Origin of the sequence: Vibrio sp. 10N.222.54.A3, assembly GCF_041474095.1 — a bacterium.
GTDB lineage: Bacteria > Pseudomonadota > Gammaproteobacteria > Enterobacterales > Vibrionaceae > Vibrio > Vibrio crassostreae_C.
The window spans coordinates 1-57,671 of sequence record NZ_JBFRTN010000017.1; the positions used below are offsets into that span (position 1 = coordinate 1).

39 protein-coding genes (1 of these 39 running past the window's edge) are annotated in these 57,671 nt (G+C 43.5%); 22 read left to right on the top strand and 17 right to left on the bottom strand.

From position 1 onward, the window contains the following. The first annotated feature begins 27 nt into the window (after positions 1-27). A complete protein-coding gene (locus tag AB4507_RS04705) occupies positions 28-8,793 on the top strand; it encodes a tandem-95 repeat protein (protein ID WP_372182310.1) in 8,766 nt (2,921 codons plus the stop codon). Positions 8,794-8,881: 88 nt separating this feature from the next. Here AB4507_RS04705 and AB4507_RS04710 read toward each other — a convergent pair whose 3' ends face one another. Both AB4507_RS04710 and AB4507_RS04715 read right to left on the bottom strand, forming a co-directional pair. Beyond that, positions 8,882-10,075 carry a class I SAM-dependent methyltransferase gene (locus AB4507_RS04710; protein ID WP_372103467.1) on the bottom strand — a complete coding sequence of 398 codons (1,194 nt, stop codon included), beginning with the start codon at positions 10,073-10,075 and terminating at the stop codon, positions 8,882-8,884. Positions 10,076-10,203: 128 nt separating this feature from the next. After that, positions 10,204-11,607 carry a methyl-accepting chemotaxis protein gene (locus tag AB4507_RS04715; protein ID WP_372182311.1) on the bottom strand — a complete coding sequence of 468 codons (1,404 nt, stop codon included), beginning with the start codon at positions 11,605-11,607 and terminating at the stop codon, positions 10,204-10,206. An 88-nt stretch (positions 11,608-11,695) separates the two neighbouring features. Here AB4507_RS04715 and yccX point away from each other — a divergent pair, with 88 nt between their 5' ends. After that, positions 11,696-11,983: an acylphosphatase gene (gene yccX / locus AB4507_RS04720; RefSeq protein ID WP_017059706.1), complete on the top strand. Its 288-nt coding sequence runs from the start codon at positions 11,696-11,698 to the stop codon at positions 11,981-11,983. 59 nt (positions 11,984-12,042) lie between these two features. Here yccX and AB4507_RS04725 read toward each other — a convergent pair whose 3' ends face one another. From AB4507_RS04725 to AB4507_RS04750, 6 genes are all read right to left on the bottom strand, one after another. Then, positions 12,043-12,372: a TusE/DsrC/DsvC family sulfur relay protein gene (locus AB4507_RS04725; protein ID WP_017057205.1), complete on the bottom strand. Its 330-nt coding sequence runs from the start codon at positions 12,370-12,372 to the stop codon at positions 12,043-12,045. 160 nt (positions 12,373-12,532) lie between these two features. Next, a complete protein-coding gene (locus AB4507_RS04730; RefSeq protein WP_017057206.1) occupies positions 12,533-13,198 on the bottom strand; it encodes a Bax inhibitor-1/YccA family protein in 666 nt (221 codons plus the stop codon). A 282-nt stretch (positions 13,199-13,480) separates the two neighbouring features. Then, complete coding sequence (locus AB4507_RS04735; RefSeq protein ID WP_017059704.1) at positions 13,481-14,245, bottom strand: amino acid ABC transporter ATP-binding protein; 765 nt, start codon at positions 14,243-14,245, stop codon at positions 13,481-13,483. A 22-nt stretch (positions 14,246-14,267) separates the two neighbouring features. Next, a complete protein-coding gene (locus AB4507_RS04740) occupies positions 14,268-15,365 on the bottom strand; it encodes an amino acid ABC transporter permease (protein ID WP_372170773.1) in 1,098 nt (365 codons plus the stop codon). A 1-nt stretch (position 15,366) separates the two neighbouring features. Next, positions 15,367-16,572, bottom strand: a complete 1,206-nt coding sequence (locus AB4507_RS04745) for an amino acid ABC transporter permease (protein WP_017063829.1) — start codon at positions 16,570-16,572, stop codon at positions 15,367-15,369. A 71-nt stretch (positions 16,573-16,643) separates the two neighbouring features. Then, positions 16,644-17,672 carry an amino acid ABC transporter substrate-binding protein gene (locus AB4507_RS04750; protein ID WP_017059701.1) on the bottom strand — a complete coding sequence of 343 codons (1,029 nt, stop codon included), beginning with the start codon at positions 17,670-17,672 and terminating at the stop codon, positions 16,644-16,646. Between the two features lie 480 nt (positions 17,673-18,152). Here AB4507_RS04750 and AB4507_RS04755 point away from each other — a divergent pair, with 480 nt between their 5' ends. Beyond that, the gene (locus tag AB4507_RS04755) at positions 18,153-19,094 is read left to right on the top strand and encodes a bifunctional precorrin-2 dehydrogenase/sirohydrochlorin ferrochelatase (protein ID WP_102398647.1); all 942 of its coding nucleotides are present in this window, start codon (positions 18,153-18,155) and stop codon (positions 19,092-19,094) included. A gap of 190 nt (positions 19,095-19,284) precedes the next feature. Here the strand turns inward: AB4507_RS04755 and AB4507_RS04760 are convergent, their stop codons facing one another. Both AB4507_RS04760 and AB4507_RS04765 read right to left on the bottom strand, forming a co-directional pair. Continuing rightward, entirely contained in the window at positions 19,285-19,767 is a 483-nt protein-coding gene (locus tag AB4507_RS04760; RefSeq protein ID WP_017059699.1) for a YajQ family cyclic di-GMP-binding protein, read from the bottom strand. A 12-nt stretch (positions 19,768-19,779) separates the two neighbouring features. Next, positions 19,780-20,838 carry a 3-deoxy-7-phosphoheptulonate synthase gene (locus AB4507_RS04765; protein WP_102394015.1) on the bottom strand — a complete coding sequence of 353 codons (1,059 nt, stop codon included), beginning with the start codon at positions 20,836-20,838 and terminating at the stop codon, positions 19,780-19,782. A gap of 207 nt (positions 20,839-21,045) precedes the next feature. On the opposite strand from AB4507_RS04765, the gene AB4507_RS04770 reads away from it, so the two are divergent. Both AB4507_RS04770 and AB4507_RS04775 read left to right on the top strand, forming a co-directional pair. Then, entirely contained in the window at positions 21,046-21,933 is an 888-nt protein-coding gene (locus AB4507_RS04770; protein WP_017066315.1) for a putative PEP-binding protein, read from the top strand. A 160-nt stretch (positions 21,934-22,093) separates the two neighbouring features. Beyond that, positions 22,094-22,579, top strand: coding sequence for a PaaI family thioesterase (locus tag AB4507_RS04775; protein ID WP_102394016.1), 486 nt, complete (start codon positions 22,094-22,096; stop codon positions 22,577-22,579). A 108-nt stretch (positions 22,580-22,687) separates the two neighbouring features. Here AB4507_RS04775 and AB4507_RS04780 read toward each other — a convergent pair whose 3' ends face one another. Continuing rightward, positions 22,688-24,043 (bottom strand): hypothetical protein, encoded by a 1,356-nt coding sequence (locus AB4507_RS04780; RefSeq protein ID WP_017063834.1) that lies wholly within the window; start codon positions 24,041-24,043, stop codon positions 22,688-22,690. Positions 24,044-24,071: 28 nt separating this feature from the next. On the opposite strand from AB4507_RS04780, the gene AB4507_RS04785 reads away from it, so the two are divergent. Then, a complete protein-coding gene (locus AB4507_RS04785; protein WP_170962340.1) occupies positions 24,072-24,980 on the top strand; it encodes a S1 RNA-binding domain-containing protein in 909 nt (302 codons plus the stop codon). Positions 24,981-25,279: 299 nt separating this feature from the next. Here AB4507_RS04785 and rsmF read toward each other — a convergent pair whose 3' ends face one another. The 4 genes from rsmF to AB4507_RS04805 all read right to left on the bottom strand — a co-directional run bounded on the left by rsmF (position 25,280) and on the right by AB4507_RS04805 (position 32,629). Beyond that, positions 25,280-26,701, bottom strand: a complete 1,422-nt coding sequence (rsmF, locus tag AB4507_RS04790) for a 16S rRNA (cytosine(1407)-C(5))-methyltransferase RsmF (RefSeq protein WP_017063836.1) — start codon at positions 26,699-26,701, stop codon at positions 25,280-25,282. 149 nt (positions 26,702-26,850) lie between these two features. Next, positions 26,851-29,508 carry an MlaD family protein gene (locus tag AB4507_RS04795; RefSeq protein ID WP_017063837.1) on the bottom strand — a complete coding sequence of 886 codons (2,658 nt, stop codon included), beginning with the start codon at positions 29,506-29,508 and terminating at the stop codon, positions 26,851-26,853. Next, positions 29,495-30,778, bottom strand: a complete 1,284-nt coding sequence (locus tag AB4507_RS04800; protein WP_065585048.1) for a paraquat-inducible protein A — start codon at positions 30,776-30,778, stop codon at positions 29,495-29,497. The genes AB4507_RS04795 and AB4507_RS04800 overlap by 14 nt, the downstream gene beginning before the upstream one ends. 54 nt (positions 30,779-30,832) lie before the next feature. Next, positions 30,833-32,629 (bottom strand): ABC transporter ATP-binding protein, encoded by a 1,797-nt coding sequence (locus tag AB4507_RS04805; RefSeq protein ID WP_372182312.1) that lies wholly within the window; start codon positions 32,627-32,629, stop codon positions 30,833-30,835. An 89-nt stretch (positions 32,630-32,718) separates the two neighbouring features. Here AB4507_RS04805 and AB4507_RS04810 point away from each other — a divergent pair, with 89 nt between their 5' ends. The 14 genes from AB4507_RS04810 (at position 32,719) to rmf (ending at position 54,280) form a co-directional block, all read left to right on the top strand. Further along, positions 32,719-33,210, top strand: coding sequence for a GAF domain-containing protein (locus AB4507_RS04810; protein ID WP_372182314.1), 492 nt, complete (start codon positions 32,719-32,721; stop codon positions 33,208-33,210). Between the two features lie 97 nt (positions 33,211-33,307). Beyond that, positions 33,308-33,931 (top strand): RNA chaperone ProQ, encoded by a 624-nt coding sequence (gene proQ / locus AB4507_RS04815; protein ID WP_017057223.1) that lies wholly within the window; start codon positions 33,308-33,310, stop codon positions 33,929-33,931. Between the two features lie 17 nt (positions 33,932-33,948). Then, on the top strand, positions 33,949-35,943 hold the full coding sequence (gene prc, locus AB4507_RS04820; RefSeq protein WP_372182315.1) for a carboxy terminal-processing peptidase: 1,995 nt from the start codon (positions 33,949-33,951) through the stop codon (positions 35,941-35,943). Between the two features lie 321 nt (positions 35,944-36,264). Further along, positions 36,265-36,948, top strand: a complete 684-nt coding sequence (locus tag AB4507_RS04825; RefSeq protein ID WP_017059686.1) for a hypothetical protein — start codon at positions 36,265-36,267, stop codon at positions 36,946-36,948. A 218-nt stretch (positions 36,949-37,166) separates the two neighbouring features. Continuing rightward, positions 37,167-39,773 (top strand): aminopeptidase N, encoded by a 2,607-nt coding sequence (gene pepN, locus AB4507_RS04830; RefSeq protein ID WP_372182316.1) that lies wholly within the window; start codon positions 37,167-37,169, stop codon positions 39,771-39,773. Positions 39,774-39,992: 219 nt separating this feature from the next. Then, positions 39,993-40,211: a DUF2835 domain-containing protein gene (locus AB4507_RS04835; protein ID WP_081325156.1), complete on the top strand. Its 219-nt coding sequence runs from the start codon at positions 39,993-39,995 to the stop codon at positions 40,209-40,211. Positions 40,212-40,439: 228 nt separating this feature from the next. After that, complete coding sequence (locus tag AB4507_RS04840; RefSeq protein WP_017063846.1) at positions 40,440-45,281, top strand: NAD-glutamate dehydrogenase; 4,842 nt, start codon at positions 40,440-40,442, stop codon at positions 45,279-45,281. A 330-nt stretch (positions 45,282-45,611) separates the two neighbouring features. Next, complete coding sequence (gene pyrD, locus AB4507_RS04845; RefSeq protein WP_017063847.1) at positions 45,612-46,622, top strand: quinone-dependent dihydroorotate dehydrogenase; 1,011 nt, start codon at positions 45,612-45,614, stop codon at positions 46,620-46,622. A 206-nt stretch (positions 46,623-46,828) separates the two neighbouring features. Continuing rightward, positions 46,829-47,377, top strand: coding sequence for a cell division protein ZapC (locus AB4507_RS04850; protein WP_145575834.1), 549 nt, complete (start codon positions 46,829-46,831; stop codon positions 47,375-47,377). A gap of 509 nt (positions 47,378-47,886) precedes the next feature. Beyond that, the gene (rlmKL, locus tag AB4507_RS04855; protein WP_017059679.1) at positions 47,887-50,007 is read left to right on the top strand and encodes a bifunctional 23S rRNA (guanine(2069)-N(7))-methyltransferase RlmK/23S rRNA (guanine(2445)-N(2))-methyltransferase RlmL; all 2,121 of its coding nucleotides are present in this window, start codon (positions 47,887-47,889) and stop codon (positions 50,005-50,007) included. Between the two features lie 25 nt (positions 50,008-50,032). After that, the gene (locus AB4507_RS04860) at positions 50,033-50,293 is read left to right on the top strand and encodes a glutaredoxin family protein (RefSeq protein ID WP_019823251.1); all 261 of its coding nucleotides are present in this window, start codon (positions 50,033-50,035) and stop codon (positions 50,291-50,293) included. Next, entirely contained in the window at positions 50,271-52,187 is a 1,917-nt protein-coding gene (locus AB4507_RS04865) for an ABC transporter ATP-binding protein (RefSeq protein ID WP_372182318.1), read from the top strand. Before AB4507_RS04860 ends, AB4507_RS04865 begins: the two co-directional genes overlap by 23 nt. Positions 52,188-52,196: 9 nt before the next feature. Next, positions 52,197-53,945: a DUF3466 family protein gene (locus tag AB4507_RS04870; protein ID WP_372103484.1), complete on the top strand. Its 1,749-nt coding sequence runs from the start codon at positions 52,197-52,199 to the stop codon at positions 53,943-53,945. 161 nt (positions 53,946-54,106) lie between these two features. Then, the gene (gene rmf, locus AB4507_RS04875) at positions 54,107-54,280 is read left to right on the top strand and encodes a ribosome modulation factor (RefSeq protein ID WP_017059676.1); all 174 of its coding nucleotides are present in this window, start codon (positions 54,107-54,109) and stop codon (positions 54,278-54,280) included. A 252-nt stretch (positions 54,281-54,532) separates the two neighbouring features. On the opposite strand, the gene fabA is transcribed toward rmf, so the two are convergent. Both fabA and AB4507_RS04885 read right to left on the bottom strand, forming a co-directional pair. After that, positions 54,533-55,048: a bifunctional 3-hydroxydecanoyl-ACP dehydratase/trans-2-decenoyl-ACP isomerase gene (fabA, locus tag AB4507_RS04880; RefSeq protein WP_017059675.1), complete on the bottom strand. Its 516-nt coding sequence runs from the start codon at positions 55,046-55,048 to the stop codon at positions 54,533-54,535. Between the two features lie 70 nt (positions 55,049-55,118). Beyond that, the gene (locus tag AB4507_RS04885; RefSeq protein WP_372182319.1) at positions 55,119-56,771 is read right to left on the bottom strand and encodes an AAA family ATPase; all 1,653 of its coding nucleotides are present in this window, start codon (positions 56,769-56,771) and stop codon (positions 55,119-55,121) included. Positions 56,772-56,960: 189 nt separating this feature from the next. On the opposite strand from AB4507_RS04885, the gene matP reads away from it, so the two are divergent. Further along, a complete protein-coding gene (gene matP, locus AB4507_RS04890; RefSeq protein WP_010440786.1) occupies positions 56,961-57,416 on the top strand; it encodes a macrodomain Ter protein MatP in 456 nt (151 codons plus the stop codon). A gap of 23 nt (positions 57,417-57,439) precedes the next feature. Further along, positions 57,440-57,671, top strand: partial view of a DUF3634 family protein gene (locus AB4507_RS04895; protein ID WP_017059672.1) — the 5' portion only. It continues 77 nt past the right edge of the window; 232 of the gene's 309 nt are visible here — the first part of the coding sequence; it begins with the start codon at positions 57,440-57,442; its stop codon lies off the right edge, out of view.

The following is a 57,671-nucleotide window of genomic DNA, read 5'->3' on the forward strand; positions in this document are numbered from 1 at the left end:
ACGGTGGCGCAGTTGGCGGCGGGTAAAGTGACGTTTAAACATGACGGCAGCGAAACCACGTCGGCGTCTTTCGATATTAACGTTGAAGACGGCAACGAAGATGGCAGCACACCGGTAGACAGCACGTTCAACTTGACGGTGACGCCAGTCAACGATGCGCCTGTAGCCATCAGTGATTCTTACAAAAACGTTCAAGAAACCATATTGCTCACTGAGTCATTCGAAAATATGGCAAACCCAGCGGGTTGGACGGTTGTTTCTAAAGACCCATCAGAGGTATGGGACTTTACTAATGGTATAGAGATTGAGCGAGACGGCTTAATTGTTGATGCTACCGACGGTGATTTTTACGCAGAGCTAGACCCACATAAAAACACGGTGATGACGACATCAATTGATACGTCGGATCAAGACTCTTTGAGGGTAGAGTTCGATTATAACCCTCGTCAAGACGGCAACTCGTCGTCTGATATGACTTTTACTGTTGGGAATACAACTATTACGCTGCATGCGGATGGAACAGTGACTGCTCCAGAAGGCATTTCTGTAACACTAGATGGTCCGGATAACAAAGGTTGGTATCAAGCAAATGCTGAGTTTGATGTTAGTAGTGATGCTACTTTAATCGCTTTTGCTGGTGTGGGTAAATCTGATTCGCTTGGTGCGTTCATCGATAACATTACAGTTACCGGAATAGATGCACCCAAACTCATAACGGAAGAAGATCAGGCTCTTACTATTAGTGGTAGTGAGCTGCTAGCCAATGATTTCGATGTTGATGGGGATGACATAACCATTTTTTCTGTCAACGCAACCGATGCTACAAACGGTTCTGTTCAGCTGATAGATGGCAATGTCGTGTTTGAACCTAACCAAGACTTCAATGGTGAAGCGACTTTCGAATACACCATTGTTGATACTCATGGTGAAAAAAGCACTACGACAGTGACCGTTAATGTAACACCAGTAAATGATGACCCTATCGCGAACGATGATTCAAGAGAATTAGGTGATAACCTGATCGTCAATGGTAGCTTTGAAGACTATGAATCGGTATCAAATGCCGGTTGGGGTTCTCGAATCGACCAACTAGATGGTTGGTCCTACGATGCAAGAACTGGTGCTTTAGATTCAGTTCAAGAAGGCTATGCTGTTGATCAAACAGACGGCGATCGTATGATTGATATGGAAGGTAACGGTGACAATGTAACCCTTACCCAACAAATTCAAGGTGTAGAAAGCGGTACCTTATACCAACTGTCTTTTGATACGGCAATGTACGAACGATTGCCAAGTGCTGAGCTTGAGGTCATTTGGAACGGCGAAGTTGTTGCTACGATCACCCCTGAAAGTAACATAATGCAAACCCAGTTATTGGAATTATTAGGTGGGAGTGGAGATGGTTCAAATACCCTTTCATTTAGAGAAGTTGGTACTGAAGGCGACAAGAGTGGGACTTATCTAGACAATATCAAATTTCAAGAAGTGATTAAAAATCTTCAGACACAAGAAGATGTAACTCTCGATATACCTAGTAGCGAGTTACTTTCGAATGACTCTGATGTTGATGGTGATACGTTAATCATTTTAGATAGTTTAGTGATTGATCCAACATACGGTCAGGTTGAGTTAGTTGAGCTACAAGATGGTTCTCAGACCGTTCGTTACACTCCAGCGGATGACTTCAATGGTATCGCTACGTTTACTTACACAGTTTCTGACGGTAAAGGTGGTACTGATTCCGCCGTGGTTACGATTAATGTCACTCCAGAAAATGATGCTCCAATATTTGTCAAAGATGGAGTGCCGATTGGCGATACTGATCAAATAAGTGTATCGACTAAAGAGGATAACTCTGTATCTGGTAAGGTTACTGCAACCGATATTGACGACACTGACCTGACTTACACGGTGAGCCAACCTACAAACGGTAGTGTTGAGATCGACCCTGAAACGGGCGAGTGGAAGTACACTCCGAACAACGAGTTTGATGGAGATGATTCATTTGTTGTTGCCGTGTCGGACGGTAACGGTGGTACAGATACGGTTGTAGTGAATGTTGATGTATTACCTGTTGCTGAGCTAACAGTTACTGCTGGCCAACCAGTGACAGAAGCAGAAGAAGCGTTCCTATCTTTTGAAATCAACCTAGATGAGCTTGTCTCTGAGAACGTTGGTCTTGCTCTTACACTAGGGGCGGCAGGGGATTCTGCAACTAAAGGTGTCGATTACGAAGACAATATTTACGTTAAAGATGGACAAGATTATAAAGCGCTTTCAGAGCAGGAGCTTGCCGATCTAATTATTGCTAGCGGCTCGGGTAGCTTAGAAGTCTTCATCAAGGTTCTTGATGATAAATTGCTTGAGGGTGAAGAGACTGTAACCCTAAAAGCTAGCTCAACTAGCGAGTTTGTTGAAAATGACAAACAGGACTCAGATACAGCTAAGATTGTCGATGAGACAGACACAAATGATAAAGATACCGTTACAGTTGGGCTGACTGGTCCCGATTCAGTTATTGAGGGTGATAAGACAAGCCCATTTACGATTACGCTAAGTGAGCAAGTGCCTGAAGATAGTGTGGTTACTCTTCAGTACTCTTACACAAACGCGAGCAATGAAGATATTGTTGAAGTTATAACTGTAAACGTAGACGCAAATACAAATACAGCGACCTTTGAGATTCAAACTGAACAAGACAACGAATACGAAGTCGGACAAGAGTTTAACGTTAGTGTTGTATCCGTAACTCAAGATGGTACCGATGTATTTGAGAAGCTAGATACGTCTAGCGCTCATAAAAATGTAGCTATTGACGACAGCCATGATAACCCGCCAAAAGCTGAAGACTTCTCTATTTCTCTCAATGCAGATGGCTCTTCGCAAGTTATTTTCGATACCGGAATGGGAGCTATCGAAGGAGGTGGTACAGACCATATTTCTGATGACGAAGATGATAACGATAATGACGCAGATACAAATCTCGGTGTGATCATCACAGAGCTACCTGATTCAGGAACTCTTTACTATGTCGATGGTAATAACAAGGTTGAAGTGGTAGTTGGGCAGACGTATGCAGATCCTAACAACATCGTTTATGAAGATGACCAAGAATCAACAGGCTTCTTCTTAGGTGTTGATGATACATCCACATTAGATAAAGGCCCTCATAGCACTGCAGAGTTTCATAACTGGGGTGATGAAGTAGATGCGTATACTCGCGAACTGAAGTTTGATAATGGTGATGTCGTCACCATTACCTCGGAAGGTCGAAATAACGTTGACGCCAAGCCTTTAGTACAGAACAACAGCCAGCAAGGCCATATGGGTTTCGGTATTGCATCGACTAATCGCGGTATTCACCAAGATGAGGTAATCAACATTGATTTCTCTTCTCGTCCAGCGGACTCAGTAACGGTTGGTCTAAGCGGTTTGGGTGGCTGGTTTGCCCCAAATGCTGATGATAGTGTTCAATCAAGAGCCGAGATTACAGTCACCTTTGATTATGGTAATGGTGTCACAGAAGAACAAACCTTCCTTTATGATGATACCCACAATAATCAAAATGTCACAATTGTCGCTCCTGAAGGTGCTGAGATTGTTTCGGTGGAAGCAAGCACACAAGGACCAGGTAACTGGGAGCTGACTTCTCTTGAAGCTAAGGCGTCAGATTCATTCGAATATAAAGCAGTAGACAGTGATGGTAACGAAAGTGAAGTTAAGACAGTTACTATCGATAAGTCTGGTGACCTGAATGCGAATAATGATCCGCAAGGCTTCGAAGTTAAACTGGGTGAGTTCAGTGAAGACAACGACTCTCCATGGTCAGCCGAAGGCGCTGAGCTAAATGTTAGCTTCAATGGCCAAGATAAAGACTTCGCACACAGCGGTATTAAGATTGGTGTTGCCGGCAAAGTAGGTGGATTGGGTGCTCAGATTGAATATGATCGTGCAGAACAGCAATCTGAGAAATTTGAAATCAACTTAGATAGCCCTGCGACTCAGTTTACATTTTCAGTATCTAACTTGTTTAAAAACGAAGGTAATGACGGTGATTTCACTGATAACCATGAACAAGGCAGTTGGGTAGCGTACCTCAATGGCGTAGCGGTTGCAGGTGATACGTTTATTGCTGAAGACGGTAACAATAGAGGTACTTACGAAATAACACCGCTTGGTCCTGATGGTACTCCAATCGCGTTTGATACTGTGGTATTTGAAGCAACTGAGTATTCCAACCAAGCAACGCATGATAATGATGCGTCAGATTACTTCCTAACTGGTTTTAAAGCCTCTAGTGAAGGCGCATATGCAGTGAATCAAGGCGGCATTCTTGAGATTCCAACATCGAAGCTTGCTGGCATTATCGGTTCTGAGCTTCTAAATAACGATATAGACTCAGATGGCGACAATCTACGTATTACCTATGTATACGGTGAAACGGAAGGTAATGCGTATATTAAAGACGGCATCGTATACTTTGATTTAACTGGCGATGATTTTGTCGGTGAAACAACGTTTAAATATCAGGTTACTGATGATAATGGCCAAATCGCGAGTGCTGAAGTTAATGTTATCGTCAACCCTCTACCGACCCCTTCTAGTGTTGCGTCTGTAGACCTGCTAGCAGACTCAGTAGTTGAAGGTGATGAACTTGGCTTTAAAGTCACTTTGGATTCAAGTGCACTTGTTGAATCTGCGTTGGACGTTACTTTTGGTAAGAACACGGATGCTGCGAATGATTCGGGTGACGAAAAAGATCTCGACCTGAGTCAGGTTCGTTTTACTAATGGCGTCACCTATGATCAGCAAAGTGGAAAACTGATTGTCCCAATTGGAGTGAAGGACTTTGCAATCTTGATTCCGACAATTGATGACAGTCTCCATGAGATCGCTGAAACCTACACCGTGACTGTTGGTGGTGAATCCTCTGTGGGTAGCATTACTGATAACGATGAAGCTCCAATTATCGATACAGTGAGCAACGCGGTTAATCTAAATAATGAACAAGTAATTGAAGGCGATATAGCCGTCTTCACCGTGAACCTAGTTAACACAAGCAGTCAAGAGACTCGATTCGACTGGTCGTTAAACTCCGGTTCTGCCGAGCTCGGTGATAACAAAGATTTCACCGACAACGTAGAGTTCACTGAGGGCGTGACGCTTGTTAATGGTCAGCTTGTTGTGCCTGCGGGAGTAACGTCGTTTGACATCAAGGTACCAACTAACGAAGACGGCATTGATGAGTTAAATGAGAACTTCACGCTCGAAGTGGATGGTAAGCAAGGTATTGCGACGATCATTGATAACGATGAAGCACCGCAAGCACAGGACTCACATGTCATTGGCGATGAGGCACAAGCCCAAGGTTCATCGATTACGTTTAAGTGGGCCGATTTCAACGTTTCTGATGCAGATTCCAGCGAATTGTCGATTGTTATCACTAGTGCTCCAGGTGCGGGTGATATGTATCTGTACAACGAATCTACTGATGAATGGGTTCTGTTAAATACTGAAACGATTGGTACAGGTGTATCAGTAAGCCAAGAGCAGGTAGAACAAGGTTTCTTGATATTCAACCCAGTAAGCTATGAATCTAGTACATCAATGTTTGATGAAGATAATGTAGTAACTGGTAATAATCAGCAAGATTATGCGGAGTTTAACTACCACAGTTCTGATGGCATCAACACCAGCTCTAGTACGACGATGTCGATTGATATTCGCCCTGATACGACACTTGCCAAGTTAGTTGTAGAAACACCAAATGTAGATTTAGATGAAGGTTTTAAGTTAGAGCAATGGGAGAACCTAGACTTTGATTACAACAATGGTAGCGGTGTCGCTCCGGACGTTGTTGAACAAGCAATCGAGTCTGCAGGTGTTGCCAACACTTCAGAAGTTACACAGACGCCAGACTTTGGCACTCAGAACTCTCCAGCTATCGAAAACATTTCGAGCAAACTTACTGGTTTGGTATTCCTAGTTGCTGGTGAGTCATACGTGTTTAGTGGTCATGCAGATGATTCATTTAGACTTGAAGTCGGTGGTGAAACCATGGCCTCTCAAACTTGGGGTGGAGGTGGTACCTATGAGTCTTCAGCCTTTGTACCATCGGCATCAGGTTGGTACACAATTACTGCATTCCACGACAACGAGGCTGGTCCAGGTAATGCCACTATCAGTGTCGCAGTTGGTGGCAATGAACCCGTAGACTTTAACACGGACAACTTTGATATTGTTCCTGATGTAAGTTCGCTTGAGGATAAAGTTAATATCGGGACACAGGTTGAACATGAATCCTTAGAGGGTGGTTATTACCCAGCGTTCGATATTAATGAAGGGCTGGAAGATACCTTTATCAATGTCTCTAAGATCACTACGCAGCTTGTTGATACCGATGGTTCAGAGACGTTGAGACTCGTCGTGTCTGGTTTACCTGAAGGTTCAATTGTTAAACTTGGAGATCAGGAGCTTGTTGTTAATGCTGATGGTGAAGTTGATATATCTGCTTGGTTAACATCAAATGGTACTGCCGAAACAGTGCTCGCTGATCTGATGATTCAGGTTGATGAGCCAGGCACTTATAGCGTTAAGATTGAAGCGATTTCAGACGAGATTGTCGGAGATACCAGTGAGATTTCGAACGGGGCCTTCGACTTGATTGTTCATCCAGTGTCTGTTGGACCGGATGCTGAGAGTAAGGAAGCCTTTGGACAAGAAGATACTATTTTAGTGCTATCGATTGATGATTTTGGGATTGAGTCTGGCAACGATATAGTGATAACTCATCAACCACTCGATGGAGCGTTGGTGATTAACCTTGGTACTGTTCAAGAGCCAAATTGGCAGCCACTAAACTCGAGTCAGATTACATCGGCTCAATTAATTTCAGGCGTGATCGGCTTTAATCCAGATGCTAACGAATCTGGTTATGACGGCTTTAATGTTGATGGTGTAGGCAATAAATCGAATGACTACGCTGAAATTAAGTTCAAGGCTGTAAACGAGAATGGTACGTCAGAAGAGCATACGCTTACGGTAGATATTACGCCTGTGGCTGATGCCCCATTAGTAGCTGTTTCCATTGGGGATATTACCTTTTCCAACGGTATCGACGTATATCAAGAACTTGTTGGGTTCTCCCAGTTGACTACTACAGAGAAAAACACACTACTTACAGAACTTAAATTAGATGGTTTTGAGGAAGGCAGAGTACTTAACGCGGATATTCATGAGCACTTACATCAAGGCGGATCTAAGGACAAGCTTTATGTTGGTGACCAAAGTCAGGACTCGGACCACTATATAGGTGGTGCGGGCAACGATTGGTTCGTATCAGGCGCTGGAAATGACAAAATTGAAGGTGATGAAACTACCAGTGATATAGGTGTCGATGGGTATGACACTGTAATTTACTCAGGTCCAGTTTCTCAGTACATAATCACAGATCTAGGCGATCATGGTGGAGGTGTCGGCCACTGGCTAGTGCGAGATACGAAGGGGACCGATACACCTAATGATCAATATACTCCTTCTGATGAAAATGGAGACCACTTATATGAAATTGAACGATTGATTTTCTCTGATGCTATCGTTGAACTAAACAACATAGATGGAAGCTATCGTATTGTTCAACAACAGGAAATCCCTGTCGATATAACGGTTTCTTTGCAAGATACGGATGGCAGTGAAATCATTAAAGGTGATTCGGTTACGGTGAGTGGTATTCCGTCAGGGGCGAAACTGTATGTAGATGGAGTACTGCAAACGCCAGTCAATGGTACAAGTAATTACATACTTGCACTTGCTGTTGATGCAGCTGGAGTTGTGGGGACGGTAAGTGCTCAATTAGTATTCCCGGCGGATTATACTGGAAATCGTGATTTTGGTATTACAGTTGAAGCAGTTAGTGAAGAGCAATATGTTACGGGAGCGGACAAATTTGCAAGCTCTACGGCAACTGCAGAAATTGAGGTTCCTGAGCCCGTAACACCAACCACGATTAGTTCTTCTGGAGATGTCACCGACACGATTACCGTAGATGGAGCTGACCTTCAATGGCAGAAGCATCAATTCTCTGCTGGGAATACAGAAAATGAGAGAACATCAACGTTTGATAATACAAACACCGATTACCTTGTTGATGTTGGCAAAGGTGGTGATTACGTTCAACTAGGAGGTGGAAACGACACGGTTTACCTTGGGGGGAGTGAGTCATTAGCCAAGAACCCTAAAGACGGTGCGGCTGAGCGTGATGATTTTGTATCGGAAGGCGATAGTTATAGACCAAGTATGAATAAGAATGACAGCATCGATATTGCTTTCACTGGTGACGGTAACGATACAGTTTACGGACAAGCAGGTATCGACGCTATCGATGGTGGTACTGGTAATGACTACTTAGATGGTGGGAGTGGTGATGACGCACTTAAAGGTGGAGTTGGTCAAGATACGCTGATTGGTGGTCTCGGAAACGATATCCTTATTGGTGGTGATGACGCTGATATATTCAAGTGGGTTGATGGTGATTTAGATGGAAGTACCGATCGAATCTCTGATTTCAGCATCGCGGAAGGAGATAAGGTTGATTTGTCTGACTTATTTGCTGATGCGCCAACTCAACAACAAGTCACTGAGTTGTTAGACAACATCGAGGTTGAAGGAGGCGAAGTTAACTCCGCCATGGTTGTAGAAAAAGATGGACAGCAAGTTAAAATTGAATTTGATGGCCTCTCCGCTGCAGACTTGACGAATAGTTTGTCTGACATCCTTGTTATTAAAGACGATTGAGTTTGCTGATACCAATAAAAAACCGAGATTGAAGAATCTCGGTTTTTTTATGAACTGTAACGCTGTTTCTTAGATTGGTAATTTGTATTTAAAGAACCTTACAAGCAAAACCTTTCAGGTAGAAACCTTCTGGGTAGGCAGTGTCTGTTAGGTGGTCGGCTGCTTGCTCGAAGCGTTCTACGAACTTAACAGTGCGGCCTGCATCTAATGCTGCATCAGCAATGATTTTTTGGAACAAATCAGTACCCATTAAGCCAGAGCAAGAGTAGGTGAGTAGAGTGCCACCTGGTTTCAGGATTTGCATCGCAAGCATGTTAACGTCTTTGTAGCCGTTAGCGCCTGAAGTTAGGTTATTCTTGCTTGAAACAAACTTTGGTGGGTCCATGATCACTACGTCAAACTTAGTGCCTTGGTCACGGTATTCACGAAGCAGTTTGAAAACGTCAGCGTTTAGGAACACAGCGCGCTTTTTCGAGATATCAAACTCATTAAGTTCAGCGTTGAGCTTAGCTGTATCAAGAGCAAGTTGAGATACATCAGCGTTGATAACACGCTTTGCGTCGCCTTTCAGTGCGTAAAGGCCAAAACCACCTGTATATGAGAAACAGTTAAGGACATCTTTGCCTTTAACGTACTTCATCGATTCTTTGCGGCTATCACGCTGGTCCATGTAAAAGCCTGTTTTGTGGCCTTCCATAATGTTCACGCTGATCTTAACGCCGTTTTCTTCAATCACGATAGACTTCGGTGGTTCTTCACCGTGCAGTACACCGACAACTTGTTCTAGACCTTCTTTTTTACGAACTGCTACGTCAGAGCGTTCGTAAATGTTGCAGTCTGGGAAGCACTCGATTAACGCTTCAACCAATACGCTTTTGTTATATTCAGCGCCAGCACTTAGCAGTTGGCAAACTAGGAAGTCTTGGTATTTGTCGATTGTGATACCGGGAAGGCCATCAGACTCTGCTGCAGTAAGGCGGTAGCCAGTTAGACCATCACGTTCAATGATATCTTCACGCAAAGATTGCGCGTCTTGAATTCGTTTTACGAAGAATGCTTTATTGATTTCTTCTTTTTCAAATGTCCAAACACGAGCTCGAATTTGAGATTCCGGTGAGTAAGCCGCTTTTGCAAGCCACTGACCATTTTGAGTGTATACGTCTACAGTTTCACCTGATTTTGGCTCGCCTTCGACTTTATCGATACCGCGTGAAAATACCCATGGGTGTTTACGGCGTAGTGATTTGTCACGGCCTTTAGCTAGATGAATTGAAGGAGTCATAATTTACTCTGTTTGTTGAATTTGAAGGAGGGGTATTGTCGAGGAAGTACAGTTGAAAAGCAAATAAGAAAGGGCTGCAGAAGCAGCCCTAGTAATGATTAATCAACACATTGTGGTGGATATCAGTATTAAGCTTTAAGACCTGTCAGCAAACCTTCCATCGTATCGCTTTGTTTACGAAGTTGGTCAACATTGGAATTACTCTTACTGATCATCTCGCAGATACTGTCTGACTGATGACGAATCTCTTCAACACTCTGTGCAATGTTGTCAGCGACTACGCCTTGTTCTTCAGCCGCGGTAGCAATTTGAGTGCTGCTATCTGAAATAGACTGGTTTTTTTCCGCTAATGAACCGATCTCGACGTTCACTTCTGACATCAGTGTTTGGCCTTCGTTAGCATTGTTCACCGTGACTTCCATCAGCTTGGTCAGTGATTGACTGTTACGTTGTAATGATTCAATCATGCTTTGGATTTCAACCGTTGCTTGCTGAGTACGACCGGCAAGGGCACGAACTTCATCGGCAACAACAGCAAATCCACGACCTTGCTCGCCAGCACGTGCGGCTTCGATAGCTGCGTTCAACGCTAACAGGTTAGTCTGTTCAGAAATACCGTTGATGGTTGTGACTACTTCATCGATCTGCGCCGCGTTGGCATCCAGTTCTTCTACTGCTTGTGAAGCGGACTGGATCTCTTGAGATAGGCTAGAGATAGACTCCAGTGTATTTGAAACCTTGACTTGACCGCTCTGAGCAACGCCGCGAGCGTCCATCGTTTGTGAGCTAGACGCATGAGCAAGGGTAGCGACTTCGCGAATGGTAGCCGCCATTTGTTCCGTTGCACTTGCTAAGCTATTCAGGTGTTCTTGTTGGTTACCTGAGATGTCTGAACTTTGTTGTGTTGACTGGTTCAAGTCCGAGCTGATCTGCTGCATGAGAGCGACAGACTCTTGGATTGATAGAACCATGTTTTGTTCACGCTCCGCAACTTTATCGATTGTAATCGCGATTTCACTGAACTCGTCACGAACTAAGAAGTAGTTCATGCGGCAAGTTAAGTCGCCATTCGCAAGCGTGTTCAGAGCTTTGTTCATAGAGAACATCGCGCCGCCAATAAAGGTCATGATGTAGTAAACACCTAGTGCGATAAGCGTTAGGGTTACAGCGATGATAGAAACCTGAGTCGTCGATAGAGCAGACCAAAGGTTTTGGTCATGGTTAGCAACTAGGCTGAACGCTCCATTCATCACTGAAACAGAACCAGCACCGTAGCCTAAAGAGATGGTTTCAGAGCTGCTGACAAGCTGAGCTACTTGATCTTTAGTGAGTTGACCCGCTTCGATAAGCCCTTTCATCAAGAGCATTTCTTCTTGATAAAGGTGAGCAAGTAAAGAGTCCGCGGCACTATCTAAAACGAGAGTTAATATAACCAGGGCGAGAAAAGGCAATAAGAAGAGTAGATAGAACTTTTCTTGGATTTTTAGGTGAATGAGATATTTGTCAATCCAACGAAATGGGATTTCTTTCATAATCGTTATACTCGAAGTAAGTCCACCAATAAGCGGTGAATGAATAGAAACTCGACTATATCATTCATATAATTTATGAGGCAACGTTATGGAAAGTTCACAATATATTTTTGTCGTGTCAGGCGTAGTTCAATGTGTTGGGTTCCGTTACCACACCAGTAGGCAGGCGCAAGCTATGGGTCTCTCAGGTTATGCAAAGAACTTAAATGATGGTCGAGTTGAAGTGTTAGTTGTCGGAGAGAGTCAGCAAATTGAGAAGTTACATGCTTGGCTCTATATTGGCCCTTCGAGCGCAACAGTAGACAACGTTGTGATGCATCAAGTTAAAGATAGTGAACGCCAAGACGTACGCATAGGGGCGTTTAAAATACTGTAGTTGTAGCACTACAGTATTTTATATTGAACGTAACTTAATGACCTAAAGCGGGTTAGGTTTTACAAGCACTTTGCTGGTTTAGGTAAACCGGCGAGCTTGGTCGCTTGTTTTGCAGGGCCTTTTTTGAATAACTTGAAAAGGTACTTACTATTGCCTTTTTCTGGGCCGTGAGCTTTTTCCATTGCTTTAACGAGCATGCGAACCGCTGGTGAGGTGTTGAACTCTTCGTAAAAGCTCCTTACAAAATGTACGACTTCTAAGTGTGCATCTGTAAGTTCAATCGCCTCGTCTTGAGCAAGAATTTCAATCATGCCTTCTTCCCATTGCGTGTAATCCAATAGGTAGCCTTGAGCGTCGGTTTCGATTTGCTTGCCGTTATATTCAAACATGTTTAATCCAGAATCCAATTAACTATGCGGATAGGGTACATGACCAAGTTTGTCTTTCTCAACAGAAATTGTAGCTATCCAATGAAATATCGTACTTATAGATACAAAAAAGCCCAAGAGGTAGGCTCTTGGGCTAGATATTCTTCAATGATGGGAACGATTAGTCGTCGCTGCCCATGATGCCTAGGATGCTTAGTAGGCTGATGAAGATGTTGTAGATCGATACGTACAAGCTGATCGTTGCAGAGATGTAGTTTGTTTCACCGCCACGAATGATGTTTTGCGTTGTAAGCAAGATAACACCAGTCGAGAACAGGATGAACATACCGCTCATTGCCAATGATAGTAGAGGCATTTGTAGGAAGATGTTTGCAACCATACCTACAAGTAGTACTACGAAACCCGCTAATAGCATGCCATTAAGGAACGACAGGTCACGCTTAGTTGTTAGTGCGTAAGCTGATGCGCCCATAAACGCCAGTGCTGTACCGCCAAGTGCAGTTAGGATGACATCACCCATGCCTGCGCCAACGTACATGTTTAAGATTGGACCGATGGTGTAGCCTAAGAAACCTGTAAATAGGAATGTGAAGACTAGACCCATGCTGTTGTCACGGTTCTTTTCTGTTAGGAAAAGTAGGCCGTAGAAGCCAACTAGCATGATAATAAGACCCGGGCGAGGAAGGTTCATCGCCATGGATACGCCTGCTACAACAGCAGACCAAAGTAGTGTCATAGACAGTAATGCGTAGGTGTTACGCAACACTTTATTGGTTTGCAGAGCACTTTCTTGAGATGCTGTGCGTGAAAACATAGGGCTGTTCATAATCTTCCTCGTAAGGTGACTTCAATAGTTATTAGTACATTTATGGGGGTGAAAGTTCGAAAAATCAAGTCTCTCATTCCTCTTGTATACGTAAAATAATAATCAAAATAGTCGGTTAAGTGTTTCTGAAGGTGTAACAAAGTATTTCTTAAAGTGCAGTTAAGGTTCGTTGTTCAATTTTAATCGCACTGAATCGCTGTTTATAATCTTGAAAAACTAATTATAACACTGAAAACAAAGAGGCGACCTAAGCCGCCTCTGTAGTTTATGCATCATAACACATTAGTGGTGTAAGATTTGGCTTAAGAAGTTCTGCGTTCTGTCTGATTGTGGGTTTTCAAAGAAATCGACAGGGTTGTTCTCTTCTATGATTTCACCGGCATCCATGAAGATAACGCGATCCGCGACCTCTTTAGCAAAGCCCATCTCGTGCGTTACACAAAGCATCGTCATGCCTTCTTCTGCAAGCTCAACCATTACGTCTAACACCTCACGAACCATTTCTGGATCGAGCGCCGACGTTGGCTCATCAAACAGCATCACTTGAGGGTTCATACACAAAGAGCGAGCGATAGCTACACGCTGCTGTTGACCACCTGAAAGCTGACCTGGGAACTTGTCCGCTTGCTCAGGGATTTTTACGCGCTCTAGGTACTTCATTGCAATCGCTTCGGCTTCTTCTTTTGGCATCTTTTTGACCCAGATTGGAGCCAGAGTACAGTTCTCTAATACCGTCAGATGTGGAAACAGATTGAAGTGTTGGAAACACATGCCGACATCTCTACGCACGGCTTCGATGTTCTTTAGGTCTTCCGTTAATTCATTACCTGAAACGAAGATATGACCTTTTTGGTGCTCTTCTAATCGGTTGATGCAGCGGATCATCGTTGATTTACCAGAGCCTGAAGGGCCACAGATAACGATTTTCTCGCCTTTTTTAACTTCTAAATTGATGTTCTTAAGTACGTGGAATTCACCGTACCACTTGTTCATGTCTTTCAACTCGATCATAAGACCTTGAGAGTTGTTTTCTGTCTGCTGCGTCATAATACGTCCTTGATCTTGTTAATTATCGTTTGTGACCGGTGTGAAGTCTGTTTTCTAGCCATATCGAATATCTCGACATGCCAAAACAAAACACCCAGAACACTAACGCGACAAATACATAACTTTCTGTTGAATACCCAAGCCATTCAGGGTCGGTATTCGCGGCTTGGCCAATTCCTAGTACATCAAACATACCAATAATCAAAACAAGACTGGTATCTTTAAACAAACCAATGAAGGTGTTCACAATTGAAGGAATCGTGATTTTAAGAGCTTGAGGTAGAATGATAAGCCCAGTCTTTTTCCAGTAGCTTAACCCCAGAGCATCAGCTGCTTCGTATTGGCCTTTTGGTATTGCTTGTAGACCACCTCGAATTACTTCGGCCATGTAGGCTGCACTGAATAGAACTACCCCTACAAGTGCTCGAATGAGCTTATCGGTTTCTGTCCCTTCTGATAAAAAGAGTGGCAGCATTACTGAAGCCATGAATAGAACTGTAATGAGCGGTACGCCACGCCAAATTTCGATGTATACGGTACACATACTGCGAATGATCGGCATCTCTGAGCGACGCCCAAGAGCAAGTGCAACACCAATAGGGAGTGACACTACAATACCAACAAGTGCGATGACCAGTGTAACCAATAGGCCGCCCCATTTATGGGTATCAACAACTTCTAACCCAAAGACGCCACCGTATAGCAAGCCGGCAATGATAAATGGGTAGACGTTGACGAAGAACAACCAAATCCACGTACGTTTAGGTGTTTTTTCATAAGCCAGTAAGGCTACAAAAATGGCCAACGTTGCGTAGAAGAGGCGAGGTCGCCACAGTTCAGCTTCTGGGTAGAAGCCATACATGAATTGGTCCCAACGAACGCTGATAAAAACCCAACAAGCGCCTTCGCTAGTGCAGGCATCGCGTGTGGTTCCTATCCAGTCGGCACTGATGAATGCCCAATCCGCTATTGCCCATAATAGGGTGAAAGCAAAGTAAGCAAGAATCACAGTGACGACGCTGTTAATAGGTCCATTAAATAGATTTTTTCTTAACCAACCGACTGGCCCAACGGTATTCGCTGGAGGCGGAAGATCAGGTTGAAATTGATGTGTACTCATCTTATCTCTCCACCAACGCTACTTTGCGGTTGTATATGTTCATTAGAGCGGACGTTAATAGGCTCAAGGTTAGGTAGACGCCCATTGTCATCGCGATTACTTCGATAGCTTGTCCAGTTTGGTTAAGTGTTGTTCCTGCAAATACAGAGACAAGATCAGGATAACCAATGGCCATCGCAAGTGATGAGTTTTTGGTCAGGTTTAGATACTGACTGGTTAGTGGTGGGATAATGATTCTTAATGCTTGTGGAATAATGACAAGCTTTAGAGTTCTAGAACGTGGGATGCCTAGAGACATCGCAGCCTCAGTTTGCCCATGGTTTACCGCGTTAATACCTGAACGAACAATCTCAGCAATGAACGCTGCTGTATAGATACTTAAAGCGAGCATCAATGCAGCAAGCTCAGGGATTATCGTAACACCACCCTTGAAGTTAAACCCTTTCAACACAGGGTAATCTGCAGAGATAGGCATGCCCATAACAAAGTAAGTTATCAACGGTAAGCCTAAAATCAACGCAGCGGCAATTCGCAACATCGGTGTTTGTTGGCCGGTCAGTTTCTGTCTGTTCTTAGCCCAGATGTTGATAATAAACGTAGCGATAATACCGACAATCAATGATGCGATGACAATGCTACTGCCTTGCTCAAAGACTGGAGCAGGGAAGTACAACCCGCGTACGTTCAAGAAAATTGCTTCACCTAGACTCATACTTTGACGAGCAGAAGGCAAGGCTTGTAGAACGGCGAAATACCAGAAAAAGATTTGTAATAGCAGAGGGATATTTCGGAATATCTCAATGTAGACAGCTGCAAATCGGCTAACTAGCCAGTTTGAAGAGAGCCTAGCGATACCCATACTAAAGCCCAGCACTGTAGCTAGCATGATGCCGAGTACTGAAACCAAAGCGGTATTGAGAAGACCGATAAAGAATGTACGACCGTATGAGTAGGTCTCGTCGTATTCAATCAGTGTTAAGCCGATACCAAAACCAGCTTCTTGTGAGAGAAAATCAAAACCAGTGGTGATACCACGGGAATCTAAGTTTGTGAGTGCATTATTTACAATCGTGTAAAAGAAAGCACAAAGCGCCCCGACGGCGATAATTTGGAAAATGATGGAGCGAAAAGTGGGGTTGTAAAATAAGTTGGCACTTTTGGGCTGTGGCTTTGCCTGAGCTGGAGAAATAGTTTCATTAGGTTTCATACTACTATAACCTCAAATCCATTTAATAAATAGGGCGGAAAACTCCGCCCTAATTGATGCTTGAAAATTTATTAACGGATTGGTGGAGCGTACATAAAGCCGCCCGCATTCCATAATGCATTTACACCACGAGAGATTTGAAGTGGAGAACCTGTACCAACAGTACGCTCAAAACTCTCACCGTAGTTACCAACTTGCTTAATTACTTGGTAACCCCAGTCGTCGCGAATGCCAAGGCCTTTACCTTTAGGACCGTCTACACCAAGAATACGTTTGATGTTTGGATCTTTTGACTTAAGCATTTCGTCTGCATTTTTAGAGGAGATGCCGTATTCTTCCGCGTTAATCATTGCTGAAAGTGTCCACTTAGCAACGTTAAACCATTGATCATCATCTTGACGAACAACAGGGCCTAGAGGCTCTTTAGAGATGATTTCAGGAAGTACTTCTGCAGATTTAGGATCAGCTAGGTTTAGGCGAAGTGCGTATAGACCAGATTGGTCAGTTGTTAGTACGTCACAACGACCTGCGTCGAAACCTTTCGATGTTTGTGCTGCCGTATCGAATACCACTGGCTTGTAAGACATGCCACTGTTACGGAAGTAATCGGCTAGGTTAAGTTCAGTTGTTGTACCTGATTGAACACATACAGAAGCGCCATCAAGCTCTTGAGCACTTGTTAGGCCAAGTTCTTTCTTAACCATGAAGCCTTGACCATCGTAGTAGTTAACGCCTACGAAGTTCAGACCTAGAGCAGTGTCACGATGTAATGTCCATGTTGTGTTACGAGATAGTACGTCGATTTCGCCAGATTGAAGCGCAGTAAAACGCTCTTTTGCTGTTAGAGGTACATACTTAACTTTAGTCTTGTCACCGAGTACAGCCGCTGCAAGAGCTTGACAATACTCAACATCAATTCCTTCCCATTCACCTTTTGAGTTAGGGTTAGAGAACCCTGGAAGACCGGTACTTACACCACAAGTTAGAAAACCTTGAGATGTGACTTTGTCCAGAGTGCTTTCTGCCGCTGATGCCGATGTTGCCATCATCGCAGTTGATGCAGCTACTACTGAAGCAAGAAGTGTTAGTTTATTTGTCATTTGTATCCTTCCTTGTTAACCAGGTGACACCTGATACTCGTGCTCGTTTGAGTTTCTCTTATGTGTTGCGTTTTCTATGACCTTGTTGTTCAAATTAAACGAGTTGCATTTTGCAAATGAAACTGTGTGCGATTTAAACAACTGTTTATAAGGTTAGGAAAGGATCCGTAGTTTCACAAATGTATAATTTAAAAAGAATTTTGAATGAAATCACAAATCCGAACACAATTAGAATGACCAAATGTTAAGTGAATGTAAATAGTGCAACGGTTCACACTGTTGGTGCAACGAGATTTAGATTTTTATATTGATAATCGACTAGATAAATATTCTGAATCCACATCACAATGATGAAATATTAAACTTAAGAAATGTTGAAATTTGGTCAATAAATATTTTTATTACACTTCGATAGTTATGAATATGCTCCAAATTTGGTAGCATGGCTGAATAGTTATTGAAGTAGTCTCAAGGAAGAACATGCGTTATTTCCCAATGTTTTTGGATGTAGAAAATAAGCCAATCTTAGTGGTTGGTGGGGGTGAGGTTGCTTGCCGTAAAGTCGATAGCTTACTACGAGCGGGAGCGGATGTGACTTTGGTGTCTCCCAAGGTAGCGCCTTACTTAAAGCAGCTTGTGGACGAGAACAAGCTTCACTGGGTTCAAAACTTTTACTCGTCACAGATCATATCGAAAAATTACTTGCAGGTTTGGGCCACAACAGACAACCCAAGCTTGAATCACCAAGTGTATAATGATGCGAAAAAACTGGGCATTTTAGTCAATGTGGTTGACGATCTTCCTTACTGCGACTTCATCACACCTTCGATGATAAATCGCGGAAGAATCCAAATTGCCATCTCTAGTGGCGGTGCATCACCTGTTTTAGTAAGAAATATCAGAGAAAAACTCGAAACGGTATTGCCACAAAACATAGGTTTGATAGCAGACTTCGGTGCATCAAAACGCAATTCAATCAAAGAGTCATTCCCAACCGTCGACGAGCGTCGTAAATTTTGGGAGCGATTCTTGTCATCGAGCTTTATTGAGCAGGTGACTGACAGAGAGCAGTTAGAGGCTTACTACCAGCAAGCGCTAACCGAAGGCATTGATAGCGAAGGGCAGGTCACTTGGATTGAATTCGAGCAAGATATCGAGCTGCTGTCTATGAAGGCTTTACGTTTGATGCAGGAGGCAGAGCTCGTACTTTCACCGAGCGATTGTCCATTTGAATTTATCGACCTGTGCCGCCGAGATGCAGAAAGAGAGAGCTACGCCAACAGCGGAGAGCTATCAACCAAGCTTGAGCAAGCAAGAGCAGAGAAATTACGAGTGTGTGTGTTTATTCCACCAGCAAGCGTAGAGTTTAATCTGTTGGTCGGCAAAGACCTAAAATTGTCACCAGCCCAAGTACTCAGTTGAGGTAGTTGTTTCTAGTTGAAATAAGAGCTTTCTGGTTGTTTTAAATCGGCTAGAGGCTCGGAATAAAACTAAAACTGGACCCGATAAATAAAAAGCCACTTCCTATAAAGAAGTGGCTTTTTGCTATTTCATACACGACATTGTGCTGATGAATGAACAACCCAAATAGGCGGTCGCTCAAACTCAATAATTAGTCGCGGAAGTTGTCAAACTGGAAAGGTTGACCAAGTTCACCGCTGCGAACTAGAGCCATAACAGCTTGTAGGTCATCACGCTTCTTACCAGTAACACGAACTTTGTCGCCTTGGATAGAAGCTTGAACTTTAACTTTGTTGTCTTTGATTAGCTTAACGATCTTCTTAGCGACATCAGTTTCAATGCCTTGCTTAAAGATAACCGTTTGGTGCCAAGTGCGACCTGTTTGGTCTGCCGCTTTCGCTTCCATCGCGTTAGGATCAACATTACGCTTCGTTAGGTTGCTGCGAAGGATATCGCGCATTTGCTTCAGTTGAAAATCGTCTTGAGCAGTCAATTTTACTGATTCATCTTTGTAATCAAAGCTTGCGTCAACGCCGCGGAAATCGAAACGAGTCGATAGTTCACGGTTTGCGTTGTCTACTGCGTTACGCAGTTCTACTGCTTCTACTTCAGAGATAATGTCAAATGATGGCATTGTGTTGTTTCCTTAAGCTAAGTTTCTATCTTTAATTGCTGTTGCAAGCATGTCTAGCATTGTTGCAGTATCTTCCCAGCTTAGGCATGGGTCAGTAATCGACTTGCCATATTCTAGGTTGTTGATGTCTGTCATTGGCTGGTTGCCTTCAATAATGAAGCTCTCTGCCATAATGCCTGCAATTTGGTTCTTGTTAGATTTAATTTGCTCACAAATGTCTTGTGCAACTTCTAACTGCTTACGGTGTTGCTTCTGACAGTTAGCGTGGCTAAAGTCTACAACCAAACGTTGAGGTAGATCGAATTCAGCCAGTTGCTTACATGCAGTATCTACAGATTCAGCGTCGAAGTTAGGGCCTTTATCACCACCACGTAGAATAACGTGACCGTATGGGTTGCCAGAAGTACGGTAAACCGTCATGCGGCCGTTCTTATCTGGAGAGTAGAAGTAGTGTGAAGCATGTGCTGCACGAATTGCATCGATAGCAATCTTGATGTTGCCGTTGGTCGCGTTCTTGAAGCCAACAGGGCAAGACAGTGCAGAAGCCATTTCACGGTGAATCTGAGATTCAGTTGTACGAGCGCCAATCGCACCCCAAGTGATGAGGTCTGCAATGTACTGACCTGTGATCATATCAAGGAATTCAGTCGCGGTAGCGAGGCCAAGCTTGTTGATATCTAGCAGAAGCTTACGAGCTTTGCTCAAGCCTGTTTCAAGTGCGTATGAACCATCAAGGTTAGGATCTGTAATCAAACCCTTCCAACCTACAACAGTACGAGGCTTCTCGAAGTAGGTTCTCATTACAACGAACAGTTCATCTTTGTACTGGTCTTGAATTTTGCTTAGGCGCTCAGCGTAATCAAGTGCCGCATCTGTATCGTGAACAGAGCAAGGGCCTACGATAACTAATAGGCGGTTATCACGACCAGTTAGGATATCTTCGATTTGGCGGCGAGAATTTTTAATGCGCTCAGCAACGTCGTCAGTAATAGGGTGTGCATTGCCTAGTTCGGCAGGAGTTGGCATAGGACCCAGAGCTTGGGTTCTCAACTCATCAGTTTTTAATGGCATGTGATAGCTTTTTTATTCTATTGCGGAGTGGTTAAGATAACGGAATTGAACAGAGGAATAAACTCTATTGAGTCAAAGTTATCTCAGTTATTGCTAATATTCTTATTTTTATCAGCAGGCCAGCGTCAAATAAGGGATTTTCACTTGTATTAACAGGCAGCTATCGGTATTTTCGTTTGAACACAACATAAAAATGCTGGAGCAGCAATGACTCAAGAAAATCAAAGCACTTTGCACCCAGAACTCGTCTTAGGTGATGTGCTGCCTTCTTACAACGATAATAATAATTCTAACCACTTATACGTTTCATTATCAGAATTAGTGATGGATCGTGTCTTCTACCACCCAAGTATCGAGAGTCACTTAGATACTTTGACTGATATTGAAAAAACGTCTTTAGAAGCGATCCTTGGCGATAAAACAGTCGATGAGCATTTTGTTTCGACCTTAGTGATTGCCATTCAAGCTGCCGTTCAGCCAAATCACACTTCTGTTCGTATCGCATTAAGCAGTGCAGACAGCTATGGATTCCGTTCGCTGCTTGGCGGGAACTGTGAAGCAGAAGAGATTAACCCTGCACTAGGTGTTCGTGGCGTTGCTCGTTACGCGACACCAGAATACAGCAAGGCTTTCGCTTTAGAATGTCAGGTTATTAAGGCATTACGTGAGCAGGGCATCAACGTTGAAGTAGTTGTGCCTTACGTTCGTGCGTTAAGCGATGCCGCTAAGATTATTGACCTGCTTGCCGAGCAAGGGCTACCACGCGGCCTTAACGGTTTGAAAGTACTGTTCTCGTGCGATGTGCCGTCTGCAGTGCTACTGAGCGAACGTTTACTGCATTACTTCGATGGTGTAGTGGTAAACGTTGATAGCTTAGCGTCTTTCACTTTAGGCGTAGACAAACACAATGAAGCTCAGCAGCACGCTTTTGATCCACAAAACGAAGCGGTTATTACCTTGTTGGATATGATTGTTAAAGCAACCCTGAACGCGAAGAAGCCAGTGCTGCTAGTAACTCAAGGCTTAGTGGATTACCCACGTCTACAAGGTTACATAGCTGATCTTGAATGCGTAGAAACGGTCGTGACTGCGTAAATCGATTAGCTTGCCTGATAAGCCGACTTAAGGCGCTAATGCTTTGAGAATGAAAGAGATATCATTGTGCGATGATATCTCTTTTTTGTAACATTTTTTTTGACATCTCTATCGCTAATCGATTAACTGGTCTGATGACTGATTTGACTAGGTAATCCGAATGTTGACCCCTCTACAAAAAGCAAATTTCTACTTAAGCATGTTTGGCTTTTTCAAAGTCCCACTTATCTGGTTGTGCCGACCAAAACTACTCGCGTTGGACAACCAACATGTTGAAGTGAAAATCCCGCTTAGAAGGCGTACTAAGAATCACCTTAACAGTATGTACTTTGGCGTTTTGGCTGTAGGTGCGGATGTCGCGGGTGGGTTTCTTGCGATGAGCAAATCTCAGCAGCAAGGTGAAAAGATCTCGTTGGCTTTTAAAGAGGTGACGGGTAACTTTTTGAAGCGCCCTGAAGGTGATGTGCATTTCACTTGTAACGACGGTCAGCTGATCAACACTATGCTGGCAGAAACCATGTCGACCGGAGAACGGGTCAATCAACCCGTAACCATTATCGCGACTTGCCCATCTTTACATGGTGACGAGCCGATGGCGGAGTTCACGCTTACGCTTTCAATTAAGAAAGTCCCTTCAAGAAAATAGCGATTAAATAATAGATTTTGGTTTAGAAGTCATGGGTAACGTTGAAGAGATAAAACAACGGTATGTGAATGGTTTCCACATACCGTTATAGAGAACTTTATAACGGCTCTATGACTCTTGAGTGATCTGCTCAATATCAACTATTTTTGAACGGTTCATAACGATCTTCCAACGGTAGTAGGTTGGTTCGTTATCATGGTTGTTCTCTTTAATGATCAGGTTGAGAAGATGACGCTTTTCTACTGATTCGCGGCTCACTTGTCCTTCATTCAAGCGGTAGATCTTGTTTGAGCCTTTATCCATCAACCGTGTCAGCGCTCTTAGGCTGATCGATAACGTTTCACGAGTCTCCTCATAACCACTCATAAAGGTCGATGTCGACATCTCAGTATGAGAGCGGTAATGCAAGATTTGCTCTTCACGTTGTACCACACGCTTTTTACGGATCGACTGAATGCGATCTGCAAGCTTAGAAAAATTTGCGTAGTCCAACCATTCCAGTTTATGGCCTACTGACTTGTTGGTCGTTGGATCATAGTAACGACGCTTCCATTTTGGCTTGCCTTTACGCAGCCAGCGCCAAAGGATGTCTCTCAAGTCATCTTTAAAGATCTCACGCAGTGCGTAAATGAAAGACATTGCCACGATGAAAGAGGCGGTAATCTCACCAAGAAAGTCACGAGCCAAGATCACAGTAGTGGTCACGACAACCATCACCAAACCGGTCGCGATGCCTTTCACGGCACGCTTAACATTCTTACCCATCGACGTTGTCTTTTCTTTAAGCACGATAGGGTGTTCAATCAAACGACGCAGCAAACGCATCTTGTTACTCAAGCGGGTAACGTCCTCTCGAACTCTTGCTGAGTTGTAGCGGTTCAGTTTACGGTGCGCGGTCTCTTTATCACAAAGCGTTAAGAGTCGTTCTTTAATCGTTGAATACTCACTACCTCGTGGCATGTGTGAAACTAGCGATAGGAACTTTTGCTCGGTATACCAAGATAGGTAGTTATCGATATTAGCGTAGTAGCGCTTGAGATTTTCTTCGTAAGGGATGCTTCGGCGTAGCTTCTTCAAGATATCTAAAGCCAATTCAATGACTTCATCTACTTCATCAGCCGTTACGTCGTCACTATCAGTTTTATTTAAGCTGCTGACTGCTTTATCTAACGCGATAACATATTGGTAGGCAAACAGACTCAAACTGACACGATACTGTGTTGTAGATAAGCGTCCACGTTTTGCCAAGCGACTGTGTACCAAAGGTAAAAGTGTTTTGTCACTATAGTAGGCACGTTTTTGAGTGATTGAGCTGTAGAAAAAGGCACTTTCAGAAAGCACTTCAGGAGTCAGTCCAAGTTCACCGGGAATGAATAGATAAACGTCCATGTCGAGCTTTTTGGTCTTCGCCATTGCATGGTTAATTTTGAGTGTTATCGCATCTTGTTTATCAACGGTGATCAACGATGTCTCCTAGAATGTAAAAATATGAATGAAACTAGCGAAAGCATATCAGAGATCACGTATAATCACCGCCAAATTTAAAGTAGAGAAAATCTTGATGATTAATATTGGTCAAATAAACAACTTAGAAGTAGTAAAACAAGCAGACTTCGGTGTATTCCTTGACGCGAGCGACTATGGAACCGTGTTGCTGCCGAAACGATTTACTCCTGAAGGTGTTGAAATTGGTCAAAAGCTAGATGTTTTCTTATACATAGATTCTGACAACCAGATCGCTGCAACGACTGAAAAACCAATAGCTCAAGTAGGCCAGTTTGGTTTGATGACGGTTGAAGGTGTTAACAGCACTGGTGCATTCATGAGCTGGGGCGTGAAAGGTAAAGACCTTCTTGTTCCTTTCAGCGAGCAGCGTGGCCGTTTAAACGAAGGTCAGTCAATCTTAGTATATGTGTATATCGATAAAGCATCGAGCCGTATCGTTGGTACAACGAAGTTCAACAAATGGTTAGACAACACGCCTGCGACTTATAAGCAAAATGAGCAAGTCGATCTCATTATCGCTGAGCGCAGCCAGTTAGGTTACAAAGCGATCGTGAACGGTGAACACTGGGGTATGATTTTCCCATCTGACATCATCGGTAAGCTGTTCATTGGTAAAACACTAAAAGGCTACATTAAAAACGTTCGTGAAGAAGACGGTAAGATTGATTTGTCTCTTCAGAAGGTTGGTGTGGCTAAGATGGATGACCTAAGCACTAAGGTTCTTGACCTGCTTGAGAAGAAAGGCGGTTACCTGCCTTTGAATGATAAGTCTTCTCCTGAAGTTATTTTCTCTGCATTCAGAACCAGCAAAGGTACGTTCAAGAAGACAATTGGTGGTCTATACAAATCTGGCAAGATCACTATCGACAAAGAAGGTATCAGCTTAGTTAAGTAAGCGGTCCTTTCGGTCAAAAAAAAGCCCAAACCTTCCTGTTTGGGCTTAGGGGAAAGGGCTCCGAAGAGCCTACGCTAATCGTTTTAATCTTTTGACTGTTAGATTGAAGTCTAGTTTAGATTCTCTAAAGTGCGATTTTTCTTTTTGGAAATAGTGACTTGAATTGATATTTATATAATTAGCTGTTGATTTACAAGCGCTCGCACACTGACTTATATGGCCGATAGAATAGAAAAAGCCCAAACAATTAACGTTGTTTGGGCTTTTTGTTTATTAAGGTGTACTCAGTGCGAACGCTTTTAGAAAAGGTTCTTATCGCGCACGAGTTCGCGTGGTAAACCGTTCTTCACTCGGTTGCCAACCCACTTACCAAGGCCGATGATTGCACCATTGTACTTCACTAGTACTTCACCTTTTCCTGACAAGTTTTCAGGGCGAACATCGCGGCCCATGAACCATTCACGAGCATCTTCAATACTAAGCTCTACAACATTAGCTTCATTACCTGTTGCGAGCGTTGTCGCTACTTGGTGCTGCCAGCGGTAACCTTTTTTATGGGTTTCAGCGATCTTGATTCCCATGCGAGAAAAACGGAACTCACCGATCATCGGCTCTAGCGCTTCTGGGAATAGCCAAACGTCTTTGTCGCGAATCCAAACCTGAGTATCGCTTGGCAATTCGATATCGAGAGTACTCATTAGTTGTTCAGCGACTTCTTGCTGAGTTTTCTTTGATGCTTTTTCAAATGGGAATTTACCCATACGTTTTTTAACTTCTGGTGGAGTAACAGACGCTAGTTTACGGATACGTGCAACAAAGAAACCTTCAGAGTCATAGACCTGTGGGAAGATGTGAAGAAAGCCTTCTTCTGTCGTGGTTGCTTTTGCGTTGTCGAATAGTGATTCCAGAGATTCGAATTCAACCGCATCACCAAAGGTTTCTTTTAGGTGATGACACACTTGTTGGTTCTCTTCGGTGCTAAGCGTACACGTTGAGTAAACCAAAACACCATTAGGTTTAAGAGCATGGAATGCACTTTCAATCAGATCTTTTTGCGTGTCGGCAATGTCGACCACTGATTGATACGTCCAGTTCTTCATCGCATCGGCATCTTTACGAATGGTGCCTTCGCCAGAGCAGGGTGCGTCTAGCAACACAGCATCAAACTGTTCTGGTAACCAACCACCAAAAACTCGACCGTCAAAGTTACTTAGAGCGGCATTACGAACGCCACAACGTTCGATGTTGGCGTGAAGGACTTTCACACGGCTTGCTGCATACTCATTGGCAACCAATACACCGCGATTATTCATTAGCGCAGCGATTTGCGTTGTTTTAGAGCCTGGTGCAGCCGCAGTGTCTAGCACCGCTTGGTAATCAGCTTCGCCTTGGAAAAGTGCCGAGGGTGGCATCATCGAGCTGGCTTCTTGGATGTAGAAAAGACCAGACATGTGTTCTGCCGTATTACCTAGTGGCGCTTCACTTTCGTCCGCTGTAATCCAAAAGCCCGTTTCACACCAAGGTACAGGTTCCAGTTCCCAGCCTTTCTCTTTTGCTCGTACTAGGAAGTCTTCAACACTGATTTTCAATGTGTTGATTCGAATACTTTTACGAAGTGGTTTTTGGCATGACGCAACAAAAGAAGCCATATCTAGATGACTAGGCATGATTGCTTCGATGTGCGTTAGGAATTCTTCAGGAATATATACGTTAGCGTGCAAAAGAGTATCTCGATTTATTGCATTAATGCGGGGAGTTTAAAGCAAAATGAGGCCGTCCTAAACCATATTTGCAGCAAACAACAAAAATGCAGCCTAATGGCTGCATTTTGATGAAGAATTAATCTTCCAGAAACGTCAGAGAGTTCACTCTATGGACGAGGAATTGCGGTTCTCCATGATTTCCACTCATCTTCGGCTTGAGGATAGAGGTAGAAAGACTGATCTTCGCTTGCTACTGGTTGAAGTTCATTTGTCGGTGGCGTTGAGAATGTAATACCACCTCTTAACAAGCTGTCTACCGTTCCGGCTTTGATGTTTGCGCCTGACAGGCCGATAGAGACATCGACGCCCGACACGTTCCAGAACACGGTGTTTGCGCGGATTAGATACGCGTAGTCAGGTTCTATTTGAATCGTAGATATGATGCGATCAGCAAACTCGCCCAGCTGAACATCTATAACACTGCCAATTTCTAGTTCACGGAATAGGATAGGTGTACCTTCAGATACTGAGCCGCGCGTTTCGCTTTGCAGTTGGAATATCTTGCCTTCAGGCTGCACAGGTCCTTTGCTAAGCTCAAATTTCGTGTTTCTTTCACCTTTGCCCGGGTCTACGTTGATGTGTTTAGAGAGCAGCGCAGAGACGTTTTTGATGCCATTAAGGCCAATCTCAGGTTCTGCCAACCAGAAGTGACTGTTCGTCACGGCAATCTTGTCGACGTACTCAGGTAAAATACGCGCAGTAATTTCAATGCCGCCCTTGTTGAAGTTCGGAATCACCAAAGTAACCTCACCAACAGTGACACCTTGATATTTGATCGCCATGCCCTTGTTGACTTCTTGATCGCCAGAAGAGGTGATAGTAATCGCGCGGCCAAATTTTCGAGCAGATTTTGAATCTTTGTAAAGCTTCCACACGTCACCAAGTTTGTTGTCGATTCCCGGCAGAGAGTCAAAAGCAATACCGCCTTGGATAAGGGTTTTAACTGGTGCCGCTTTAATGCTGATACCCGATAGCGACGCATCAACCTCAACGCCTGATCGGTTCCAGAAAACAGTGTGCTTGTTGAGTAAGTGCGTGTAACGATTTTCGATTGTGACTTTGATTCTTACGCCACCGTCGGCAAGCTGAAAATCAGAAATACTACCCACTTGTAGGTTGCGGTAGAGGAGTGGACTGCCTTTAGAAATTGAAGGTAACTCACTGGCAAACAAAGAAAGTGTCTTTGAACCAGACTGATTAAACTTAGCAATTTCTGCTAACGACTTACTTTGGAAAAGTTGGTAGTCCGTTCGAGCTTCAGATTTACCTTCACTCACAAAGCTAATCGAGCCGGTAAGAAGCTGTTTTGCTGGTGGGACCGTAACACTCAAGCCTGATTCGGTTAGCTCTGCCGTCGCACTGCCTGTCACAAAGAAACGGTTGTGGCTTTTGATAAGGTGCGCGTACTCATTATCGATAAGTGCATCCATGAAGACTTCGTGTTTATCAGAGCCCGTACCAACACCATCAACTAATCCCACATGGATGATAGAGCCAACGGCAATGCCTTTGTAGAGAAGTTGTGTACCGACATCTAACCCGAACGAATTGTTCGACGTTAAGCGAATCGCAACGGATTTCTCTTGTTCCTGACTGAATTCATTTTTGCGGATTGCAGTAAATCGACGCGCCTTTTCACCTTCACCCGGTACCAAGGTTAAAAAGTTACCTGTCACTAAATTGGCAATGTTTTTCATGCCAGTAAGCGACAGTTCAGCCTCTTCTAGAACGAATTTACTGCCGCTGTTTAAAAAGTCACTGAATGCCGGTTGGATAGCGGCAGATGCAACGACGTTTTCACGCCCTTCACTTAGCGATAAATCAGTGATTTGACCGATTTCAATGCCGCGATACATGATCGGAGCACCCGTTGCACTGATTTTATTATCATCGGGAACGGCAATCTTGATAGAGATACCTCGACCCGCTGTTTTCAGATCTGGGTAGAGTTTGAACTTAGTATTCATCTCAACCGGTTGGCCTTCTCCTGGAGAGTCGACCGCAATTGAACCGCCAAGCAATGCACTTAGGCTCTCTAAGCGAACATCAACACCAGAAAAGCCAATACTGGCACCTAAGCCACTGACATTCCAAAAACGGCTTTGGTCGGTAATGATATGGCTGTATTCATCTTTAATCGACGCTTGAATCGTAACGGATTTCGCGTTGTCGTTTAACTGGTAGTTGTAAACCTCACCAATTGGGATTTTACGGTAAACGATTTGAGAGCCAACAGACACACCACCTAGATCTTTGGTCGTCAATGAGATGTTTAGACCTTCAGAAGCCAGCAAATCAGAAGGGGACGACTCTAAAGCCTGAAAAACGGTTTCTGGCTCTTCTTTAGTTTCGCTAGGGTGTATAGCGATATAGTTACCTGAAACAAGTGCATCTAACCCAGAGATACCAGACAAACTGGCCGTTGGCTTTACGAGCCAAAAACGTGTGCCTTTTGATAGTAGTTTCTTCGCTTCTGGGTAGATGTCAGCATCGACATAGATGCTCGATAGATCTTTGGATAAGGTGATGTCGCGCACCATACCCACCTCTAAGCCTTGGTAACGAATCGTTGTTCGACCTGCGACTAAACCTGCGGCATCTGAGAAGTATATTTGCACACGTTGCCCAGCATCGTGTATCGATTTCATGACCAACCAACCGGCTAAGGCGACGGTTAATATCGGCAGAATCCACAAAGGGGAGATGCCTTTGTTTTTCCTTACTTCTGGTGAATATGACGTTTGTGATTGGTTATCGTTGTTCATTCACTGACTCATCTTTAGAGGTGTAGTTATCCCAAATTAGCCTAGGATCTAAGCTTTCCGCTGCTAGCATCGTGAGAACAACTACGACGCCAAAAGCGACTGCACCATAACCTGGTGTAAAGTTTAAAATTTGCCCGCGGTCGACCAAGGTCATCATGATCGAAATAACGAACAGATCCATTACCGACCATTTTCCCACCCATTTTACGATGAAATAGATGGTCATACGTTGCCTGTGGTAAATCGTACGCTTCATCTTGATACAGATTAAGATGTACGCGAGGCCCAGTATTTTCGCGACGGGAACGACGATACTGGCAATGAAAATGATCGCTGCAATGCCATACATATCGCTATTTATTAGCGACGCGACACCGGAAATTATTGTGTCTTCTAGCCTTTGTCCGTTGGTGATAAGGATAGAAATCGGAATGACGTTGGCTGGGACAATAGCCACTGATGCGGCAAACAACAGTGCCCATGTCTTCTGTATAGAGTAGGGCTTGCGGTGGTATAAGTCATGGTGACAACGCACGCAAGTATGCCCATCCGGTTGAGATAGGTGGCAGTTGTGACAGTGTACGTTCTTACTTTCAGTAAATGAGTAGTCAGATTCTTTTGTCCAAGCTTCCCAGTAGCGACGCACGCTGATGCGGCTTACCAACAATACACTGAAAAGCTGCAGAAGAATGAGGCCAACCAATCCAGGGCCGACAAAAATATCTGAGTAATCTTGCAGTTTGAAACATGAGACCGCCAAACTTACCAGAAACACATCCAACATCATCCAATGTTTTAATGTCTGGATGATGGCTAACGCATACCTAAATGGTGTAAAAAATTTGAATCGCAATGATAAATGGGTAATGAGTACCGATGTACACACGAGCAACGGAGCGATCGAACTGCAGAACAGGATCAGTAAGCCAAGCAGAGGGAAGCCTTCGCCCATTAAGGTAAAAACACCCGATGGTAACGTCGCGGGTATCATGACGCCAATCAGGCGAATACTGATGAATTCAAAAAAGTGCGATGGGATAAACAGCAATAAGCAGGTAATTGCGATTGCTAGGTTTCCAGAGAGGCTAGGGGTACCGCCTCTATAAAGCTGAGTACCACACCTTGGACAGTAAGCTGATTTCCCTAAAGGGATGTCCATTTTATCTACGGGAAGTTCGCAGCCCTGGCAAAGACGCACTGAGCTGCTGTCGCATTGGTGTTTTGTTGATAAAGGGTTGGTTACGGATGGGGAGGTCACGCGACCTCCCAAGTTGAAACGTAAGTTAGGTTAGCAACCCGACTTAAAGACTCAGAGCCACAAACATCAGGCGTGCGATTGCACACTGCCGTAGAGTGTTTGATAGAGTCCTTGTTGTTCAACCAATTCACCATGTGTTCCCGTCTGTGTGACTTGTCCATCTTCTAAAACATAGATTAGATCGGCTTGTTTCACCGCTGATAATCGATGAGCCACTATCAAAGTTGTGCGATCTTTCAAAAACTCGCTCAACGCTTTATGCAGTGCTGACTCTGTTGCTGTATCGAGTGCAGATGTCGCTTCATCAAGAATAACAAACTTAGGATTGCTCAGCACCATACGAGCTATTGCTAAGCGTTGTCGTTGACCACCAGACAGTCGAACGCCATTCCTACCAATTTGTGTATCTAAGCCATTGCTCAGTTGCTTGATGACATCTTGCATTTGAGCGACTTCAAGCGCACGCCACAACGACATTTCGTCGTATTCAGCACCAAGGGTCAGATTATGCCTTAATGTATCGTTAAAGAGTATAGGTTGTTGTAAAACAACGGCAATTTGATTGCGTATTACATCAAAGCTGATGTCATCGGTTGTTTCACCGTTATAGCGAATGCAACCTGAGTCTGCTTGGTAAACCCCAATCAGCAACTGGATTAACGTAGATTTACCCCCTCCACTCGCACCGACCAAAGCGACTTTTTTACCTGCAGGGATGTGCAGCGATAGCCTATTTAAAACAGTGTTTTCTAATGTGTAAGAGAATGTAACGTCTTCGATGTCAACTGTCACTTCTTGATCTTCAGTAAATGGGTTCACTTTACTGATAGGGCGCTTCTCTTCTTCTAACTGAAGAAGATCGTTGATGCGTTGTAGTGCCGCTTTCGCGCTATACCAAGAGAATTGAATCCCTAGTAGCTCTTGGACCGGGCCTAACATGAACCACAAGTAGCCAAATACCGCGAAAATCTGACCAATGGTTAAGTCACTGAATAACACCATTAGCATCGCGACGGCACGGAAAAGCTCGAAACCTAGTAAGAACAGCAGAAACGAAACGCGGCCAGCAGCTTCAGATTGCCAAGCGTATTTGTCGGCATCGATTCTTACTTGGTTTGCTTGAATCTTAAGCTCATCGAGAAAAATGCGTTCTTTATTCGCTGCACGCAGTTGGTAAATACCATCTAAGGTTTCCACCAAGCGATTCTGAAAACGTTCGAAAGATTGGTTCTCGTACTTTTTAAGGTGCTTAACCTTGCTGCCTAGTTTACGAGAGAAATAAATAACAACAGGATTGACCAGTAGAATGAACAATCCTAAACGCCACTCTAACCACAACAGCACGATCGCTGTCCCGAACACGGTCAGGAAGCTGATGATAAATTTAGAAAGAGTCGAGCCAATGAACTTATCTATTGTCTCTATGTCTGTTATTAGGTGAGCATTAATACCGCCACTGCCTTTGGTTTCGTATTGTCTAATGCTAATGCGACCAAGCTTATCTATCATCTTGCTGCGCATTTGATAGGTAATTGTTTTGGACACAAGCGTAAACTGACGCCCTTGCAGAATGTTCAACGCTTGGCTAACGGAGCGCATGATAATCACTAACAACAAAGTTAGTGCTATATAGCCAGTCGGTGTTTGTAATGAAGATGGAAGTAGGTGGTTCATCATCTCTAAGCCTGAAGCGGGCTTATCGAGTAATACTTCATCAACCATTAATGGCATGAGCAACGGGATAGGGACACTAATGAGAGTTGCAAATATGGCAATAATGTTAGCAAACAGTAATTTGGACTTGTGTTTTTTTACTTGAGTTATTAACCAAGAACGGCTAATAGTGTCTTCTGAATTGTTCATTGTAATGAGAATAAGTCCTATTTAGTTTGATGGCCGCATTCTACTGCGTTCTCTTGATAATGGAAGTCTCAATTTAATTGGAAGTTAATATGAAAATAGAACATTACCAACGCTTAACCAAACAAGCCGTTGCATTAATTGAATCAGAAACCGATCTAACTGCTAATCTTGCTAATATCAGTTCATTATTATTCATGGAATTGGATGACTTGAATTGGGCGGGTTTCTATTTAATGAAGCAGGATTTAGCTAAGGAAAAAGACGAACTTGTACTGGGCCCTTTCCAAGGTCAACCTGCTTGTGTGCGAATTCCGGTCGGGCGTGGTGTGTGTGGAACTGCGGTTGCGTCGAATACAGTTCAGCGCATTCATGATGTTCATGAGTTCGAAGGTCACATCGCTTGTGACGCTGCAAGTAACTCAGAAATCGTTATTCCGTTCTCGATTGGCGGAAAAATAGCGGGTGTTCTTGATATTGATAGCCCAAATGTTGGTCGTTTTTCTCAAATTGACGAGGACGGATTGACATTTTTCATGGCAGAAGTGGAAAAGCTGCTTAATTCGCACGCGAACAAGGCATAAATTATTCTCTTACTGTGGTTTTTCCCAAGCATCTCTCTATAATACGTAAAAATATTTTCTTAATGCTCGCGGAAAACCGCAAAAACCAGGAACCCACATGGAAAACACTGAAAAGTTAAAAAACAGCAAAGAAGTTATCGCATATATTGCTGAATGTTTCCCTAAATGCTTTACTCTAGAAGGTGAAGCGAAGCCACTTAAAATTGGTATTTTTCAAGATCTTGCTGAACGTCTAAATGAAGACGAAAAAGTAAGTAAGACTCAGCTTCGTGCAGCGTTAAGACAGTACACATCATCATGGCGTTACCTGCACGGCGTAAAAGCTGGCGCAGAACGTGTTGACCTAGACGGCAACGCGTGTGGCACACTAGAAGAAGAGCACGTTGAACACGCTAAAGCTACACTTGCTGAAAGCAAAGCGAAAGTTCAGGCTCGTCGTAAAGAACAAGCACAAAAAGCTCGTGAAGAAGGCAAAGCGAAACCTAAGGCGAAGAAAGCTCAACAGCCTCGTCGTCAAGCGCCTAAAGCACCAAAAGTAGAAAAGCCTGTAGAAACACGCGCTTTGAACGCTGACGAATTCATCGCTGGCAAAGAAGTAAATGTGAACATGGGTAAAGGAAACATGGCTGCGACCATTGTTGAAATCAATAAGGAAGATGTGCGTGTTCAGTTAGCAAACGGCCTACAAATGGTTGTTAAAGCGGAGCACTTGCGCGCTTAAAGGAGATACTCCTACGCATGAAATGCCGTTCAAAATTGACACTGATTGCTGCTAGCTTTTGGCTAGCAGCTTCAGCTCAGGCTCTTGAAGCCAAATTAGATCAGGACGATTTACCTCTACTCGCTCCTGAGGTCCAACACGAAACTGCTAGTAAACGTGTTACTTCTCGATTTACTCGTTCTCACTATAAACACTTCAATCTCAACGATGATTTCTCTCAAGCTATCTTTAATCGTTACTTAGAGATGCTGGATTATAATCGTAATATCTTCACTCAAGCTGATATTGACTCTTTCTCTGCGTCATCTACACAAATTGATGATCAGCTGAAATCGGGCAATAACCAGATTGCATTCGATGTTTATAATCTGTCTATGCAGAAGCGTTTTGAACGTTTTCAATATGCATTGTCTTTGCTAGATACAGAGATTAAGTTTGATACCGATGAAAGTATTGAGCTCAATCGTAGTGAAGCTGAGTGGCCAAAAGATATCGCTGAAGTGAATGAGCTTTGGAGAAAACGCGTTAAATATGATGCGTTGAATCTAAAACTTACTGGTAAAGAGTGGCCAGAGATTCAAGAAGTTTTGGAAAAGCGTTACAACAATGCGATGAAGCGTATTACGCAATCGCATAATGAAGATGCTTTCCAGATCTACATGAACGCATTTGCGCGTGAAGTTGATCCTCACACAAGTTACCTTTCTCCAAGAAATGCAGAACAATTCCAATCTGAGATGAACCTATCTCTAGAAGGTATTGGTGCTGTACTTCAAATGACCGACGACTACACTGTTATTCGTTCTTTAGTTGCTGGTGGCCCTGCGTCAAACAGCAAACAATTGAGTGATGGCGACCGTATTGTCGGCGTTGGTCAAGATGGCGAAGAGATTGTTGATGTTATCGGCTGGCGTTTAGACGATGTAGTACAACTTATTAAAGGCCCGAAAGGGACTAAAGTTAAGCTACAGATCTTGCCAGATGGTAAAGATGCAAAAAGTCACGTTGTCACAATTGTTCGCGATAAGATTCGTTTAGAAGACCGCGCTGTTAAATCAGAAGTGATCGAGAAAGACGGCAAGAAGATTGGTGTACTAGAAGTACCAAGTTTCTACGTTGGCCTTTCTAAAGATACCGATAAACTGATCACCGAGCTTAAAGAGCAAGGTGTTGAAGGTATTATTGTTGACCTTCGAAACAACGGTGGTGGTGCACTGACTGAAGCAACTGAACTCTCTGGTTTGTTTATCAAAGAGGGACCTGTTGTTCAGGTTCGTGATAGCTACGGTCGTGTCAAAGTGAACAGCGATACTGATGGTCAAATTAGTTACCAAGGCCCGTTAACGGTATTGGTGAATCGCTATAGTGCTTCAGCATCTGAAATCTTTGCAGCAGCGATGCAAGATTACGGTCGTGCAATTATCTTGGGTGAAAACTCTTTCGGTAAAGGTACGGTGCAACAGCATCGCTCTTTGAATCATATTTATGATTTGTTCGATAAAGAGTTGGGCTACGTTCAATACACAATCCAGAAATTCTACCGAATCAATGGTGGTAGTACGCAGAACAAGGGCGTAGTGCCTGATATTGCTTACCCAACACCAATTGATCCTGCAGATACCGGTGAAAGTGTTGAGGATAATGCTCTTCCTTGGGACAGCATCGACAAAGCGAAGTACTCAGTGTTACAGCGTAACGATGAGCAAATCGCAGCGTTGACGGCTAAGCACCAAGCTCGTATCGCAACAGACATGGAGTTTGGCTTTATCGCGCAAGATATTGAAAAGTATAAGGCAGATAAAGACGACAACGACCTTTCCCTCAATGAAAAGGTTCGTAAACAAGAGAGTGATGACGCGGATGCGCTTCGTCTAGAGCGTATTAACCAACGTCAAAAAGCCGCTAAGTTAGAGGCATTTAAAACGTTGGATGATATTCCCAAAGACTACGAAGCCCCGGATGCTTATCTTGATGAATCAGTTGCTATCATGCTGGATATGATCAAGAAATAAACAAAACACCTGTTAAAGGTGATTGTTTAAAGACTTACTATTTGAAAAGCGGGCTTAGGCTCGCTTTTTTTGTACCTGCGTTCTTGCCTAGAATGATGTCACGCTAACGGCATGCTTCCTCGCTTTTTAACTTGTTCCAGAACCACTGTTATTTGATTTTCGACTGTGAAGTGCACCGTAAAAATAACTAAACTTAAGTACTATTTTTCGAGTGATAATGACATTTAAGTTACTTCGCACTTAAAATTTAGTGACTTAGATCATATTTTTTCGCTTTCTATTCATTACGTGCCTAAGCTTAAAGAAAACGAGGGGACGCTTATGAAATGGATTCTACTATTTTTATCTTGTTTAAGTTTTGTGGCTTTTGGGAGTGAGGTCGCTTCGAGTAGCCAACAATCAAAAAGTGATAGTAATCTATCCCATTTTGACCTTCCTTTGCTGCTTGGCGATTGGTATTTGATGAACCCTGATCCTGAGCAAGGCACTGAAAACTTTAGAGCGATCAAGCTCACTCTTGATTCAAACTACTCATTCACTATCGATATCCAAAAGAAAGACTACAGTGTCGATCATTGGGAAGGTTTGTATAACGCCAATGAAGACACGATTATTTTGGGTTTGAATACCTCAGAACCTCAGGTTTACGCGTACAGCAGTAATCACAACATGCTGAATCTTAACGGTGTTATGTTCACTAAGGCCTTGCCAAATGCATTGGCGGGAATCTGGTCAAGTGCCCAACTGTCTGGAAGCGATCTACGTGCGAGTAACATTCAAAAAATGGATTTAGTCCTTCAGCCGGACTTTATATTCATGTTCCGAGTATCAGATGAAGAAGGTGGTGAAGTCATTCGTCGCGGGGTGTATTACACAGAAGGCGATCAACTAGTGTTACTTTATGAGAACGGTGAACACGGCACTCGATATACACTGAACAGCGATGTGTTAACGCTGCAAGGTGAAGAGGGAGATATGTTTGCGGTACTCAATCGCATTCGATAATCGTGAGTTTTAGCAGTAACGGCGTACTCGTTGATAATATTGTGCACAGTTCATTTCTTAGGCGTTCCTGTCTGATTTGATTGATAAAATAGCAAAACATGGAGGCATTTTCTTACAATGCCTCCTTTTTTTAATATTCCCCTTGTTTTATTGGCGCTCAACCTTTAGATATATACAGTTAAAAAATAATTACGTATAACGATCAAAAGGAACCCGTCATGGCACATACACCTCAAGCCAAGTATCGTAAAGATTATCAATCACCATCTCACACGATTTCTGAAATCGATCTTACTTTCGATTTGTACGACTCAGCATCCATTGTTACGGCTGTTTCTAGTGTTAAGCAGGAGAAAGACAGCACGACATTAGTACTTGATGGTGAAGGCTTGAAGTTGGTTTCTGTTTTGGTTGAAGGCAACGAATGGACTCAGTACGAGCAGTCTGAAACTCAACTTACGCTGAATGACCTTCCAAAAGAATTTACTCTAACCATCGTTACCGAAGTTAACCCTGAAGGGAACAGTGCACTTGAAGGCTTGTACAAGTCGGGTGGCGCGTTCTGTACTCAATGTGAAGCTGAAGGTTTCCGCCGTATCACTTACTACATGGATCGCCCAGATGTGTTGGCGAAATTCACTACAACGGTAATTGCAGACCAAGCAGAGAACCCATTCTTATTAAGTAATGGTAACCGTGTAGATGAAGGTGAAGCTGAAAACGGTCGTCATTGGGTGAAGTGGCAAGACCCACATCCAAAACCAGCGTACTTGTTTGCTTTAGTAGCGGGTGACTTTGATGTACTTCGTGACGCATACACTACACAATCGGGTCGTAAAGTTGACCTAGAAATCTTTGTTGATAAAGGCAATCTAGACCGTGCGAGCCACGCGATGGTTTCTTTGATCAACTCAATGAAGTGGGACGAAGAACGTTTCAACTTAGAGTACGACTTAGACATCTACATGATCGTAGCCGTTGATTTCTTCAACATGGGTGCGATGGAAAACAAAGGCTTGAACGTATTCAATTCGAAGTTCGTTCTAGCAAACGACCAAACTGCAACGGATACAGATTACCTAGGTATTGAAGCAGTAATCGGCCATGAATATTTCCATAACTGGACCGGTAACCGAGTGACTTGTCGCGATTGGTTCCAGCTGAGCTTGAAAGAAGGCTTAACCGTATTCCGCGATCAAGAGTTCTCATCTGATCTTGGCTCTCGCGCAGTAAACCGAATCAACAATGTTCGTATTATTCGTGGGCCACAATTCGCTGAAGACGCAAGTCCGATGTCTCACCCAATTCGTCCAGAAAAAGTGATAGAAATGAATAACTTCTATACTTTGACCGTGTACGAAAAGGGCAGTGAAGTGATCCGTATGATCCACACATTGTTGGGCGAAGATGGTTTCCAAAAAGGCATGAAGCTGTACTTCGAACGTCACGATGGTACGGCTGCAACATGTGAAGACTTCGTCGCGGCAATGGAAGATGCGTCGGGCGTTGACTTATCTCAGTTCCGCTTATGGTACAGCCAGTCTGGTACGCCGACGCTGTCTGTTGAAAGTAAGTACGACGTAGAGAAGAAACAGTACACGTTAACAACTCGCCAAGTAACAGCGCCAACTCATGAGCAAACGGAAAAGCAGGCTCTGCATATTCCTCTTGATATCGAGCTGTACACAGCTGCGGGTGAAGTTTTTGAGTTACAATGTAACGGCAAGCCAGTTCATAATGTATTAGATGTGAAAGAAGCAGAGCAAACGTTCGTGTTTGAAAACGTTTCTGAGCAACCGATCCCATCATTACTTCGTGAATTTTCTGCGCCAGTGAAATTGGAATATGACTACTCAGATGAAGAACTGATCTTCTTGATGGTGAATGCTCGCAATGAATTCTCTCGTTGGGATGCGGGTCAAATGCTATTGGCGAAGTACATTCGCAGCAACGTTGAGAAGGTTCAACAGGGTCAAGCGTTTGAGCTTTCTGATTCTGTTGTTGATGCATTCCGTGGCGTACTGTTGAGTGATTCACTAGAGCCTGCGTTTATTGCAGAAATGCTTTCTCTACCAAGCCACAATGAAGTATCGGGTTGGTACGAGCGTGTCGACATCGATGCGGTTGCGTCAGTACTTCATTCAATGAAAGTAACGTTAGCAAAAGAGCTTGAAGATGAACTTGCTGCGGTTTACCACAGCAATGCATTAGCAGAATACACGATTGACCATGATTCAATTGGTAAGCGTACGTTGCGTAAAGTTTGTTTAAGTTACTTAGCGCATACTGAAAAGGGTAATGACTTGGTTGTTGCTATGTACCAACAAGCAAACAACATGACAGATACAATGGCAGCAATGGGTGCGGCAAACAGTGCACAACTACCATGTCGTGAAACCTTGATGGCGGATTACAGTGACAAGTGGAAACACGATGGTCTTGTTATGGATAAGTGGTTTGCATTGCAAGGTACAAACCCAAGTTCAAACGCACTTGAAGTGATCAAAGCGTCGATGTCGCACCAGGCGTTCAGTTTGAAGAACCCGAACCGTACCCGTAACTTGGTCGGTTCATTCTTAAACATGAACCCGGTTCAATTTCACGACAAGTCTGGTCAAGGCTATGCATTTGCTGGCGAGATCTTACGAGAACTGAACAGCAGCAACCCGCAAGTGGCTTCACGTCTGATTGACCCGCTACTTAAGTTCCGTAAGTACGATGATGAACGTCAAGCTCTTATCAAAAAAGAACTAGAGACGTTAAAGAACATGGACAACCTAGCAAAAGACTTGTTTGAGAAAGTGACGAAAGCACTAGAGGCTTAAGTCAGCGCGCATTCAGGTAACTGTTTGCTAATAAGCGGTTTACTAATAAACTGTTTGCTACAACGAAAGGTCATCAGTGGTAGAGAATATCTGCCACTGATTTTTTGTTTCTGGTTCATCGAATTTTCGATAAGCTAGAGCAGCTTCAAGTTCAGTTTCACCGTCAGACATCTAAAAGTGCCAAAAAACACTGGCACTGTATATTTATACAGGTATCGTATGAATCGCTATATTTTCCAACTTAACATCTCATATCAGCAGTTTTTGGCCAGCTATTCTGGTACGGCAAGTAAAGTTCAAGTGATAACAACAACAGGTTTACGCTTACAGTTACCTGCAACTCGGTTCAGACCATTTCTTACACAAATAGGGGTTAGAGGGCAGTTTAGGCTGACAACTGACCAAAAAAATAAGTTTATTAAGTTAGAAGCTCTGTAAACCTTGGCATGCCTAGTGAGTTAAAAGGAATCTTAATCACATAATCAAACATTTCACCTCTTACCACCTCCAAAACAATTAACTATTTTTCAATAATGCTTTTACAATAAATGAATGCATTACCTTTGCTTAACTCGTTAGTAGAAAAGAGCTCAACGGCACGTTTCAAACACCAGATTAAGTGATCCCCCTAATAATAAAATATAATTCTAATTGTGGAGTGTGACTATGACCGCACGTGAAACTGTGGTTCCAGTTTTACTTGAAAAAGTTTACAAGCTGATTCAAGACAAACTTGACCTTGCTCATCGACCTCTCGTAACTCAACTTGCTCAACACTTGTTTAGTAACGTTTCTCACGACGATCTAACTCAGAGAAACGAATCCGATTTATATGGTGCTGTAGTTAGCTTATGGCATCACATCAATGAAAAGAAAGCCGACGAAATCTCTGTACGCGTATTCAACCCGACGGTAAGTCGTCAAGGTTGGCAGTCTACTCATACTATCGTTGAGATAGTCGTTCCAGACAGTCCATTCCTTGTTGATTCCGTAAAAATGGCATTGACTCGCCTAGACCTTTCTTCTCACCTTATGCTTCATAACCCAACACAAATCTCTCGCTCAGATAAGGGCAGTGTTGTCGGTGTAAGCAATAACGAAGGTGCATTCCAATCGCTTTTCCATATTGAGGTTGACCGTCTTAGCAGTAAAGCTGAAATGACAGCTCTTAAAACGGAGCTACTGGATATCTTTACCGATACTAGCTTAGTTGTGAACGATTGGTTGAAGATGGTAGAACGACTTGAAGAAGTAACCAATCAAGTAGAAAAGCAGAAAGAGAGCATTCCTGTAGATGGCCAACGTTTTGATGAAACGTTGGCGTTTCTTCGTTGGTTAGGTGAACACAACTTTACATTCATGGGTTATAAGGAATATGACCTAGTTTCAGTTAACGGCGACACTGAACTGCAACCGACCAAGGAGCAAGGTCTTGGTTTGTTTGCGAACTCAGATCGTGTACGTAACGTTAAGCTATCTGAGTTTTCTGATTCGGCACGTCTTGAAGCGAAAAAGCCTTATGTGCTTATCGTAACCAAGGGCAACACGGCTTCACGCATTCACCGCCCAGCTTACAACGATTACATTGGTATTAAGAAGTTCGATAAGAACGGTAAGGTCATTGGTGAGCACCGCTTTACTGGTCTTTACACATCTGCCGTTTATAACCAAACCGTTGAAACGATTCCTCTTGTTCGCGAGAAAGTAGAACGTATTTTGGATGCGAGTGGTTACCGTGAAGGTTCATACTCTTACAAAGCGCTGCACAACATTCTTGAAAACTACCCACGTGATGAACTGCTGCAAGCTCGAGAAGAAGAGCTACTAGAAGTCGGTACGGGCGTAGTACAAATGCAAGATCGCGATCTCCTGCGTTTGTTTGTTCGCAAAGACCCGTTTGGTCGTTTCTTTAGCTGCATGGTTTACGTAACAAAAGATCGTTACAACACTGAGCTTCGTCGCCAAACACAGCGCATCTTGAAACAGTACTTTGGTTGTGAAGAAGAGGTTGAATTTACAACGTACTTCTCTGAAAGCCCGCTAGCAAGAACGCACTATATTGTTCGTGTTGATAACAACAACATGGATGTGGACGTGAAAACAATTGAGCAAAATTTAATGGAAGTATCGTCTACGTGGGATGACCGTCTGTCTGAATCTATCATTGCAAACTTCGGTGAAAGCAAAGGTCTTCCATTGTCGAAAGAGTACATGCGTGCATTCCCACGTTCGTACAAAGAAGACATGATGCCAGGTTCTGCTGTTGCCGACATTGAACGTTTAGAAGCGCTAAGTGAAGACAACAAACTGGGTATGCTTTTCTACCGTCCTCAAGAAGAAGCGGCAGATTCAAAAGCCGTTCGTTTGAAGTTGTTCTATCACAGCGATGAGCCAATTCACCTTTCTGATGTTATGCCAATGCTTGAAAACTTTGGCCTACGCGTTATCGGTGAATCTCCATATGAAGTGCGTAAAACCAACGGTGTGACCTATTGGATCCTTGATTTCTCTATGCTGCACAAGAGCGATAAGACCATTGATCTTCGTGAAGCTCGCGATCTTTTCCAACAAGCCTTTGCGGCAATCTGGGCGGGTGAGTTAGACAGCGATGGTTTCAACCGCTTAGTACTTGGCGCTGGTCTTTCTGGCCGTGAAATCTCAATCTTACGTGCTTATGCTCGTTACATGCGTCAAGTTGGTTTCCCATTCAGCCAACAATACATTGAAGACACATTGTCTCATTACCCAGAATTAGCGAAAGGGCTAGTGAGCCTATTCGGCAAGCGTTTTGACCCGAAACTGAAGGGCAGCGTAAAAGGCCAACAAGATCTTATTAAGAAGATCACTGAACAGTTGGATCATGTAGAAAGCTTGGATGATGATCGTATCATTCGTCGCTACATGGAAATGATCACTGCAACGCTTCGTACTAACTACTACCAAGTAGACGAGAATAAGCAGTCTAAACCTTGGTTGGCTCTGAAAATGAGACCAAGCGAGATTCCAGATATCCCTGCGCCGGTTCCTGCGTTTGAGATCTTCGTTTACGCACCAGACATTGAAGGTGTGCATTTACGTGGCGGTAAAGTAGCACGCGGTGGTTTACGTTGGTCAGACCGTCAAGAGGACTTCCGTACTGAGATTCTAGGCCTAGTTAAAGCGCAACAAGTTAAGAACACGGTTATCGTACCGGTTGGTGCTAAAGGTGGTTTCGTTTGTAAGCGTCAACACATGATGTCTGGCCGAGACGAGATCTTTGCTGAAGGTCAACGTTGTTACAAGCGCTTCATCCGTGCATTGCTAGACGTTTCAGACAACATCATTGAAGGTGAGGTTATCCCACCTAAGAGCGTTGTTCGTCACGATGAAGATGACCCATACTTGGTTGTTGCAGCCGATAAAGGCACCGCGACATTCTCAGATCTAGCGAACTCAGTAGCTGAAGAGTACAACTTCTGGCTAGGTGATGCGTTTGCATCGGGTGGCTCTAACGGTTACGACCACAAAGCCATGGGTATCACGGCGAAAGGTGGCTGGGAATCGGTTAAACGTCACTTCCGCGAAATGGGTATTAACTGTCAAAGCACAGACTTCACTGCCATTGGTGTGGGTGATATGGCGGGTGACGTATTTGGTAACGGTATGCTGCTATCTAAGCACATTCGCTTGCAAGCTGCGTTTAACCACATGCACATCTTCATTGACCCGAATCCAGAATCAGCATCAAGCTGGGTAGAGCGTGACCGTCTGTTTAATCTGCCTCGTTCAAGTTGGGAAGATTACAATAAAGACCTGATTTCTCAAGGTGGTGGCATCTTCTCTCGCCGAGCGAAGTCTATCTCTTTGACACCTGAAATTCAGAAAATGCTGGGTACCAAGAAAGCATCAATGGCACCAAACGACTTGATCAAAGCGATCTTGTCTATGAAAGTTGATCTACTTTGGAACGGCGGTATTGGTACTTACGTTAAGTCTTCTAGTGAGACTCATACCGATGTGGGTGACCGTGCAAATGACGTGCTACGTATCGATGGCCGTGACCTGAAAGCTAAGGTTGTTGGTGAAGGCGGTAACTTGGGTATGACTCAATTGGGTCGTATTGAATACGCTCTAACGGGCGGTCGAGTTAATACTGACTTTGTCGATAACGTTGGTGGTGTAGATTGCTCGGATAACGAAGTTAACATTAAGATCTTCTTGAATGGCTTGGTGTCTAATGGTGATCTTACCGTTAAGCAACGTAACCAAGTTCTTGAATCTATGGAAGATGAAGTAGGTGAAATCGTACTAGACGACGCTTACTGCCAAGCTGAGTCTATCTCTGTTACTGAGCATCAAGGTGTAGGCTTAGTGAAAGAGCAAATCCGCTTTATCCACACAATGGAAAAAGCCGGGTACTTAGACCGTGGTTTGGAATACATCCCAGATGACGAAACGCTGCTAGAACGTGAGAAGCAGGGCCAAGCACTAACAAGACCAGAGCTATCAGTATTGATCGCTTACGGTAAAATGGTTCTAAAAGAAGATCTTGTGAGTGATGACATTGCGAATGATGAGTTCCATGCTCAACAACTGATGCAATACTTCCCAACAGAGTTACGCCGTAACTACTCTCAGCACATGGATAACCATCCACTTCGTGCAGAGATCATTGCGACTGCGCTTGCTAACCAAATGGTTAACGAGATGGGCTGTAACTTCGTGACTCGCTTGCAAGAAGAGACGGGCGCGAACATTGTTGATATTGCGAATGCTTACGCGGCATCACGTGAAATCTACGGCCTGGGTAAGGTATTGAAGAGCATCCGTGAACTGGACAACATCTCAAGTTCTGAAGCTCAATACGAATTGCTTTACCATGTACGTCGTACGCTTCGTCGTCTAGCACGCTGGTTGCTAAGAAACCGTACCGGTAAACAGTCAGTGAATGCATTGATTGAGCTTTACCAAGGTGATGTCGTCGCAATTACTGAGAAGCTGGATGAAAACCTAGTGGCTTCAGAAGTAGAAGAGCATCAAGCAATGGCTCAAGTATGGATTGACCAAGGTGTAAACGCTGAGCTGGCTAATTCAGTGGCTCGTTTGTCTAGCCTGTACTCAGCACTGGATATATCTACAGTGGCTCGTGAAACAGGTAAAACAGTACAGCAAGCGTCTAAGCTTTACTTCAACCTAGGCGACCGTTTGTCACTGCACTGGTTCTTGAAGCAAATCAATGGCCAAGCTATAGACAACAACTGGCAAGCACTGGCGCGTGCAGCATTCAGAGAAGATCTGGATTGGCAGCAACGCCAGTTAACTGGTCAAGTACTTAACTGTGGTTGTGCTTCAGATATCGATGTGATTAAAGCGCTTGATGACTGGATGGAAAGTAACTCTGTTTCTCTACATCGTTGGGAAAGCATCCTAAACGAATTCAAAGTAGGTTCTGTTCATGAGTTTGCTAAGTTCTCAGTAGCACTGCGTGAATTGATGCTGTTGAATCTAAACTGCATGTCAAAAGACTAGTTACTAGATAAGACGAAAAAGTATAAGGGCAGGCCAAAAGGTCTGCCTTTTTCGTTTCGGTAAAGTGGAAACAATAGGCCTAACGACTTTTGAAGAACAAACTTCGACGCAAACGTTGTTTGTTGTTAAGTGACCTGATGGCTGTACTAAGGTTGAGATTAGAAATGGCTTAATAACTTGAAGAAACGATAACGTTTGCTTAATAATGAACCTCATTCGTTAGCAAACTTGATTATCTTACCCTTACAGACAGTAATAGATTGAATAGTTGGGTAAATAAGTAAATAATAGCGCCCCGTTTACACGGGGCTTTTTTCTATCGGAGGCACAATGCTTTACCGTCTAGCCAGAACTGGCTTTTTCCAACTTGATGCCGAAAAGGCACATGATCTTGCAATTCAAAATTTCAAGCGCTTCACAGGCACACCTATTGATCTTTTGTATCGCCAACAATTACCTCACCGACCTGTAGAGTGCATGGGTCTTACTTTTAAAAACCCAGTTGGCCTTGCTGCTGGCCTAGATAAAAACGGCGAATGTATTGATGCATTTGGCGCAATGGGTTTTGGTTTCGTAGAAGTAGGAACAGTGACTCCGCGTCCGCAAGCGGGTAACGACAAACCTCGTTTATTCCGTCTTGTTGAAGCTGAAGGTATCATCAACCGCATGGGTTTTAACAACCTAGGCGTCGACAACCTTGTTGAGAATGTTAAGAAGTCGAACTACGATGGCATCTTAGGCATTAACATTGGTAAGAATAAAGACACACCAATTGAAAAGGGCGCTGAAGATTACTTGATCTGTATGGAGAAGGTATATCAATACGCTGGTTACATTGCTGTGAACATCTCTTCACCAAACACTCCAGGACTTCGTTCTCTACAATACGGCGAAGCTCTAGACGATCTATTGTCTGAACTTAAAACGAAACAATCTGAACTGGAAGAGAAGCATGGTAAATATGTTCCTCTTGCTCTTAAGATTGCTCCGGATCTAAGCGACGACGAAATTCGCCAAATTTGTGAATCATTGATCAAAAATAAGATCGATGGTGTGATCGCAACAAACACAACATTGGATCGTTCAATCGTTGAAGGTATGAAACATTGTGATGAAGCGGGTGGCCTAAGTGGACGTCCTGTTCAATCTCGTAGTACTGAAGTAGTTCGTAAACTTCACGAAGAGCTGGGTGACAAACTGCCGATCATTGGAGTAGGTGGTGTTGACTCGTATGTTGCTGCAAAAGAGAAAATGATGGCGGGCGCGAAGCTTGTACAGGTTTACTCTGGTTTCATCTACAAAGGCCCAGGCCTAGTTGGCGACATCGTTAAAAATCTATAAGCTGAAAATTGCTTTTATTTTTGAAAAGCGACAATCTGGCATCGTCTTACTAAAAGAGACACTGTAACTCACTGAGTTGTAGAGAAAAGCGATAAGAAAGAGGAATTCATTTCCTCTTTTTTTTTGCCTATTGCTCAGTAAAATTACTGTAATTGAAGGTAATTTTGCGTTTTACCTAATGGAATGGTTCAACAGTGTGAGACGAAATGATGCTTAAACCTAGCGATACATGGAGTTGGTATTACGATGAGCAGCAATGTTCATTAATGCTAAACCTCGGAGAGGATATGATTTTCAAAACGAATCTGGTCCGAAATAAGCTGGTGGACTGCGCGTTTAGAGATAATGAATTCACCGTTGATGACGCATCTTCATACCAAACCTTCAAAGAACAAATTTCTGGCTTAGAACTGTCTGAGCCTCGCCAAGCTGAACTCGCGCTTTATTGCGTGGCAGCAAAGCGCTTCCACAAGCCTGTACAGCCTAAGAGTTGGTTCTTCGACTCACAGGGCGTTGGCCACGAATACCCTCAAGAAGGGGATATCGTACAAATGAATAACGAGCATAGCTTAGGGTATTTCATTGTATTAGAAGTGGGAGAGTGTGCGAGCCTATGTGCATTTGTCGATCTAGAAGAGTTTCTGCTTACACCTTCAAAAGGGTTACGCTTTGGCGACTCGATTAAGGTCATGCACGATAGAATGATAGACGCGAACGCTATTCTTCATCAAACGCACATTGCGATGGTCGGTTAGCCTTCAATCTAGTCCATCATTTCTCAAACACATCGCAACGCATCAACCTGTCAAATCTTCCCCAAAATCGGCTCATTAGCCGATTTTTTTTGTGCCTAAAAAACCTCATCCTGATAAATACATCACTGCTTAACCATTTAAATAGTGAACTTACGACTATTTTTTCGCCTTAATTTCTGCCTGTTTTTATCTCCAGAAGTGTAATTTACCCATCTTTATTCCCTGTTTATGTCCTTTTGTAGCTAACTTCCACACTAAATTCACTCTTGGTATATACCAATTGTAGGGTGAATATAAATTCACATTGTCGCTTTGGTCGGTATTTGGTCCTGAATCGTGTTGGTTTGATAGGTCTTATGTTCTAAGGGAATGTGGGTAAGCGATCGCTTCAACACTGTGCGTTTGCTAGCCAGTTAGAAGAAAGATTCAATGAAAAGACGAGTTTAGTGTGATGCTCTAGTAACAAATTCAGGTATAATCGAGCTCATTTTTATCAATAAAAGAACACTATGAATCAATATCTAGCGGTTACCTCAAATGGCCTTGAGAATTTATTAGTTGAAGAACTAACCCAACTAGGGATTACAAACGCAAAACCTGTTCAGGCAGGTGTTAAATTCAAAGCCACCAATGAGCAAATTTATCGTTGTTGTTTGTGGAGCCGTTTGGCTTCTCGATTTGTACGTGTCCTTTCTGAATTCACTTGTATGGACGACATGGATTTGTACCTATCAACCACTGCGGTTAACTGGGTAAATCAATTCCATAGCTCTAAGCGTTTTGTTGTTGACTTCAATGGTACGAACAACGAAATCCGTAATAGCCAATACGGTGCAATGAAAGTAAAAGATGCCGTTGTTGATTGCTTTGAGAAGAAATCTCTGCCTCGTCCTTCTATCAGCAAAGAGAATCCAGACATTCGCATTCACGTTCGTCTACACCGTGATAAAGCGATTCTTGGTGTTGATATGGTTGGCAGCGGTCTTCACCAACGTGGTTACCGTCCAGAATCAGGTCGTGCACCTCTGCGTGAAACACTTGCTGCAGCGATTCTTCTTCGTAGTGGTTGGGATGCGACTAAGCCTTTCCTAGACCCTATGTGTGGTTCAGGTACGTTAGTGATTGAAGCGGCAATGATGGCTGCAAACATGGCTCCAGGTGTTAAACGTCAGAAGTGGTGTTTTGAATCACTAGAAGATTTCGAACCAGAGCTATGGGCTGAAGTGAAAGCTGAAGCGAACGTTCAAGGTCGTCGTGGTGTTAAGAAAGTGGAATGTAAGTTCTATGGCTACGACAATGATGAACGTATGATCAAAACTGCGCGTGACAATGCTCGTCGTGCCGGTGTTGAAGAGTTGATTGAATTCGAAGTAGGCGATGCTGCAAAGCTTAAGCGTCCTACAGAGTTTACTGATGGTGTGATTGTTTCTAACCCGCCTTACGGTGAACGTCTTGGTACCGAGCCGGGTCTTATTGCACTTTACACAGCATTCGGTGCACAGCTCAAAGCTGAATTTGGTGGCTGTAACGCATCTATCTTCTCTAGCTCAGACGAGCTACTAAGCTGCTTACGCATGCGTGCAGATAAACAGTTCAAGTTGAACAACGGTGCGTTACCGTGTCACCAAAAGAACTACTCAATTTCAGATCGTCCGATGTCAGAGCGTCCATCAGGCGAGCAAGAACAATTGATTGCTCCTGACTTCGCAAACCGTCTTAAAAAGAACATCGGTAAAATTGGCAAGTGGGCTAAGAAAGAGCAATTAGATTGTTACCGTATCTACGATGCGGACTTACCAGAATACAATGTAGCGATTGATGTATACCCAGGTCATCTTGTGATTCAAGAATACGCAGCGCCTAAAGATGTACCGGAAGAGAAGGCTAAACGTCGCTTAACCGATATCATCCGTGCTTCTATTCAAGTAACAGGCGTAGAAGCAAACAACGTTGTGCTTAAAGTTCGTCAGAAACAGAAAGGCCGTTCTCAATACCAGAAATTGGCTCAAGACTCATCGAACTTAGAAGTGAACGAGTATGGCGTTAAGCTGATTGTTAATCTTCATGATTACCTAGATACCGGGTTGTTCCTAGATCATAAGATCACTCGTCGTCGTATCGGTGAGATGGCCGCAGGTAAGGATTTCCTAAACTTGTTTGCTTATACAGGAAGTGCATCTGTTCATGCTGCTGTGGGTGGTGCTCGTTCTACAACTACTGTTGATATGTCTAATACCTACCTAGAGTGGGCGAAAGAGAACATGGAGCTTAACGGTCGTGTTGGTCGTCAACATCAGTTTGTTCAAGCTGACTGTCTACAATGGCTAGCTAAAGAGCAGGGTTCTTATGATCTGATCTTTATCGATCCACCTACGTTCTCTAACTCAAAGCGTATGGATCAATCTTTCGATGTTCAACGTGATCACATTCAGCTGATGGAAAACCTTAAACGTCTTCTTCGTGAAGAAGGCACGATTGTGTTCTCTAACAACAAGCGTCACTTCAAAATGGACTTGGAAGCTCTAGATGAGTTAGGTCTTAAGGCTCAGAATATCTCAGCGAAGACACTTCCATTGGACTTCTCTCGCAATAAGCACATTCATAACTGCTGGTTGATTACACATAAGTAGTTAAGAGATCGTATAAGGATATATAGTGCTGACTCTCTACAGTACAGAAGGGTGCCATCTATGTGAGATGGCATTCCAACTCACGGAACAGTTAAACATTAGCCATCACGTCAACGTTGTTGACATTGCATTTGATGATGAGCTCTTTTCCCGTTACGGGGTCACTATTCCGGTGCTCAAATTTGAAAGCTCTGACCTTTCTCAAAGCTCAGAGCTTAACTGGCCATTTGGCTTGTTAGAACTTAATGATTGGTTAAAGAAGAATGGCATTACTTACAATTCATAATGGGCAATTAGCGTTTGGTGATCACCCATTATTAGATCGTGCGGACTTCGTGCTGCAAGAAAACGAACGTATATGTTTAGTAGGGCGCAATGGCGCTGGTAAGTCGACATTGATGAAAATCCTATCTGGAAACATCATCATGGACGACGGTAAGATGCAAATCACGCAAGATGTGGTTGTGTCTCGTCTAGAACAAGATCCACCGCGTAATGAACAAGGTACAGTTTATGACTATGTTGCTGGTGGCCTTGCTGAAATCGGCGAACAGCTGAAGATCTATCATGATCTTCTGGATCTCATCGCGACAGACCCAAGTGAAAAGAATCTAAACCGCCTTACTCGCGTTCAAGAACAACTGGATCATGCTAATGCATGGCGTTTTGAAGATCGTGTAAGTAACGTATTGGCAGCACTTAAGCTGACTGCTGAAACCAAACTGACAGATTTGTCTGGTGGTTGGCAACGTAAAGCGGCACTTGCTCGTGCGCTTGTATGTGACCCTGACGTGCTTCTACTCGACGAACCGACTAACCACTTGGATGTTGCAACCATTGAATGGTTAGAGGGCTTCCTGAAAGACTTCCGCGGTTCAATCATCTTTATCTCGCATGACCGTGCGTTCATTAAATCGATGGCAACACGTATTGTCGATCTTGATCGCGGTAAATTGAGCTCTTTCCCGGGCGATTACGAAAATTACCTTGTTGAGAAAGAAGAGGCGCTTCGTGTTGAAGAAATGCAAAACGCTGAATTCGATAAGAAGCTTGCTCAAGAGGAAGTTTGGATTCGTCAGGGCATCAAAGCTCGTCGTACTCGTAACGAAGGCCGTGTTCGTGCGCTTAAGAAGCTACGTGAAGAACGTTTGAACCGTCGTGAAGTGCAGGGCAAAGCGATTATCCAAATCGACGATGGCCAGCGTTCAGGCAAGATTGTATTTGAAGCTGAGAATCTTAACTTTGGCTTTGAAGGCAAAGAAATTGTTAAGGACTTCAGCTTCAACATCATGCGTGGCGATCGTATCGCTCTTATCGGCCCGAATGGTTGTGGTAAGAGTACCGTTCTTAAGTTGCTACTTGACCAGTTAAAACCTGATTCAGGTCGTCTGCATTGCGGTACGAAACTTGAAGTGGCGTACTTTGACCAATACCGCGAGATCCTTGACCCAGAGAAGTCGGTTATCGATAACCTAGCGGATGGTAAGCAAGAAGTCACAGTAGGCGGTCGTGAGCGTCATGCGCTTAGCTACTTACAAGATTTCTTATTCTCGCCTAAACGTGCTCGCACTCCTGTTAAAGCACTATCTGGTGGTGAGAAAAACCGTCTGTTATTAGCTCGTATTTTCCTCAAATCGAACAACTTGCTGATTCTCGATGAGCCAACCAACGATCTAGATATCGAAACTTTGGAACTTTTAGAAGATTTGCTTGCCAACTATCAGGGTACGCTGCTTTTAGTGAGCCACGATCGTCAGTTTGTTGATAATACGGTAATGACAAGTTGGATCTTTGAAGGTAATGGCGTTATTGAAGAATTTGTTGGTGGTTACCATGATGCCCAGCAGCAAAGAAAGCAGGCATTAGAGTACCGACAGGTTGAAAAGCCATCAAAGCCCGAGAAAGTAGTTGAGGAAACTCCCAAAACTGCGCCAGTTAAGGCTAAACCTAAGAAGTTATCGTATAAGCTACAACGAGAACTAGAAGCGCTACCAATGCGTTTAGAAGAATTGGAAACTCAAATTGAAACTCTTCAGGAAGAAGTCAACGATCCCAGCTTCTTTTCAAAATCTGTAGAGCAGACACAACCAGTTTTAGATAAGCTATCTGCAGCAGAGCAGGAGCTTGAAGTTGCTTTTGAGCGCTGGGAAGAGCTCGAGGCACTACAACAGGAAAGTTAAGAAGTAATAATGACTTGTACTAAATTTAAATTAACTACAGTTGCAGCCCTAGTTTTGGCGGCAACTCATGCTAACGCAGCGCTTTACAAGGTCGTTGAAGTCACTCCTTCAATTACAGGTGCCTCTGAAATCTATGGTGTGGCGATTCAACCTGGTGTTGCGACAGACGGGAAGAATGAGCTTGCGTTAGGTTGCTTCGATTCAGCTGCAACCAACTGTACCGATAGTGCATTTAAACTTGCTGGTGAGACTCGCGATACGCTTGAAGCGGTAAGTTATCGTGAAGAAGTACCATTCGCAATGGATGCACCATTTCAGTACATTCAAGAGCGTGATGATTTCGAAAACTATTGTTATCGAGAGCTGAGATATTCTACATGTGAAAGTTGGGCTGAAAACCGTTGGAATGACACTTGGAGTAAGGAAAGAAATGACCTTACTCACGTAAATGCGAAAGCGTTTGTTGAAGGTGGGGATACTTTTGAAACTCGCAATACGGTAATCAATTCTTTAGATGAGAATGCCCAACCTGTGGGGATCAAATCCAAAGATGATATTCGCAATAATGCGATGTTTACAACGACACCAAGTGGGCCTGCAGGTACATCGGAAACTCGAGCATGGCGTGCTATCAAAGCTAGTAACGGCACAGTTTACAATGTAGGTAGTGTTTCTACTCAAGGTCCTAAAACCGATACTTCGGATACAACGTTTAGTTCAAAAGCTGCTATTTGGGACGGTACAACGACTGAAGAAATTAATTGGCTCCGAAGTGGTGACGCTAAACAGGATGACTACTTCGCCCAAGGTAGCATGCGATCTATTACTATAGGACAAACAGACGATCAGCCCGCAGTAGATATTTTCTACGGTGTAGGCTACAACACTGCTGATGGTAACGGTAGCTTGCAAGACATGAATGCAAGTGTTTTTGTGAGCGACTCACTAGACCTTACCAATGCAACATGGACAACTAAAGAGATTAGCGGCGCAGAAGTTAAGTCTGGTTCATCAAATGATGATGCAAGATACAGTAACTCTGTAGCGACCGATATTAACGACAATTTGTTTGCTGTTGGCTATGCTAAGCGTAACGGTTATGTGCCAGAGAGTGGCAGTGCTGGCAACAAGATTTTTGTAATTGAGGATGCGTCGAATCCTGTAGCTGAATTTGATTTGAACAGCTCTATATTCTTTAATGGTTCAAGTGGTGAAGCTAAAGCGGTCAACAATTACAACGAAATTGTAGGTCAAATTGATGCAGAAACCACTCGTGAAGTCGATGGCAGCGAAAGAAGACACAGAGGCTTTATTTACCCTTACGATCTCCCGTCTTCAACTGATGAACGCCGTGTTGATATTTTTGGTGGTAAAGCATGGTGGTTAGATGACTTAACAAATGATGGTGATGCGTCTAGTCACAATAACCAATTTAGAATCATTGATGCGACGGATATCAATGATGCTGGCGTGATTTCAGCAACGGCTATCAAATGTACAGTCGACGGTAATGATAAGCCTTATGACACAACATCACACAACTCATACTGTGGTGGTGCCTCATCTAACGCAGTCGAAAAGGTTGTAGCTGTTAAGCTTATCCCAATCAAGGGAGCAAGGTATGACACTGGCTCTGACATTGATAGCGTAGTAACTCGTAGCACCGACACCGAGAAAGTTGAGCGCCAAGGTGGTAGCCTAGGTTGGTTAACTTTGACTGTGCTTGGTCTATTAGGGTTCCGCAGAAAATTTAAATAATTTTATCTCCTGAGCCCGAGTTCACAATTCTGAACTCGGGCTTTTTTTCGCCTTGAGAAAAGTGAAAATTTGACCGATTCTTAAAGTTGGAGTCACAAAAACTCCGTAAAGTTGTAATCATTGTATGTTAGTAAATGGAACACCCGTATGAGGACTGCACTATGAAGAGACAAAAGCGTGATCGACTAGAACGAGCACAATCTCAAGGCTACAAGGCTGGTTTAAATGGACGGTCGCAAGAAGCTTGCCCATATAGCCAAATGGATTCTCGGTCTTATTGGTTAGGTGGATGGCGTGACGCCAAAGATGACAAGCAATCAGGTCTCTATAAGTAGATAGGGCGTAAAGAATTCAAGGTCAGGGCTCCATTGTCTGTTGATTACAACGGCTGGAGCCTTGTTAGTTTCAGAACAACACAAAGACTCCCAGAGCTATGTAGCATTCTAGTTTCGCTATCATAAGCGTATCGCTGGTGGATTTATCCTGTTTCAAGCTTAATACGGGATACTTTAATGCACTATAACTAAATTTATTGGAACGAAAATAAAGCAGCCATGGGCTGCTTTACTAAAAATCTAACTATTAGATTAGAATGCTGACGTATCTTGGAAAAGGCCAACTTTCAAATCTTTAGCAACGTAGATCTCTTTACCATCAACAAGTACGCGACCATCCGCAAGGCCCATAACTAGACGACGGTTAACAACACGCTTCATGTGGATCTCGTAAGTTACTTTTTTCGCAGTAGGTAGAATTTGACCAGTGAATTTCACTTCGCCAACACCTAGAGCACGGCCTTTACCTTCGCCGCCAACCCAACCAAGGTAGAAACCAACCAGCTGCCACATTGCGTCAAGGCCTAGACAACCAGGCATTACAGGGTCACCTGGGAAGTGACAATCGAAGAACCATAGGTCAGGAGTAATATCCAGCTCAGCAAGAACTAAACCTTTACCGTAATCACCTTCAGTTTCAGACATCTTAGTGATGCGATCCATCATTAGCATGTTCGGTGCTGGTAGTTGAGGGCCTTGTGGCCATAGTTCGCCTTGGCTTGATGCTAGAAGCTCTTCGCGAGTGTAAGAATCACGTTTGTTTTGCATTATCAATTACTCCGATTTTTGATAGGTGCATATTAGTGAACAGGTGTACGCTAAACAAGTCCGATCAGTACTAGACAAACCAGTTTTTAATGCGTCCAACGATTCCAATAGGGTGCTCATGTCTTTCAAAGTTTTCAATACGTTCCGCGATTTTACTCAGAACGCTTTCTTGTTCATCGTCTCTAAATGGTTTGTTCATAATGAGAGGAATTGCTTCGTCTACATTAGACACAGACCAAATATGGAATTCTTCATTCTTAATGCTTTCAATAAGGTCAGGCTTTAGTGCAAGATGCCTTAAGTTCGATCTTGGAAGGATCACACCTTGTTCGCCTGTTAAGCCGTTGTGCTTACACACATGGTAGAAGCCTTCGATTTTCTCGTTTAGCCCGCCAACAGCTTGCACACGTCCAAATTGGTCAACTGCACCTGTAACCGCAATTTGTTGATTGATAGGGTATTCAGACAAAGCACTAACCAGAGAACACAACTCCGCAAGAGAAGCACTATCGCCATCTACTTCGCAGTAAGACTGCTCAAATACTACGGAAGCTGCGTATGGTAATGGATCTTCAAGGTTTAGTGCGCTGCTCACAAATGCTTGCATGATCATCATGCCTTTAGCATGAAGATTACCACCCAGCTCGGCTTTGCGCTCAACATCGGCAATATCACCATCACCAAAGTGAATAACACAGGAAATTCGTGCAGGTTCACCATACGATATTGGGTGTCCCGGTACATCGATGACCGTCAATCCATTAACTTGACCAACTTGTTCACCTTCAGTTTCGATAATGACTTGGCCATCACGAATATCATCAAGGGCGCGTTCTGGTAGATAAGATTCACGGTTGTATTTGTGCTGTTGAGCTTGCTGGATATGGTGAATATCAATCTCACCATTGTCGGCTTCAATCAAAGCTTCGTTCAATAACGCGTTGTGCCAAATAGGGCACAGTGGGATATAGCTTTGATCTTCGGTTTCTCTTGCTCCGGCAGTAAGAATGCCAGTCAACGCTTGTTGCGTGATGTTTGGTAATTCATAGCGTTGTTGAAGCCACTTAAGGTAACCAAGATATTGAGTCAGAGTGTCTTCTGAGAGCTTAATGTCCTGTTCAATTTCGCTGAATAGGCAAAAACCGGTTTGAATATCGCTGTCTAGGTAATCAAGGTCACCTAGTTGAGCTCTGTCTCCAACTACAATTAACTTAATATTGTAAGTAAGAGGTGAGGTTGGCGACTGATTCAAGTGTTCAGGGTTACTGCTGATAGGCTCTACAGCTTCACCAAGCAGCGCAGATTTAAGCAGTAACCAGCTTCCTGGGTTTGCCAAGATCAGGTTTGCTGAAACGATCAGATAACCGTTGTTTGCTCTAGCCAGTAGGCCAGGTTTTGTCGCAATAACCTTACCGTCTTTCGATTGAACTTGGTCAAACAGAGAGACAGCATTTAAAGACTCAGTTTTTATAACCGGTAGAGTGTGATCATCTAAAGCAGTGACTAGAGATTCAACAATCATTTGACGATAGATCGAATTGTCCGGAGCGTTTACAAGTAAAACACGCGAAAGGTTAGACAAACGGACAAAGCGGGTTAGCGCATCTTTGAATCTATGTTGAATATCTGAAAACGGGAAAGGCGAGATGTCAGGGAATTGCTCTAATTGAGCGCTATATTCGTCGTACTGAGGCGTAACATGTCGCCAATCTACTTGAGTCATTTAAGTTTCTGATTATGATAATGAGGTAGGGAGTATATAGAAAAACCGATCTCGCTTGTAGCTCTATGTGGTAGTTACTAATCACTAAGCTAATATAAGTATGATCTTGGTCTATTCTTTCAAGACAATAATTGTGAAATAACCCATTCTGGGTTACGCTGTCACTAGGATTAACTCTCGAGATTAGACATGAAATATCAGCAACTTGAAAACTTGGAATGTGGTTGGAAATGGAACTATCTGGTCAAAAAGTGGAAAGAAGGTGAATCGATTACTTGCCATATTGATTCAAGTGAAGCTGACGTTGCTGTTCAAGCCTTATTGAAGCTGGAACACCAGCCTACGGGTGTTCTTGAGTGGATCTCTAACAACATGTCTCCTGAGCTCGATAACAAGCTTAAACAAGCGATCAGAGCTAAGCGAAAACGCCACTTCAATGCTGAACAAGTTCATACAAAGAAGAAATCAATCGACCTTGATTACCGTGTATGGGAAAAGCTATCTCAACGTGCGAACGAGCTAGGTTGTACGCTCTCAGATGCCATCGAGTATTTGGTTAGCGAAGCGTCTCGTAGTGAGCAGGCCAGCAAGACGGTGACTAGCCTCAAAGAAGACTTAAGCAAGCTCCTTTCTGACGATAAATAACCATCAACAGTAGTGGTGACATTATGATGTACGTAATCTTAATCGGTGCGGTATTAGTTTTTTGGTTAGTAGCAGTCGATCGACCGGTATTGAAAATTAAATTTAGCGACGGGGCGATCGAACAAGTTAAAGGGCATCTTCCACCGAGCTTTAAGCACAACCTTCAAGAGATTGGTCATAACAATACCTTTAAAGGCGAGCTAAAAGTGTATGCAAAACGTTCTGGTTACAATCTCAAGTTCACTAAAGATGTTC

Bases quoted from the DNA above. Each gene is read 5' to 3' on its own strand.
- AB4507_RS04810 (WP_372182314.1), top strand. From the start codon at position 32,719: ATGAAAATAGAACATTACCAACGCTTAACCAAACAAGCCGTTGCATTA.
- AB4507_RS04735 (WP_017059704.1), bottom strand. From the start codon at position 14,245: ATGACGCAGCAGACAGAAAACAACTCTCAAGGTCTTATGATCGAGTTG.
- AB4507_RS04840 (WP_017063846.1), top strand. From the start codon at position 40,440: ATGACCGCACGTGAAACTGTGGTTCCAGTTTTACTTGAAAAAGTTTAC.
- pepN (WP_372182316.1), top strand. From the start codon at position 37,167: ATGGCACATACACCTCAAGCCAAGTATCGTAAAGATTATCAATCACCA.
- AB4507_RS04795 (WP_017063837.1), bottom strand. From the start codon at position 29,508: ATGAACAACGATAACCAATCACAAACGTCATATTCACCAGAAGTAAGG.
- AB4507_RS04850 (WP_145575834.1), top strand. From the start codon at position 46,829: ATGATGCTTAAACCTAGCGATACATGGAGTTGGTATTACGATGAGCAG.
- AB4507_RS04775 (WP_102394016.1), top strand. From the start codon at position 22,094: ATGTTGACCCCTCTACAAAAAGCAAATTTCTACTTAAGCATGTTTGGC.
- prc (WP_372182315.1), top strand. From the start codon at position 33,949: ATGAAATGCCGTTCAAAATTGACACTGATTGCTGCTAGCTTTTGGCTA.
- yccX (WP_017059706.1), top strand. From the start codon at position 11,696: ATGGAAAGTTCACAATATATTTTTGTCGTGTCAGGCGTAGTTCAATGT.
- AB4507_RS04865 (WP_372182318.1), top strand. From the start codon at position 50,271: ATGGCATTACTTACAATTCATAATGGGCAATTAGCGTTTGGTGATCAC.
- AB4507_RS04745 (WP_017063829.1), bottom strand. From the start codon at position 16,572: ATGAAACCTAATGAAACTATTTCTCCAGCTCAGGCAAAGCCACAGCCC.
- matP (WP_010440786.1), top strand. From the start codon at position 56,961: ATGAAATATCAGCAACTTGAAAACTTGGAATGTGGTTGGAAATGGAAC.
- AB4507_RS04785 (WP_170962340.1), top strand. From the start codon at position 24,072: ATGAAACTAGCGAAAGCATATCAGAGATCACGTATAATCACCGCCAAA.
- rmf (WP_017059676.1), top strand. From the start codon at position 54,107: ATGAAGAGACAAAAGCGTGATCGACTAGAACGAGCACAATCTCAAGGC.
- AB4507_RS04765 (WP_102394015.1), bottom strand. From the start codon at position 20,838: ATGCCATTAAAAACTGATGAGTTGAGAACCCAAGCTCTGGGTCCTATG.
- AB4507_RS04740 (WP_372170773.1), bottom strand. From the start codon at position 15,365: ATGAGTACACATCAATTTCAACCTGATCTTCCGCCTCCAGCGAATACC.
- AB4507_RS04835 (WP_081325156.1), top strand. From the start codon at position 39,993: ATGAATCGCTATATTTTCCAACTTAACATCTCATATCAGCAGTTTTTG.
- AB4507_RS04825 (WP_017059686.1), top strand. From the start codon at position 36,265: ATGAAATGGATTCTACTATTTTTATCTTGTTTAAGTTTTGTGGCTTTT.
- pyrD (WP_017063847.1), top strand. From the start codon at position 45,612: ATGCTTTACCGTCTAGCCAGAACTGGCTTTTTCCAACTTGATGCCGAA.
- AB4507_RS04730 (WP_017057206.1), bottom strand. From the start codon at position 13,198: ATGAACAGCCCTATGTTTTCACGCACAGCATCTCAAGAAAGTGCTCTG.
- fabA (WP_017059675.1), bottom strand. From the start codon at position 55,048: ATGCAAAACAAACGTGATTCTTACACTCGCGAAGAGCTTCTAGCATCA.
- AB4507_RS04760 (WP_017059699.1), bottom strand. From the start codon at position 19,767: ATGCCATCATTTGACATTATCTCTGAAGTAGAAGCAGTAGAACTGCGT.
- rlmKL (WP_017059679.1), top strand. From the start codon at position 47,887: ATGAATCAATATCTAGCGGTTACCTCAAATGGCCTTGAGAATTTATTA.
- AB4507_RS04870 (WP_372103484.1), top strand. From the start codon at position 52,197: ATGACTTGTACTAAATTTAAATTAACTACAGTTGCAGCCCTAGTTTTG.
- AB4507_RS04750 (WP_017059701.1), bottom strand. From the start codon at position 17,672: ATGACAAATAAACTAACACTTCTTGCTTCAGTAGTAGCTGCATCAACT.
- AB4507_RS04725 (WP_017057205.1), bottom strand. From the start codon at position 12,372: ATGTTTGAATATAACGGCAAGCAAATCGAAACCGACGCTCAAGGCTAC.
- proQ (WP_017057223.1), top strand. From the start codon at position 33,308: ATGGAAAACACTGAAAAGTTAAAAAACAGCAAAGAAGTTATCGCATAT.
- AB4507_RS04715 (WP_372182311.1), bottom strand. From the start codon at position 11,607: ATGAAAGAAATCCCATTTCGTTGGATTGACAAATATCTCATTCACCTA.
- AB4507_RS04885 (WP_372182319.1), bottom strand. From the start codon at position 56,771: ATGACTCAAGTAGATTGGCGACATGTTACGCCTCAGTACGACGAATAT.
- AB4507_RS04755 (WP_102398647.1), top strand. From the start codon at position 18,153: ATGCGTTATTTCCCAATGTTTTTGGATGTAGAAAATAAGCCAATCTTA.
- AB4507_RS04710 (WP_372103467.1), bottom strand. From the start codon at position 10,075: ATGACTCCTTCAATTCATCTAGCTAAAGGCCGTGACAAATCACTACGC.
- AB4507_RS04770 (WP_017066315.1), top strand. From the start codon at position 21,046: ATGACTCAAGAAAATCAAAGCACTTTGCACCCAGAACTCGTCTTAGGT.
- AB4507_RS04805 (WP_372182312.1), bottom strand. From the start codon at position 32,629: ATGAACAATTCAGAAGACACTATTAGCCGTTCTTGGTTAATAACTCAA.